The sequence below is a fragment of the Longimicrobium sp. genome (assembly GCF_035474595.1).
Lineage (GTDB): Bacteria > Gemmatimonadota > Gemmatimonadetes > Longimicrobiales > Longimicrobiaceae > Longimicrobium.
This window is the reverse complement of sequence record NZ_DATIND010000037.1, coordinates 57,672-102,683: the sequence shown is the minus strand read 5'-3', so window position 1 is coordinate 102,683 and position 45,012 is coordinate 57,672. Positions and strand designations below refer to the sequence as shown.

39 protein-coding genes (1 of these 39 cut by a window edge) are annotated in these 45,012 nt (G+C 71.3%); 15 read left to right on the top strand and 24 right to left on the bottom strand.

All coding sequences use genetic code 11. From position 1 onward, the window contains the following. Positions 1–73: 73 nt before the first annotated feature. From VLK66_RS06345 to VLK66_RS06335, 3 genes are all read right to left on the bottom strand, one after another. Positions 74–643, bottom strand: a complete 570-nt coding sequence (locus VLK66_RS06345) for a cytochrome c (RefSeq protein ID WP_325308544.1) — start codon at positions 641–643, stop codon at positions 74–76. Next, on the bottom strand, positions 640–1,446 hold the full coding sequence (locus VLK66_RS06340; RefSeq protein WP_325308543.1) for a substrate-binding domain-containing protein: 807 nt from the start codon (positions 1,444–1,446) through the stop codon (positions 640–642). Before VLK66_RS06340 ends, VLK66_RS06345 begins: the two co-directional genes overlap by 4 nt. A 136-nt stretch (positions 1,447–1,582) precedes the next feature. Continuing rightward, a complete protein-coding gene (locus tag VLK66_RS06335; protein ID WP_325308542.1) occupies positions 1,583–3,427 on the bottom strand; it encodes a methanol/ethanol family PQQ-dependent dehydrogenase in 1,845 nt (614 codons plus the stop codon). Between the two features lie 338 nt (positions 3,428–3,765). Between VLK66_RS06335 and VLK66_RS06330 the strand changes: the two genes are divergently transcribed. From VLK66_RS06330 to VLK66_RS06310, 5 genes are all read left to right on the top strand, one after another. After that, positions 3,766–5,343: an ATP-binding protein gene (locus VLK66_RS06330; RefSeq protein ID WP_325308541.1), complete on the top strand. Its 1,578-nt coding sequence runs from the start codon at positions 3,766–3,768 to the stop codon at positions 5,341–5,343. Positions 5,344–5,524: 181 nt separating this feature from the next. Then, positions 5,525–6,400 carry a formate/nitrite transporter family protein gene (locus tag VLK66_RS06325; RefSeq protein WP_325308540.1) on the top strand — a complete coding sequence of 292 codons (876 nt, stop codon included), beginning with the start codon at positions 5,525–5,527 and terminating at the stop codon, positions 6,398–6,400. Next, a complete protein-coding gene (locus VLK66_RS06320) occupies positions 6,397–7,278 on the top strand; it encodes an ABC transporter substrate-binding protein (protein ID WP_325308539.1) in 882 nt (293 codons plus the stop codon). Before VLK66_RS06325 ends, VLK66_RS06320 begins: the two co-directional genes overlap by 4 nt. A 322-nt stretch (positions 7,279–7,600) precedes the next feature. Continuing rightward, positions 7,601–8,584, top strand: a complete 984-nt coding sequence (locus tag VLK66_RS06315; protein WP_325308538.1) for a beta-propeller fold lactonase family protein — start codon at positions 7,601–7,603, stop codon at positions 8,582–8,584. A gap of 234 nt (positions 8,585–8,818) precedes the next feature. Then, positions 8,819–9,160, top strand: coding sequence for a hypothetical protein (locus VLK66_RS06310; protein ID WP_325308537.1), 342 nt, complete (start codon positions 8,819–8,821; stop codon positions 9,158–9,160). Positions 9,161–9,170: 10 nt separating this feature from the next. Here the strand turns inward: VLK66_RS06310 and VLK66_RS06305 are convergent, their stop codons facing one another. Beyond that, positions 9,171–9,506, bottom strand: a complete 336-nt coding sequence (locus tag VLK66_RS06305; protein WP_325308536.1) for a hypothetical protein — start codon at positions 9,504–9,506, stop codon at positions 9,171–9,173. A gap of 169 nt (positions 9,507–9,675) precedes the next feature. On the opposite strand from VLK66_RS06305, the gene VLK66_RS06300 reads away from it, so the two are divergent. Continuing rightward, entirely contained in the window at positions 9,676–10,158 is a 483-nt protein-coding gene (locus tag VLK66_RS06300) for a cupin domain-containing protein (protein WP_325308535.1), read from the top strand. Positions 10,159–10,396: 238 nt separating this feature from the next. Here the strand turns inward: VLK66_RS06300 and erpA are convergent, their stop codons facing one another. Beyond that, entirely contained in the window at positions 10,397–10,774 is a 378-nt protein-coding gene (erpA, locus tag VLK66_RS06295; protein WP_325308534.1) for an iron-sulfur cluster insertion protein ErpA, read from the bottom strand. Positions 10,775–11,143: 369 nt separating this feature from the next. On the opposite strand from erpA, the gene VLK66_RS06290 reads away from it, so the two are divergent. From VLK66_RS06290 to VLK66_RS06275, 4 genes are all read left to right on the top strand, one after another. Next, the gene (locus VLK66_RS06290; RefSeq protein WP_414676456.1) at positions 11,144–11,842 is read left to right on the top strand and encodes a M23 family metallopeptidase; all 699 of its coding nucleotides are present in this window, start codon (positions 11,144–11,146) and stop codon (positions 11,840–11,842) included. A 186-nt stretch (positions 11,843–12,028) separates the two neighbouring features. Next, positions 12,029–12,811, top strand: a complete 783-nt coding sequence (locus tag VLK66_RS06285) for a DUF3108 domain-containing protein (RefSeq protein ID WP_325308532.1) — start codon at positions 12,029–12,031, stop codon at positions 12,809–12,811. 736 nt (positions 12,812–13,547) lie between these two features. Continuing rightward, positions 13,548–14,120 (top strand): YceI family protein, encoded by a 573-nt coding sequence (locus VLK66_RS06280; RefSeq protein WP_325308531.1) that lies wholly within the window; start codon positions 13,548–13,550, stop codon positions 14,118–14,120. 102 nt (positions 14,121–14,222) lie between these two features. Continuing rightward, complete coding sequence (locus VLK66_RS06275; protein ID WP_325308530.1) at positions 14,223–15,626, top strand: hypothetical protein; 1,404 nt, start codon at positions 14,223–14,225, stop codon at positions 15,624–15,626. A gap of 173 nt (positions 15,627–15,799) precedes the next feature. On the opposite strand, the gene VLK66_RS06270 is transcribed toward VLK66_RS06275, so the two are convergent. The 5 genes from VLK66_RS06270 to VLK66_RS06250 all read right to left on the bottom strand — a co-directional run bounded on the left by VLK66_RS06270 (position 15,800) and on the right by VLK66_RS06250 (position 22,961). Next, a complete protein-coding gene (locus VLK66_RS06270; RefSeq protein ID WP_325308529.1) occupies positions 15,800–16,336 on the bottom strand; it encodes an HAD family hydrolase in 537 nt (178 codons plus the stop codon). Positions 16,337–16,755: 419 nt separating this feature from the next. After that, positions 16,756–17,547 (bottom strand): enoyl-ACP reductase, encoded by a 792-nt coding sequence (locus tag VLK66_RS06265; RefSeq protein ID WP_325308528.1) that lies wholly within the window; start codon positions 17,545–17,547, stop codon positions 16,756–16,758. Positions 17,548–17,601: 54 nt separating this feature from the next. Continuing rightward, a complete protein-coding gene (locus VLK66_RS06260) occupies positions 17,602–18,900 on the bottom strand; it encodes an Ig-like domain-containing protein (RefSeq protein WP_325308527.1) in 1,299 nt (432 codons plus the stop codon). Further along, positions 18,897–21,611 carry a valine--tRNA ligase gene (locus VLK66_RS06255; protein WP_325308526.1) on the bottom strand — a complete coding sequence of 905 codons (2,715 nt, stop codon included), beginning with the start codon at positions 21,609–21,611 and terminating at the stop codon, positions 18,897–18,899. The genes VLK66_RS06260 and VLK66_RS06255 overlap by 4 nt, the downstream gene beginning before the upstream one ends. A 591-nt stretch (positions 21,612–22,202) precedes the next feature. Further along, positions 22,203–22,961 carry a creatininase family protein gene (locus VLK66_RS06250; RefSeq protein ID WP_325308525.1) on the bottom strand — a complete coding sequence of 253 codons (759 nt, stop codon included), beginning with the start codon at positions 22,959–22,961 and terminating at the stop codon, positions 22,203–22,205. Here VLK66_RS06250 and VLK66_RS06245 point away from each other — a divergent pair. Beyond that, a complete protein-coding gene (locus VLK66_RS06245) occupies positions 22,960–27,072 on the top strand; it encodes a sensor histidine kinase (protein ID WP_325308524.1) in 4,113 nt (1,370 codons plus the stop codon). The two genes, VLK66_RS06250 and VLK66_RS06245, sit on opposite strands and share 2 nt — an antisense overlap. A 128-nt stretch (positions 27,073–27,200) precedes the next feature. Here the strand turns inward: VLK66_RS06245 and VLK66_RS06240 are convergent, their stop codons facing one another. The 3 genes from VLK66_RS06240 to VLK66_RS06230 all read right to left on the bottom strand — a co-directional run bounded on the left by VLK66_RS06240 (position 27,201) and on the right by VLK66_RS06230 (position 28,793). Beyond that, complete coding sequence (locus VLK66_RS06240) at positions 27,201–27,350, bottom strand: hypothetical protein (protein ID WP_325308523.1); 150 nt, start codon at positions 27,348–27,350, stop codon at positions 27,201–27,203. Between the two features lie 15 nt (positions 27,351–27,365). Further along, positions 27,366–27,545 carry a hypothetical protein gene (locus VLK66_RS06235; protein ID WP_325308522.1) on the bottom strand — a complete coding sequence of 60 codons (180 nt, stop codon included), beginning with the start codon at positions 27,543–27,545 and terminating at the stop codon, positions 27,366–27,368. A 378-nt stretch (positions 27,546–27,923) separates the two neighbouring features. After that, the gene (locus tag VLK66_RS06230; protein ID WP_325308521.1) at positions 27,924–28,793 is read right to left on the bottom strand and encodes a DNA/RNA non-specific endonuclease; all 870 of its coding nucleotides are present in this window, start codon (positions 28,791–28,793) and stop codon (positions 27,924–27,926) included. 326 nt (positions 28,794–29,119) lie between these two features. Between VLK66_RS06230 and VLK66_RS06225 the strand changes: the two genes are divergently transcribed. The 3 genes from VLK66_RS06225 to VLK66_RS06215 all read left to right on the top strand — a co-directional run bounded on the left by VLK66_RS06225 (position 29,120) and on the right by VLK66_RS06215 (position 30,285). After that, positions 29,120–29,389 carry an XRE family transcriptional regulator gene (locus tag VLK66_RS06225; protein WP_325308520.1) on the top strand — a complete coding sequence of 90 codons (270 nt, stop codon included), beginning with the start codon at positions 29,120–29,122 and terminating at the stop codon, positions 29,387–29,389. A 204-nt stretch (positions 29,390–29,593) separates the two neighbouring features. Further along, positions 29,594–29,989: a type II toxin-antitoxin system RelE/ParE family toxin gene (locus VLK66_RS06220; protein ID WP_325308519.1), complete on the top strand. Its 396-nt coding sequence runs from the start codon at positions 29,594–29,596 to the stop codon at positions 29,987–29,989. Positions 29,990–29,991: 2 nt separating this feature from the next. After that, complete coding sequence (locus VLK66_RS06215; RefSeq protein WP_325308518.1) at positions 29,992–30,285, top strand: helix-turn-helix transcriptional regulator; 294 nt, start codon at positions 29,992–29,994, stop codon at positions 30,283–30,285. A gap of 114 nt (positions 30,286–30,399) precedes the next feature. Here the strand turns inward: VLK66_RS06215 and VLK66_RS06210 are convergent, their stop codons facing one another. The 6 genes from VLK66_RS06210 to VLK66_RS06185 form a co-directional block, all read right to left on the bottom strand. Then, positions 30,400–31,350: a lipase family protein gene (locus VLK66_RS06210; RefSeq protein ID WP_325308517.1), complete on the bottom strand. Its 951-nt coding sequence runs from the start codon at positions 31,348–31,350 to the stop codon at positions 30,400–30,402. Between the two features lie 256 nt (positions 31,351–31,606). After that, on the bottom strand, positions 31,607–32,662 hold the full coding sequence (locus tag VLK66_RS06205; RefSeq protein WP_325308516.1) for a 2-oxoacid:ferredoxin oxidoreductase subunit beta: 1,056 nt from the start codon (positions 32,660–32,662) through the stop codon (positions 31,607–31,609). Further along, a complete protein-coding gene (locus VLK66_RS06200) occupies positions 32,659–34,530 on the bottom strand; it encodes a 2-oxoacid:acceptor oxidoreductase subunit alpha (protein WP_325308515.1) in 1,872 nt (623 codons plus the stop codon). The genes VLK66_RS06205 and VLK66_RS06200 overlap by 4 nt, the downstream gene beginning before the upstream one ends. After that, positions 34,512–36,305 carry an FAD-dependent oxidoreductase gene (locus VLK66_RS06195; RefSeq protein WP_325308514.1) on the bottom strand — a complete coding sequence of 598 codons (1,794 nt, stop codon included), beginning with the start codon at positions 36,303–36,305 and terminating at the stop codon, positions 34,512–34,514. The genes VLK66_RS06200 and VLK66_RS06195 overlap by 19 nt, the downstream gene beginning before the upstream one ends. 471 nt (positions 36,306–36,776) lie before the next feature. Further along, complete coding sequence (gene cfa, locus VLK66_RS06190) at positions 36,777–37,985, bottom strand: cyclopropane fatty acyl phospholipid synthase (protein WP_325308513.1); 1,209 nt, start codon at positions 37,983–37,985, stop codon at positions 36,777–36,779. Positions 37,986–38,088: 103 nt separating this feature from the next. Next, entirely contained in the window at positions 38,089–39,252 is a 1,164-nt protein-coding gene (locus VLK66_RS06185; protein ID WP_325308512.1) for a cyclopropane-fatty-acyl-phospholipid synthase family protein, read from the bottom strand. A gap of 467 nt (positions 39,253–39,719) precedes the next feature. Between VLK66_RS06185 and VLK66_RS06180 the strand changes: the two genes are divergently transcribed. Then, entirely contained in the window at positions 39,720–41,471 is a 1,752-nt protein-coding gene (locus tag VLK66_RS06180) for a serine hydrolase (protein WP_325308511.1), read from the top strand. A 269-nt stretch (positions 41,472–41,740) separates the two neighbouring features. On the opposite strand, the gene VLK66_RS06175 is transcribed toward VLK66_RS06180, so the two are convergent. The 5 genes from VLK66_RS06175 to VLK66_RS06155 form a co-directional block, all read right to left on the bottom strand. After that, positions 41,741–42,235: a hypothetical protein gene (locus tag VLK66_RS06175; RefSeq protein ID WP_325308510.1), complete on the bottom strand. Its 495-nt coding sequence runs from the start codon at positions 42,233–42,235 to the stop codon at positions 41,741–41,743. After that, positions 42,232–42,570: a hypothetical protein gene (locus VLK66_RS06170; RefSeq protein ID WP_325308509.1), complete on the bottom strand. Its 339-nt coding sequence runs from the start codon at positions 42,568–42,570 to the stop codon at positions 42,232–42,234. Before VLK66_RS06170 ends, VLK66_RS06175 begins: the two co-directional genes overlap by 4 nt. Further along, positions 42,567–43,151: an RNA polymerase sigma factor gene (locus VLK66_RS06165; protein WP_325308508.1), complete on the bottom strand. Its 585-nt coding sequence runs from the start codon at positions 43,149–43,151 to the stop codon at positions 42,567–42,569. Before VLK66_RS06165 ends, VLK66_RS06170 begins: the two co-directional genes overlap by 4 nt. Positions 43,152–43,442: 291 nt before the next feature. Further along, on the bottom strand, positions 43,443–44,066 hold the full coding sequence (locus VLK66_RS06160) for a L,D-transpeptidase (RefSeq protein ID WP_325308507.1): 624 nt from the start codon (positions 44,064–44,066) through the stop codon (positions 43,443–43,445). Positions 44,067–44,330: 264 nt separating this feature from the next. Further along, on the bottom strand, positions 44,331–45,012 hold the end of the coding sequence (locus VLK66_RS06155; protein WP_325308506.1) for a DUF6519 domain-containing protein. 2,327 nt of this gene lie beyond the right edge of the window; 682 of the gene's 3,009 nt are visible here — the last part of the coding sequence; its start codon lies off the right edge, out of view; the stop codon is at positions 44,331–44,333.

The window sequence follows — 45,012 nt, the reverse complement described above, 5'->3', positions numbered from 1 at the left end:
GTTCTCCCGAGGACGTACCAAGCCAACGCACTTCCGCACTTCCGCACTTCCGCACTCCCGCATAGGGGGCCGGTCATGGGAAGACGGTGGACGGAGGCTGGCCGCCGTAGGGCTTCGGCGTGCGCACCTCGGTGCCCTGCTCCTGCTTCTTCCCCTGCATGTGGTCCTGCCGCCCGGGCGCCACGTCCTTCCTGAGCTGGCCGGAGAGGGAGATCACGTACGCGGTGATCTTCCAGATCTGGTCGTTCGACAGGCGCGTGCCCCAGGCCGGCATCCCGTTGGGGCGCCCCTGCTCGATGGACTGGTAGATGTTCTCGGGCTGGCTCCCGTAGATCCACTTCTCGTCCATCAGCGGCGGCCCGATTCCCCCGCCGCCGTGGAAGTGGCACCCCACGCAGTTCATCTGGTTGTACAGGCTCTCGCCCTCGCTGACCGCGTAGGCGTTGGTCAGGTACGCGTTGCGCGCGGTGACCTCGGGCTGCGGCGGGCCGGGCACGAAGCCGCCCGACGTCTGCACCACCGGCCCCGGCGTGGCGCTGGGCGGCACCTCGCGGAAGTGGCGGTCCTCTCGCTGGCACCCGGCCAGCGCGGCCACGGCCATCACCGCGGCGAGGCGCGCCCCGCGCGAACCCGGAATCCTCACTGCCTCCTCCCTTCCACGCGGGGCACGCCGTAGTCGCGCAAAATGGCGTCGATCTCCGCCCGCCGGCGGACGATGATGGCTTCCAGCTGGCCGTGCAGCGGGTCGCCCCGGCGCGTGCCCATGGAGATGTCGAACACGAAGGGCATGAACGGGGGATCGATCTGCGGCTGCACCGGGGTGATCTCCATCTCCGCCGGCGCGCGCCGGCCGAAGTACCCCGCGAGCGGCCCCCACACGATGGCCACGTCCACCTCGCGGCGGGCGACGGCGTCGACGATCTCCGCGGGAGGATTCGGCTTGGCGTAGTCGCCGAAGACGGTGTAGCCCTTGAGGTTGCCCACCACGCCGCGGCGCGCCAGCGCGTGCACCGGCGGCGTGTTGAAGCCGTCGTCGCCCACGATCTGCACCCCGATCTTCAGCGTCCTGAGACGGGGATCGTCGAACGAGCGGAGATGGAGACCGCGGTCCCTGCGGGAGATGAAGACGTAGGACGAGCGATAGTACGGCCGCGTGGCCGCCACCATCTCCAGCGTGGTGGGAACGCCGATCACCACGTCGCACTTCCCCGCGCGGATGGTCTCGCGGAAGAAGCCGCGGCGCTGCGGCCACCAGGTGTAGCGCACCGTGGCGCCCAGGTCGCGCGCCACCAGCTGGGCGATGCGGTTCTCGAACCCCTCCCCCGCCCGGTTGGAGAAGGGCAGGTTGTTCGGATCGGCGCAGACTCTCAGCTCCCGCGCGGGGCGGGCGTCTGCGCGGGCGCACGCTCCCGCGCCCGTGGCCAGCATCAGCGCGAGGGCGAGCATCGGCGTGCCCGCGCGGGAGAGTGCGGGAGTGCGGAAGTGCGGAAGTGCGTGGGCCCGGCGCGCGAAGAAGCCGCGGAGCGCGCCGGAACGAGCGCACTCCCGCACTCCCGCACTCACGCACTCCCGCACTTTCGGCTCAGAGCGAGAACACATACAGCATCCCGCCCTTGGTGGTGTACTGCGGCAGGTCCTTCATGGCGTTCACGAAGCCCAGCGCGCCGGTGCTGTCGCGCGGATCCAGGCCGGCCGCCACGATGGCGCCGGACCAGCCGCCCACGCCCGAGAGGATGGCGATGTACTGCTTGCCGTCGGGCCCGCGGTAGGTGATGGGCTGGCCGATGATCCCCGAGCCGCAGCGGAACTGCCAGAGCAGCTTGCCCGTCCTCGCGTCGACCGCCTTGAACCAGCCGTCCATCGTCCCGTAGAACACCACGTCGCCCGCGGTCGCCAGCGCGCCGCTCCACACCGGCAGGAACTCGGTGTCCTGCCAGGCGATGCGGCCGTGCACCGGGTCCCACGCGGTCAGCGCGCCGCGGTAGCCGCCGTGGCCGGCGTACATCTTCACGTTGGCGCCCACGTACGGCGTTCCGGCGATGTAGCTGGCCTCGACCCCCTCGAAGTCCTGGCACAGGTTCTGGTGCGGAAGGTAGAGGAGCCCGGTGCGCGGCGAGAAGGCGCTGGGCTGCCAGTCCTTCCCCCCCGGCGCGGCCGGGCAGATGTCGCGGATCACCTTCCCCGTCTCGGGGTGCAGCGCCTCGTTCTCCACGGGTCGCCCGGTCTTCAGGTCCACCCCCAGCGTGGTGGTCACGTGCACGTACGGGTTGGCCGAGAGCACCTGGCCGGTGCCGCGGTCCAGCACGTACACGTAGCCGTCGCGCTCGGGGCGCACCAGCGTGCGCCGCGTCTGCCCGCCGATGGGCAGGTCCAGCAGCAGCTGCTCGTTCACCCCGTCGTAGTCCCACAGGTCGTGCGGGCTCCACTGGTAGAACCACACGGCGCGCCCGTCGTCGGGGCGCCGGGCGAAGATCCCCGCGGTCCACTTGTTGTCGCCCGGGCGCTGGTCGGCGTTCCAGGGGCCGGGGTTGCCGGTGCCGTAGTAGATCAGGTCCAGCGCGGGGTCGTAGCTGATCCACCCCCACACCGTGCCGCCGCCGATCTTCCACGCGTCGGGCGGCCAGGTGGTGACGCCCAGGTCCTTGCCGCGGTCCTGCGGGTAGAACGGCTTGAAGTCGGGGCCGATCAGCACCTCGGCGTCGGGGCCGGTGCTGTACGCGCGCCAGGCCAGCTTCCCGTCCGACAGATTCAGCGCGGTCAGCCACCCGCGCACGCCGAACTCGCCGCCGCTGTTCCCCACCAGCACCTTCCCCTTCACCACCAGCGGGGCCATGGTGATGGACTCGCCCTTGTTGTAGTCGGCCACCCGCGCCTTCCACGCCAGCGCGCCCGTGTTGGCGTCCACCGCCACGGTGTGCCCGTCCAGCGTGTTCCACACGATCTTCCCGTCGGCGAACACGGCCCCGCGGTTCACCACGTCGCAGCAGGCCACGCCCTGTGCCGCGCTGGCGGGCTGGGGGTCGTAGCTCCACTTCATGGGCGCGCCGGGCTTCGTCAGATCCAGCGCGTACAGGATGTTGGGGAAGGGGGTGACGATGTACATGGTATTGTTCACCACCAGCGGCGCGGCCTCGTGGCCGCGGTTCACGCCGGTGCTGAACGTCCACGCCAGCTTCAGGTTCGCGACGTTCGCCGCGGTGATCTGCGCCAGCCGGCTGAAGCGCGTGCTGGCGTAGTCGTGGGCGGGCATGGTCCACTGCCCGTCCTCGGTGGTGTCGGTGATGGCGCTGGCCAGCGGCGCGCCGCGCCCGCCGAACCGCGGCGCGGTTGCCTGCGTGCGGTTGTCTTTTCCGCCGCCGCACGCCGCCAGGGCGAGCAGCAGCGGAACGGCCGTGCGCCGGAGCTGGATCAGGTTCGTGGGACGCACCGATTTCGCCAGCCTCAAGAGGGTTGAGACCTCAGCCTGCGCGTGGCTCCCGCGGGGGGGCGGGAGAAACGGACGGGCGGGATGGGCCCCCATGCAACGGCCTCATCCCCACCAATTCCGCGCCCCGGGGCCATGCATAAGGTGTTCCATATGTCTACGGGTGTCTGGTTTCGCCGCGGGCCCGCGGCGGCCCCGCCCGCGCAAGATCCGCCGTCCCAATCACTTGGTGGGGCGCGCGGCTGCTACGTTCCGGGCGCGGTGCACGCCTTGCGAACGGGGAGCGATCCACGCGGCGCCCGCGCGCGCCCCGGCTTCCCGAACCCTGGCTCCACGCGCCCGTGAACCCGTCCGGCCCCTCACCGCCATCCACCGGCGACGGCGCGCTTCCGCCCGGCACCGGGCTGGGCGCCGCGCTCTTCGCGCAGTCGCCGTTCAGCACGGTGATCTACGACCCGCACGGCAGGCCGCTGGCGGTGAACGCGGCCTTCGAGCGGCTGTGGGGGGTCACGCTGGCCTCGGTGCCGGCCGGCTACACCGTGCTCGACGACCCGCAGCTCCGGGCGGCGGGCGCCATCCCCGCCATCCGCCGCGCCTTCGAGCAGGGCGAGACGGTGACCACGCCGCCGGTGCGCTACGACATCTCGCGCGTCTCCAGCAGCGGGAGCGGGCGGGTGCTGTGGACGCAGGGGTACTTCCACCCCGTGCGCGACGCGGCGGGAACCATCACCCACGTGGTCCTCACCCACATCGACCTCACCGAGCGCAAGGAGGCCGAGGAGGCGCTGGCCGAGAAGGAGGAGCGGCTGCGGCTGGCCCAGCGCGCCGCGGGGATCGGCACCTTCGACTGGCACATCCCCACCGCCCGGATCACCTGGACCGAGGAGGAGGAGGCGCTCTTCGGGCTGGCGCCGGGAGAGTTCGAGGGAACGGTCGAGGCGTGGGCGCGGCGCGTGGTTCCCGAGGACCGCGAGCGGATGGAGCGCGAGATGGCCGCGGTGATGGAGCGCGGCGAGCGGGAGATGGACTTCGGCTTCCGCATCATCCGGCCCGACGGCGAGGTGCGGTGGGTGGAGGGGAGCGCGGAGTTCTTCTACGCGGAAGACGGCACGCCGCTCCGGATGGTGGGGGTGAACGTGGACGTGACCGACCGCGTGCGGCTGGACCAGGCCGAGCGCGCCGCCCGCGCCGAGGCCGAGCGCGCCCGCGCCGCGGCCGAGGAGGCGAACCGCGCCAAGAGCGAGTTCCTGGCGGTGATGAGCCACGAGCTGCGCACCCCGCTGAACGCCATCGGCGGGTACGCGGAGCTGATCGAGATGGGGATCCGCGGGCCGGTGACCGGCCAGCAGCGCGAGGACCTGCGCCGCATCCAGCAGAGCCAGAAGCACCTGCTGGGCCTCATCAACGAGGTGCTGAACTACGCCCGCGTGGAGGCGGGGTCGGTGCAGTACGCGCTGGAGGACGTCTCCCTGGCCGCGGTCGCCGCCAGCGCGGAGGCCATGGTGCGCCCGCAGGTCCGCGCGCGCGGCCTTACCCTGGCCGTGGCGCCGATCGAGGGCGGGCTGGCCGGGCGCGCGGACCGAGAGAAGCTGCAGCAGGTGCTGCTCAACCTCCTGTCCAACGCGGTGAAGTTCACCGAGCCGGGCGGCTCCATCGTGCTGGAGTGGGAGGAGATGGGGGACCGCGTGGCCCTGCACGTGCGCGACACGGGGATCGGCATCGCGCCGGAGAAGCTGGAGAGCGTGTTCGAGCCGTTCGTGCAGGTGGGGCGCGCGCTGAACGCCCCCGCCGAGGGCGCGGGGCTGGGATTGGCCATCAGCCGCGACCTGGCGCGCGGGATGGGCGGCGACCTGGTGGCGGTGAGCGAGCCCGGCGCCGGCTCCACCTTCACCGTCCTCCTCCCGCGCGCGGCCAGCTGACGTCGATCTCACGCGGAGGCGCGGAGGCGCGGAGAACTCCGTTCGGCGATGAGCTCTCCGCGACTCCGGCGTCTCCGCGTGAGATCCTGCGATGCAGGCGACGTGCACCGCGCCCGGTCCGCCATTTGCGGCCGTGCGGGCGGGTCGATGCGTGGTCCCACCTGAAATCGGACGCAGCCGCGTGGCCGAATCTTCCGAAGAGCACCAGGGCAAGGACGAAGACCGCCCCGAGGGCGCGCCCGAGCTGAAGCAGTCCGAGGAAAAGAAGGCCGAGGAGGAAAAGTCGCTGAGCGCCGACATCACCTACGAGGTGATCCGGCGCGAGGGCGACGACGAGCTGGAGCGCTCCACCGGGGCGCTGGCGTGGAGCGGGTTCGCCGCCGGGCTGGCGATGGGGTTCTCGCTCGTGGCCGAGGGGGTGATCAGGAGCCACCTTCCCGCGGGGGCGGCGTGGGCGCCGCTCGTCTCCAAGCTGGGCTACTCGTTCGGCTTCCTGATCGTCATCCTGGGGAGCCAGCAGCTCTTCACCGAGAACACGCTCACGGCGGTGGTGCCGCTGATGGCGCGGCGCACGCGCGAGGTGTTCGGCCACGTGGCGCGGCTGTGGGGCGTGGTGCTGCTGGCCAACCTGCTCGGCGCGCTGGCGTTCGCCTTCGTCATCGGCCGCACCGAGCTGTTCAGGCCCGAGGTGCACCACGCCTTCCGCGAGATCGCGATGAAGGCGGTGGAGGCAGGGTTCTGGCTGACGGTGCTGAAGGCGGTGTTCGCGGGGTGGCTCATCGCCCTGCTGGTGTGGATGCTCCCGGCCGCGGAAACCTCGCACGTGCTGGTGATCGTGCTGATGACCTGGCTGGTGGGCGTCGGCGAGTTCGCGCACATCGTGGCCGGCGCGGTGGAGGTCTTCTACCTGGGCGTCACCGGCGCGCTGGGGTGGGGCGAAGTATTCGGCCGCTTCATCATCCCGACGCTGATCGGCAACGTGCTGGGCGGGGTGACGCTGGTCTCGGCGCTGAACCACGCGCAGGTCACGGCGGGCGGGGGGAAGCCGCACGGATGAGGAGATACTGGAGATTTGCCGCGCTTCTGATGTTCGCGGCGGCCCCGTTCCTGCGGTCCGCCGCCGCGGCCGCGCAGCAGCCGGTGGGAGACACGCTGCGCATCGGCCTGGTGCTCCCCGACTCGGCGTCGCGGACGAAGGAGATGGCGAGCGCCGCGCGCGGGGTGCGGATGGGGGTGGAAGAGGCCGCGCACTCCGCCGCGCTCTTCGGGCGCACGGTGACGCTGGCCGAAGGCGCGGACGCGGACCGGCTGGTGGCCGACGGACGGGTGCAGGCGCTGCTGGGCGGGTTCGGGGATGCGGAGTGCCGTGCGCTGCAGGGTGTCGCCCGGGCGCGCGGGGTGGTGTGGATCGACCTGGGGTGCGACGCCGACGCGCTGCGCGGGCGCGAGTGCGCGGCGGCCGGCTTCCACGTGGCCCCCAGCGCGGCGATGATGGCGGACGCGGCGGCGCAGGCGGCGGTGGCGGACGGGCGGGTGGAGGCGTGGGACGCGCGGCTGGAGCGCTTCGGCGCGGACCAGCTGAACCAGCGGTTCCGCGCGCGTTTCGGTGAGGGAATGGACTCCCAGGGGTGGGTGGGGTGGTTCGCGGTGAAGATGCTCTGGGAGTCCACCCTCCGCGCGCGCTCTTCGGCGCCGGACGCGCTGATGCGCTACCTGTCGTCCGACGCCGCGCAGTTCGACGGGCACAAGGGTCGCCCGCTCTCCTTCCGCGCGTGGGATCACCAGCTCCGCCAGCCGCTCTACGTCGTCTCCCCCGCCGCGCCCGACCCGGTGGAGGTGCCGCGCGCCGCGCCCGGAAGCGACACCCCGTCGCGCGACGTGCTGGACCGCCTGGGCACGCCGCGCGGCCGGACGGAGTGCGGGATCGGGGGGTGAGCTCGGGAGATGGGGATCGCAGCCGGTGCGGGAAAGGATCCTGCCCACGCCCGCCACATCGCGCCCTCTCCGGCCGGCTTAGGCCGTCCACCTCTCCCGTACCGGGAGAGGTAGCTGTCCCGGCATTCCGGCACGTCCGAACTGCTGGTGTGGTCAGAGGTTGCAGGGCACGCGGATGCGTGATGGCTCGCCTCGCCCGGTACGGGAGAGGGCGAGCGCTCCAAGGCGCGGGGAGAGGGCGCCGCGAATGCCGCCGAAGCGCGCCGAATCCATCTTTTTCCATCACCAGCCGCCCCACCGCCGCGCAGCCACCCCGGTGCAGATGCGTTCTCCGCTCCTCGCGCTCGCCCTCTCCATCTCCCTGCTCTCCCCCGCCCTGGCGCAGCAGCGCGCGCCGCTGGCGTTCGTGAGCAACGAGGGGTCGCGCGACATCACCGTCATCAACACGGCCACCAACCGGGTGGTCGTCACCATTCCCGTGGGCGTGCGGCCGCGCGGGATCCAGGCGAGCCCCGACGGGCGGCGCGTGTACGTGGCGCTCAGCGACGAGCACCCCGGCTCCACCAGCCGCGGCGACGCCATCGCGGTCATCGACGTGGCCTCGCGGCGGGTGGTCGCGCGCTACGCCGCCGGGAGCGACCCCGAGCAGTTCGCCGTGACGCCCGACGGTACGCGGCTCTACGCCTCGAACGAGGACGCGGGAACGGCGTCGGCCACCGACCTGCGCACCGGGCGCGTGCTGGCCACGCTGGTGGTCGGCATCGAGCCCGAGGGCGTGGCGGCCAGTCCCGACGGGCGCTGGATCTACGTCACCGCCGAGACGAGCAACACGGTGTCGGTGATCGACGCGCGCACCAACCGCGTGGTGAACAACATCCTGGCCGACCTGCGCCCCCGCGCCACCGCGTTTTCGCCCGACGGCGCCCGCGCGTTCGTGACCAACGAGGTGAGCGGCACCCTGGTCGTGGTGGACACGCGCACGCAGCAGGTGCTCCGCAGCGTGGAGCTGGAGCGCGGCGAGGGAAAGCCGGTGGGCGTGGTCGTCTCGCCCGACGGCGCGCGCGTCTACGTCGCCAACGGCCTCGCATCCGTCGTCACTGTGCTGGACGCGCGCACGCTGCGGCAGGTCGCCCGCGTCCCCGTGGCCCGGCGCCCGTGGGGGATTGCCATCACCCGCGACGGGCGGCGCGTCTACACCGCCTGCGGCCTGGCCAACGAGGTCGACGTCATCGACACCGCCACCAACCGCGTGGTCGCCCGCGTCGCCGTGGGCCAGCGCCCGTGGGGCGTCGCGCTCACCCGGTAGCGGGCAGGGCCGGGCGCGGAGCCGTTGCGCGAGGTGAGGCGGATCGCTATAACCCATTCCAATTCAATGCCTTAAGTCGGCACACCGAACCCGATTCGGCGGCACGGATGCTGCTAAGTCCGCAGGTCCGCGGACCCGCCCACGGGGGCCGCAGCCACACCAGCAGGAGATCCACGATGCCCAGGCGCGAGCTCACCAGCCCCCTTCGCCGGTGCCGCCTCGCGGAGCTGTCCCTTGGCTTTGCGTGATTTCACCGCGCCGGACGGCGCGGTGTGGCGGGTGTGGCAGGTGGCCCCCTCCATCGCCGAGGTCCCGGAGCGGCGGACGCGAGACCGCCGCAGCCCCGACCCGGTGCTGCGGTACAAGGGCGAGGAGCGCCGGCGGGAGGAGCGCCGCAAGGGCGTGGCCGCGCGGCGGTCGCTGCTGACGGGAGACTTCGAGCGGGGGTGGCTGGTGTTCGAGTGCGAGCACGGCAAGAAGCGCCTGGCCCCGCCGCCGGAGGGGTGGGACAGCTGCCCCGAGTGCGACCTGGTGGAGCTCTGGCGCCGCGCGCGCGACGTGCGGGGCGGCGGCTAGCTGCGTCCCGCTACACGCTTGCGGCGTGTTCGCCCACGCCGGCCGCGGCCTCCCGGGGCTGGTCCGGCAGGCGGCGCACCACCGGACTTGCGTCGCGGCAGAAGGCCCGCAGGTCGTCGTCGCTGCCGCTGGCCCACCCCGGCGGGATGGGGTGCAGGCGGCGCTTTTCTCCCGCGCATTCGAAGCAGAGCCAGCCCTCGCTCATCGCCTCGGGCAGGTGCTGCCGGGCGTGCGCGGGCCAGTCCGCATGCTGGCCGGGGACCACGTCCCACGCCTGCCAGGACGTGCCGTCGAGCCCGGTGAAGGAGCGCTCGGCCATGTGCTCAACCGCTTGGGGTGCCCGCATTTGCCTGCGGAACAGGCGGTGCACGAACTGTGCCCGCTCTGCACCGGAATCGCGTATCAGCTCGCATCAGCCGCCGAGCGCCGGGTTGCGCGCGGACGGTTTCCAACGCCATCCTGCGGACGCGCGGACGGCCGCGCATCTCCCATCCCCGTCTCCCCGATCGCACTCCATGAGCACCAGCGCGATGCCGCCGGGCACCATCCACATCCGCAACTTTCTCGGCGAGATCCGCGTCCGTTCCGAGCAGACGGGCGGCGGGCTGACGGTGGTGGAGCACACGCTGCCGCCCGGCTACATCGCCATGCCGCTGCACACGCACCAGCGCGAGGCGGAGACCACGTACGTGCTGGAGGGCACGCTGTGGGTGCAGCTCGGCAAGCGCGTGACGAAGCTCGGGCCGGGACAGAGCATCGCCAAGCCGGCGGGGGTGCCGCACACCTACTGGAACGAGGGAACGCGGCCGGCGCGCTTCCTGGACATGCTCACGCCCGGCGGGCTGGAGCCGTGGTACGAGGAAGTCGCCACCGTGATCCCCGCCCGCGGCGAGGTGGAGGTCGGCAAGGTGCTGGAGATCTCGCGCCGCTACGGCCTGGAGTTCGACATGGAGAGCCTGCTCGACATCATGTCGCGCCACCAGGTGGTGCTGGCGTGATATGATACCGAGCCGGGCGAAAAACATCAGTGCATCCGCCGACCACGTTCGCGGGCTGGGCACCCTCACCGGCGACTGAAGTCGCAGCAACAACTACGGGAAGCCTCGCAAACTGCGCGAGGCTATTCGGCTCGGAAGCCGGCTTCGGCTGCGGGAGATGCTTCCCTTCGGGCGAATGGAAAAAGGCCCGCGGACCGTTGCCGGTCCGCGGGCCTTTCGTCGTCGGTCCCGAAGTGCGTCAGGCGGTGAAGGAGCTGCCGCAGCCGCACCCGCCGGTGGCGTTCGGGTTGTTGAAGGTGAAGCCGCTCCCCTGGAAGGTCGACACGTAGTCGATCTCCGTGCCCTGCAGGTACTGCAGGGAGAACGGGTCCACGAACAGGCGGATGCCCTGCGACTCGAACGTCATGTCGTCGTCGCCCGGCTCGTCCTCGATGTTCAGCCCGTACTGGAAGCCCGAGCACCCGCCCGGCAGCACGCCCACGCGCAGGCCGGCCTTCTCGCCGGCGGCCTGCTCCTCGATGTATCGGCGAACCTCGCCGGCCGCCAGCTGCGTCAGCACAACGGGGCTGGCCGGGGCCTCGGTGGACACCGCCGCCGCCACGCTCTCAGTCTGCATCGCTGCCCCCTCTACTTGGAATGTCGAGGCGGGATAAATCCCGCTACATCAACGACTTGTACCCTCACCAACCCCGCAGGTTTCGCGCCGCGGAGTCCCCCGCGAAGGGTTGGTTCACGCATGAAGTATGGAGCCGTCCCGCGGGGGCGTCAATCCTCCCGCGTTGGGGCGCAAGATGGGCGGTTCCGGTGCGGGAGAGGCACCGCATCTCGTGACTCCTCCGCACACCCGCGAACGATGCGGCTTCTTCTCCGCCGCAACATGCGCTAGGTTGGGCACATCCCCTGATCTCCCTGCCGTTTCCCCGCCCCCCACGGCCCCATGCCGTACCGCCGCTTCCTCGGTCCGTTCCTGCTCGGCGCGCTGGCCATGCTCCTGCTGGTGGTGCTGGTGGTGTGGGCCGTGCCCCGCTGGCTCCCTCGCGGCGGGCTGGTGATCCGCATCGGCCCCGCGGCGCCCAGCCCGGCGGCTCCCGCCGTTCAGCCCGCGCGGCAGTCCATTCCTGACTCCGCATCGCAGCCTGCGGCACAGGCACCCGCACCGGCCGCACCCGGCCCCGCCGCAGAGCCGGCGGACGCCGCGGACCCGCAATCCCCCGACAGCGCGGTTGCGCCGATGTCCGCCGCGGCGGGGCTGCTGCTGGTGCCGGTGCAGGGCGTGCGGCCCTCGCAGCTCACCGACACCTACACGCAGGCGCGGGGACAGGGGCGGGTGCACGACGCGATCGACATCCCCGCCGCGCGGGGGACGCCCGTGCTGGCGACGGCCGAGGGAACCGTGCTGAAGCTGTTCCAGAGCGCGCGCGGCGGCACCACGCTGTACGAGCTGGCCCGCGACGGGCGGACCATCTACTACTACGCGCACCTGGACCGCTACGCCGCCGGCATGGCCGAGGGGAAGGCGCTGCGCCAGGGCGAGGTGATCGGGTCGGTGGGAAACACTGGCAACGCGGGCCCCGGCAACTACCACCTGCACTTCGAGGTCACCACCACGGCGGACCCGAAACGGTACTGGGCCGGCACGCCGCAGAACCCGTATCCGCTGCTGCGCCACGGCATCAGCCGCTGATCCCGCTGCGGCCGCGAGCCGTCGATCGGGGGCGCGGCCGATCCATCGTCATCCCCACGGGTGCAATCCCCTACCCCGCCCTGCTGGGCTGCCCCACAAGAAAGTCCCCACGCACCCGACTGACGCGCCCCCCTCGCGCCGGTAGCCTTCTCGCGACGGCAGGAACCCGCCCCGAGGAGGCGCACGATGAGAGCGATCCACCGAACCATCCGCACCGTGGGGCTGCCGCTGGCCGCGGCCATGCTGGCGCTTCCGGCGCCGGCGCAGTCGCGCGGGGCGCTCCCCTTCGCGCCGGGCGAGGCGTGCACCTACCGCGGCAGCGGACCGCTGGGGCGCATGGGCAGCGGCACCTTCGCGGTCGACGCGGAGCAGGACGGCGGGCGCCCCGTGTACCTGCTGCGCTTCGATTTCCGCGGGCGGCTGGGGATCGTGGGGGTGGAGAACCACACGCGGTCGTGGTTCGACCCGGCCGAGACGGCGTCGTTCCACTTCACCAAGACGGAGCGCTCGCCGGTTTCCACGAAGCGGCAGGACGTGCGCATGGACGTGCGCGCGCGCCGCTGGACGGGCACGCAGGAGGGCGGCGAGATGACGACCGCCGCGCCGCTCGACGAGCTGTCGTTCGTCTTCTTCCTGCGCACGCTGCGGCTGGCGGAGGGAGACAGCTACACCTTCGCGCGCCACTACGACACCGCGCGCAACCCGGTGCGGGTGCGGGTGATCGGCCGCGGGCGCATCCGTGTGCCCGCGGGCGAGTTCAACGCGGTGGAGGTGGAGATGCGGGTCCGCGACGCGCACCACTACAACCGTGAAGGGGTGATCCAGTTCCACTTCACCGACGACCCGCGCCACGTCCCCCTCCGCATCGAGTCGCAGATCCCCGTCGCGGGCCGCATGGTCCTCTCGCTCGAGGCGATGACCGCGACGTGCGGCGGCGCGACGACGGGCGCCCGGGCGACGGACGAGTAAAGTGCGGGAGTGCGTGAGTGCGTCGGGGATCGGGCGACTGATTAACAGCAGGTGTCATACGGGTCAACGGAGTCAACGGAGAACAGCTCCGGTGGCTCCGCTGGTTTTTGATATCGATGGGAGAAGATTCGCGAAAATGCGACTGAAGTCGCGGCGTCGCGGCTACAAGGGCACGCAGTCCGCCTTCGCGGACTTCTCCGTGCGAGCCAGGCCATCGGCGCGTCTCCCTGGCGCCGCGCCCTCTCCGGCTCGCCTAGGCTCGCCACCTCTCCCGTACCGGGAGAGGTAGCCATCACGCATCACCGGCACACGTAAGCATCCGTGTTACCAGAGGTTGCAGGACGCAGGAATGCCCCCCTCGCCCGGAACGGGAGAGGGCGAGCGCTCTAAGGGCGCGGGGAGAGGGCCCATCGGCGAGCACCGCCGCCAGATGAGCGAAGATGACGCGCGGCTCACCAATCCCCCCGCACTCCCGCACTCCCGCACTCCCGCACTCCCGCACTCCGTCCGTCCCTCACCCGCCCGTAGGGAAATCCCCCGCACCCTCGTCTCCATTCCCTTCCCCGCGCGCCCGGCGGGTAGTCCCGCGCACCACACGAGGTCGGGCCGTTCGCCCCGCACGCGGTGCGGTTGCACGCCGACAGGTGGGCGCCCGGCGGGGGACTAGACTTGTCACCAGTTGGAGCGAGGGCCGCGGTGGCCCCGCGGAAGGTGGAACCCGGAAGGAGACCGAGAGATGCGCAAGAGCCTTGTGCTGGGATCGATGCTGGTGGTGCCCGTCCTCGCGGCGGCCTCGCTGGCTCCCCTGTCCATGCAGCCCGGCAGCCGCGTGTGGGTGGACGGGACCTCCACCACCCGCTCCTGGCACTGCGAGTCCACGCACGCGGTCGGCAGCGCCGCCGCCAGCACCACCGACCTGGCGCAGCTGGCGAACGTGGGCAGCGCCTCGGTGACGGTGCCGGTGGCCACGCTCGACTGCCGCAACAACACCATGAACGGCCACATGCGCAACGCCCTGAAGGCCGCCGAGGCCCCCGAGATCCGCTTCCGCGCCACCTCGGTGAAGGTGAACGCCACCGGCGCCGACGCCGGCACCGCCGAGATGGCGGGCACGCTCTCCATCGCCGGGCAGGAGCGGCCGGTGACGATCAACGCCACGGTGGCGCGCGAAAACGGCCAGGTGCGCGTGCGCGGCAGCAAGCGCATCACCATGACCGAGTGGGGCGTTCGCCCGCCCTCGCTGATGCTGGGCACGATGAAGGTGGCCCCCGCCGCCACGGTCGGGTTCGACGTGGTGCTGAAGCCCTGAACGAGTGAATCCGGGCGGCGGTCCCTACCGCCGCGATGAAGTCCCGGGGGCGCACCTCCGCGCCCCCGCCGAGACCCGAGGCTCCTGAGTGGAGACGGAACGATGAGAACCACGACTCGTGTGCTGCTCCCGGCCCTGCTGGCCGCCCTGGCGGCCGCACCGGTTGCGGCGCAGAACGACACCCCGGGCGGCGGCACGCAGCCCGTCCCCAGCGACTCGGCCAAGGTCGAGGCCGCGCAGACCTTCTTCGCCGGCGCGCAGCAGATCCCCATCCAGAACTACCGGCCCACCGACAAGCGCGGCCTGAACATGTTCGAGGCGCCCAAGAACGACGGCGTTCCCTACGACGGCTTCAAGCTCCTGCTGGGCGCGGCGTTCACGCAGCAGTTCCAGACCATCGGCCACAGCAACACCGCCGGGCCGAAGGTGGTCGGCGGCGTGGACCAGAACGCGCTGGTCGAGATCGGCCCCGGGTTCAACAACGCGGTGGCCAACCTGTACCTCACGGCCCAGCTCGCCCGCGGCATCAGCGTGCACATGACGAGCTACCTGTCGAGCCGCCACCACAGCGAGACGTGGGTGAAGGACGGCTTCATCCTGATCGACAGCTCGCCGGTCGACGTGCCGCTGCTGAACGGCATCATGAAGTACACCACGCTGCGGGTGGGCGAGATGGAGCTGAACTACGGCGACAGCCACTTCCGCCGCACCGACAACGGCAACGCGGTCTACAACCCGTTCGTCGGCAACCTGATCATGGACCCCTTCACCACCGAGGCGGGCGCCGAGGTGTACGTGCGCAGCAACGGCTTCCTGGCCATGGGCGGCATCACGGCCGGCCAGCTGCACCCGTCGGTGACGGACCCGCGGCACCGCACCCCCTCGTTCCTGGGCAAGCTGGGCTTCGACCGGCAGCTGACCCCGGAGCTGCGCCTGCGCCTGACGGGCTCGGTGTACACCAACCCGCATTCGACCGAGCAGAACCTGTTCAGCGGTGACCGCGCCGGCTCGCGCTACTACTTCGTGATGGAGAACGCCGCGCCGACGAGCACCGAGAACGCCACGCTGCGCTCGGGGATGCTGAACCCGGGGATGAACTACGCGCTCACCTCGTGGGTCATCAACCCCTTCGTGAAGTTCAACGGGCTGGAGCTGTTCGGGCAGATCGAGCAGGCGCACGGCCGTGCCAGGACCGAGACGGAGAACCGCACCTGGAAGCAGTACGCGGTCGACGCCACCTACCGCTTCCTCCCCGGCGAGCCGCTGTTCGTGGCCGCGCGGTACAACACGGTGCGCGGGCCGCTGGCCGTCGCCACGCCCACCACTCCGCTGGGCGGCGACGTGGGCGCCGACCGCTGGCAGGCGAGCGCCGGCTGGTACATCACCGACAACATCCTGCTGAAGGGCGAGTACGTGACGCAGAAGTACACCGGCTACGCCGACACCAGCATCTTCAACGGCGGCAAGTTCAACGGCTTCATCTTCGAGGGCACGGTCGCCTTCTGATCGCCGCCGAAGCGTGGGCAGTACGGCAGGGAGAGGGAGATGGGTGAGCGGAGCGGGGATCCCGGGTGGGTTCCCGCTCCGCTTTTGCCTCACGCGGAGACGCGGAGTCGCGGAGAACTCATCACGCGGTGAGTTCTCTGCGTCTCCGCGTCTCCGCGTGAGATCCAGCGATGTCAGAGACGCGGGATGATGTCGAGGAGCGACGGGAGGATGGGGATGCCCAGCCGCTCCGCCTCGTCGACCTCCGTCTGCGGGCTGCGGACGAGGAGGGCGGAGGCGCCCAACTCGCGCGCCGCGGCCACGTCGCGCACGCGGTCGCCGACGAGCCAGGAGCGCGCGAGGCCGATGCCGTGCTCGTCGGCGGCGCGGAGGTACATCCCCGCGCCGGGCTTGCGGAGGTGGTGGGGATCGGGATCGCCGGGGGCGAGCGGGCAGTGGTACTCGGCATCCAGCCGCGCGCCCTCCGCCGCGAGCAGCTCGACCAGGCGGCGGTGGACGGCGGCGTAGTCATCCTCCCCGAACATCCCCCGCCCGATGCCGGACTGGTTGGTGACGAGCACGACGAGCCATCCCGCCTCGTTCAGCCGCCGCACCGCCTCCGCCGCGCCGGGAAGGAGCGCGACGCCGGCGGGGTCCGCCAGGTAGTGGCGGTCCTCGATCAGCGTCCCGTCGCGGTCCACGAACACCGCGCGCCGAGCGGCATCGGCCATCGGCAAAACCCGATCAGGCGAAAGAGTCATAGGGGGATCTGGCAATCACCCGTGCATTACAAACGCACAGAGAGACGTCATCGTGAGGCCGGCCACACCGATGTTGCCCCGCACGAGCGGTTGCAGGCCGAAGGATCTATAAGCGAGGTCGCACGTCCGCTTCCTGATTGCACGATCGATCGCCCAACCCCCGGTCAGTGCGTCTCGTCGAGTCACGTGCTGCCGCGGCTAGGGATCCTTCGGCCTGCCGCCTGTTGTGCAGTCGTGAACGACCGTGTGGCCGGCCTCAGGATGACGTCGGGTGGGGGCAGTGTGGAAGCATCGACTCAACGTCGGGATCGGGTACGAGCGTGGCATCGGAAAGAGGGCGAGACAGCTTGATGTCTCGCCCTCTTTCCCTGTTCCCTGTCCCCTGTTCCCTATCCCGCCGTGATGTTGAACCCCGCGTCCACGTACATCGTCTCGCCGGTGATGCCGCTGGAGAGGTCCGAGGCCAGGAAGAGCGTCGCGCGGCCCACCTCCTCGGGCTCGATGGTGCGCTTCAGCGGCGCGCGCTCGCCGGTGATCTTCATCAGGTCGCGGAAGTGCGCCACGCCGCGCGCCGCCAGCGTGTTCACGGCGCCCGCGCTCACCGCGTTCACCCGCACCCCGCGCGGGCCCAGGTCCACGGCGAGATAGCGCACCGACGCCTCCAGCGCCGCCTTGGCCACGCCCATCACGTTGTACCCGGGCACCGCCTTCTGCGAGCCGTAGTAGCTCATGGTGACGATGCTGCCGCCACCCTCCATCATCGGCGCGAAGCGGCGCGACAGGGCGACCAGCGAGTAGGCGCTGATGTCCATGGCGGTGGCCCAGTCGGCGCGCTGCGTCTCGATGAACGCGTTGGCCATGGCCGTGGCGGGAGCGTACGCCACCGAGTGCAGCAGGAAGTCCAGCCGCCCGCCGAAGAGCTGCTCCACGCCTTCGTGGAGCCGGTCGATCTGGTCGTCCTGCGTGACGTCGAGGTCGAAGAGGGGCACCTCGCCCATCTCGGCGGTGGTCTTCACCACGCGGTCGCGCATCACCTCGCCCTGGTAGGTGAAGGCGAGCTGCATTCCCGCCGCGGCCAGCGGGCGGGCGCAGGCCCAGGCGATGGAGTTGCGGTTGGCCACGCCGACGATCAGGCCCTTCTTTCCGGCGAGGAGACCCGCCAGCGGTGCGCTTTCGGACATGGGAGGGGTTTCGGTCAAGGGAAGAGAACCGGTTCTCGGTTGATTTCGTTGTGTTCAGCGCCGCTCGCGCGGCGGCACGGCCACCGGCGCGGGCGACGTCTGCGGGCGCGGCGGCGCGGGCGGAGCCGGTGGCGGTGCGGCCGGGCGCGCCGCGGGAGTTCGCGCCGCGGCCGTGTCGCCCCGGGCACGCACGCTGTCGGCGGGCGTGGCGGGTGCGGCGGGCGGCGCGGGCGGCGCGGCGCGCGCGGTGCGGAGCTGCACCTCGCCGCCGCCGGCCAGGCCCACCAGGTTGCGGACGCCGGTCACCGTCACCGTGTACTGCGCATCGGGCGCCAGGGCGCTGGCCGTGCGCACGAACAGCGACTGCGACGGAACCGGCTCCGTGGGCCGGGGACGGGCGGGCGGCGTGGTGTCGCGGCGCGCGGCGGCGGCACGGCCGGTGTCGCGGCGGGCCGCGGCGCCGGTGTCGGCCGGGGCGCTGTCCGACGGGAAGGCGCCCACCCGCACCTCGCGCACGGCGACGGCGCCGTTCGGGCCGGTCACCGTCACCTGCGCGGGCGCCAGCGGCTGCGCGGGGTCCAGGAAGTCGTCGAAGCGGATCTCGATCACGTCTTCCGCGCCCGCCGCCGTGCCCGCCTTGGGCGCGGTGCTGTCCGGAGCCAGCAGCGCCAGGCGGCGCGACTTCGCCGTGTCGGCGCGGGTGACGCGGATGGTGGTGGTATCGCGCGCCTCGTAGGGCTGCAGCGCCTGGTCGTGGTTGGTGTCGTTGTAGGCGCGGACCTGGTAGTCGCCCTCGGGAAGGTACATCAGCGTCCACCGCCCGGCGCTGTCGGGCCGCGTCTCGTACAGCGTGGAGTCGGGCTGGTGGATCACCTCCACCCGCGCCCCGCGCGCCGCCTCCAGCGTGGTCCGCAGCACCACCTGCCCCGTGGCCACCGTGGGGATGATCTCCGGCCCGGTGGAAAAGACCAGCGTGGACGGCGTCCTGGTGGTGTTGCCGAAGAGGTCGGTGAGGCCGGGATGCACCGTCACCTGGTAGACGCGGTTGGGCTCCCAGCCGCGCCGCAGCTCCACGCTCACGTTGTGGCCGCTCTTGCCGACGGCCACGCTGCTGGTGCGCGGGCTCACCGTCACCAGCGTGTCCACGCCGCGCGCGGAGAGGCCCTCGTCGTACACGAAGACGACGGGGCCCAGGTACGAGCGCATGCGGGCGAAGGTGTCGGGGCGCGTGGTCTCCAGCACCGGCGGCTCGGTGTCGGCGACGCCGCCCGGGGGCGCCTCGATGTGCGCGCAGGCCCCGGCCGCGGCGATCGCCGCCGCGGCCGCCAGCTTCGCGGCCAGGGACCGCGTCACTGCACGCCCTCCAGCGCCGACAGCTTGCCGCGCAGCTTCTCCAGCTGCTCGCGGTAGCCCGCCAGCTTCTCGCGCTCGCGCTCCACCACCTCGGCCGGCGCCTTCGCCACGAACCCCTCGTTGGCCAGCTTCTTCTCCGTCCCCGCCGCGAACCCGTCGATACGCGCGGCCTCGTCGCGCAGGCGCTGGCGCTCGCGGTCCAGGTCGATCACCCCCTCCAGCGGGAGGAAGAGCTCCGTCCCCGAAGGCAGCACCGCGCTGGCGCCCACGCCGCCGTTCGCGGCGCCGAAGGCCAGGTCGTCCACGCGGGCCAGGTCCAGCAGCGCGCGGCGGCCGGCCTCCAGCGTCGCGCGCACCGCGTCGTTCGCGGGCACGGCGCGGAGCGGGACGCGCACGCCGGGCTGGATCCCGTACTCCTGCCGCATCCGCCGCACTTCGACGACGACCTCCTGCAGCTCGGCGAAGGCGGATTCGGCCGCGGCGTCGTCCCACGCCTCCACTGGCTCGGGCCAGCTCGCCACCATCAGCGACGGCGCCTCGACCACGGCGTGCGGCAGGCGCTGCCAGACGACCTCGGTGATGAAGGGCATGATGGGGTGCAGCAGCCGCATCGCCCGGTCCAGCACTTCGGCCAGCACGGCCTGCGCGGCGCGGCGGCTGGCGTCGCCCGCGTCGCCGTACAGGCGCGGCTTGGCCATCTCCAGGTACCAGTCGGCCAGGTCGCCCCAGAAGAAGTCGTAGGCGCGCTGCCCGGCGTCCTGGAAGCGGAAGCGCTCCATCGCCCCCGTCACCTCGCGCGTCGCGGTCGACAGGCGCGAGAGGATCCAGCGGTCGGCCAGCTCCAGCGAGTCCGCCACCTCGTCGACGGGGACGCGCTCGGCGTCGCCCAGCGTCATCAGCGCGAAGCGGCCGGCGTTCCACAGCTTGTTGGCGAAGTTGCGGCCGGGGCCGAAGGCCAGCTCCAGGTCCTGGTAGTTCAGGTACTGGTCCATCCCCGGCCCGGCACCGGTGATCACGGTGTAGCGCAGCGCGTCGGCGCCGAAGCGGTCCACCACCTCGATGGGGTCGATCCCGTTCCCCAGCGACTTCGACATCTTCCGGCCCAGGTGGTCGCGCACCATCCCGGTCAGGTACACGTCGCGGAACGGCACCTCGCCCATGAACTCGATCCCCGCCATGATCATGCGGGCGATCCAGAAGAAGAGGATGTCCTGCCCCGAGACCAGCGTCGAGTTCGGGTAGAAGCGCGCCAGGTCCGGCGTCCGTTCCGGCCAGCCGAGGGTGGAGAACGGCCAGAGCCACGAGCTGAACCAGGTGTCCAGCACGTCGTCGTCCTGCCGCACTGCGCCGCCGCACCGGGGGCACGCGTCGGGGTCCTCGCGGGCCACGATGGTCTCCGCGCAGCCGGGCGACTGGCAGTACCAGACGGGGATGCGGTGCCCCCACCAGAGCTGGCGCGAGATGCACCAGTCGCGGATCCCCGTCAGCCAGTTCTCGTACGTCTTGCCGAAGCGCTCGGGGTGGAAGCGCACCTTGCCGTCGCGCCACGCCTGCAGCGCGGGCCCGGCCAGCGGCGCCATGCGCACGAACCACTGGTCGCTGAGCCGCGGCTCCACCACGGTGTCGCAGCGGTAGCAGTGGGGCACGGCGTGGGTGTGCTCCTCCGTCTTCTCCAGCAACCCCAGCTCCGCGAACGCCGCGACCACGGCGCGGCGCGCCTCGAAGCGGTCCATCCCGCGGAAGGCCTCGGGCGCGGCGTCACTCATCTCCGCGTCGGGCGTCATCACGTCCAGCGCGGGCGCGCCCACGCGCTGGGCCACCTCGAAGTCGTTGGGGTCGTGCGCCGGGGTGATCTTCACCGCGCCCGAGCCGAACTCCGGGTCCACGTACTCGTCGGCCACGATGGGAATGCGGCGGCCGGTGAGCGGAAGGTCGATCTCCGCGCCCACCAGCCGGGCGTACCGCTCGTCCGTGGGATGCACGGCGACGCAGGTGTCGCCCAGCATCGTCTCCGGCCGCGTGGTGGCGACGACGATGTAGGCGCGCCCGTCGGGAAGGCGCGGCAGACCGTCCGCCGGAGCGTCGGCGGCGAGGGGATAGCGGAGATGCCAGAGCTTCCCCTGCGTCTCCTTCGGCTCGGCCTCCTCGTCGCTGAGCGCGGTGAGGCAGCGCGGGCACCAGTTGATGATGCGGTGGCCGCGGTAGACCAGGTCCTTCTCGTACAGGCGGACGAACACCTCGCGCACGGCGCGCGACAGCCCCTCGTCCAGCGTGAAGCGCGCGCGCGGCCAGTCCAGCGAGCTGCCGATGGCGCGCAGCTGGTCGTAGATGCGCCCGCCGGTCTCGTGCACGAAGTCCCACACGCGGCCCACGAACGCCTCGCGGCCCAGGTCGTCGCGGGTCTTCCCCTCCCTGGCGATCACCCGCTCCACCACGTTCTGCGTGGCGATGCCGGCGTGGTCGCTGCCGGGGATCCAGAGCGCCTCCATCCCCTGCATGCGGCGCCAGCGGACCAGCGCGTCCTGGATGGTGTTGTTCAGCCCGTGCCCCATGTGCAGGGGCGCCGTGACGTTGGGCGGGGGGATGGGGATGACGTACGCGGGGCGGCCGGACTGCTCGTCGGCATGGAAATACCCGGCCTCCTCCCACCGGCGGTAGAGGGAAGCTTCGTTCTCTTTCGGGTCGTAGGTGGACGGCAGCGCCTCGGCCACGTTCGCACAGCTCCGGTGAAAAACGGGGCCGCTTTCGGGCCCCGCGAAGTCGCAACAGATGGAAACGTGGAATGTTACCGGGGGGTAGGGGGATGGTCAAGCGACCGCGGGGCGCGGCGAGGTGAGCGGGGGATGAAACATCGGCCCCCGGCGGAGCGGGAAGCGGTGCGCGGAAAGAACCTGCGGCGTGGACCCGGCGCCGCGGCCCTCTCCCCCCGGCCCCTCCCCCAAAACTGCCTGGGGGAGGGGGAGACCTCATCGCGAGGAGAGCCTTTCGGCGCGAGTCGGAGAAATCCTGCTCGCCTGGCTGGCCCCCTCCCCCGGCCCCTCCGCCCGCTCCGCGGGGGAGGGGAGAACTCAGCGCGGAAGACGGCTTTGGAGCCGGCGGGGATGCTTCCTTGGGCCTCGCGCCACGAAGAAGTCCGACGAGTGCTCAACACCCTGCGCGCCCCGTCCGAAGTTACCCTCTCCCGTTATCGGGAGGGGGCGAGCGCTCTCAGGCGCGGGGGGAGGGCCCCGCGGCGGGCACGCCAGCCCGCATCACACCACCGCCGCGCGGCTCACCGATCACGCACTCCCGCACTTCCGCACTCATCTTTCATCCCCTTCCGGCACCGGCACCGGGGCGATGAACACCTTGTTGCGGATCTTCTGCAGGATATGTTCGTACATTCGTTTGCCCTTCTCGGCGGTGGCCCGCGTGGGCTCGCCCACCGTGCCCGGGCTCTCGTCGGGAAGCGCGCGGCCGGCGGGCGACATGCACCGCTTCAGCAGGGCCTCGTCGAGCACGAAGTCGCGCGCGCGGTCCATCCGCACCGCCGCCGGCCGCAGGTGCAGGAGCAGCGAGGTCAGCACCTCGCCGGCGTGCTGGGGCCCCTTCTCCCCGTCCAGGAATTGACCCAGGTCCACCGACAGCGCCGACACCACGCGCACCCGCGCGTTCTCCGCCCGCACCGTGGCCACCGCCTCCACGTGCGGGTCGTGCGTGCTGGCGGTGATGAAGATGAACTCGTGCACCCCCTGGCAGCTCCAGTCGCTCACCAGCTCGTTCAGCGCGCGGTGCAGCGTCTTCCCACTCACCCCCGCCGCGCCCGGATAGTCGCGCTCGGAGAGGACGTTCACGCCGTAGTGCAGCGTGGGCGCGCGCAGCACCCCGAACTCGCGCGACAGGTCGGCCGCCAGCGCCTCGGCGACGACGGTGGCCGCGCCCACGGGAAGGTGCGGCCCCTGCTGGTCGCACGCGCCCACGGGAATCAGCAGGCGGCGGTCAGTCGCGAGATGAGCCGCCACCTCGGTCCACGGCAGGTCGGCCAGGGCCCAGCTCCGCGGGGTGGGCGTGGGTGAGGTCATGAACGCTCCGGCTGCGGTTTCGCGGCGCCGCCCCGCCCCGCGCCCGGTGGCGGCGTGGATCGGCGGATGGATCGCGGTGGTGGCGCTGGCGGCGTGGATGCTCCGGCTCTCGCCCTTCCCCCTCGTGGTCGCCGCCCTGGGAACGGTGGCGTGGGGATTGTGGGCGCCGGGACGGACGCTGCGCGTGGCGGGGCTCGCCGCGCTGGCCGCCGGGGTCAGTATAGGGGGCGCGGTGCAGTTTCGCCTCCACCGCGTCTCCGCGCACTGGGACCTGGTGCGCTACACCGCCGAGGAGCGCGCCGGCGCCGAGCTGAGCCAGGGGCTGAACGAGATCTTCGACCGCGGCGCCGCGGCGGTGGACAGCGCCGCCGCGGTGGACAGCGCGGCATCGGGCGCCGGGCGCCGCGAGCCGCGCGCCACCGTGGGCTACTTCCGCCGCCTGGAGGAGCAGCGGCGCCGCGCCGGCGTCACCGCGCTGGCCGTCTACCGCCCCGACGGCGCGCCGCTGGCGTGGGCCGGCGAGCACCGCGGCAACCTTCCCGACTCGGTGAGCAGCGGGCTGCTGGAGTCGTCGTTCTCGGCCGGGCCGCTCTTCGGCTACCTGTACTTCACCCGGCGCCTGGCGGGCGACCGCGTGGCCGTCGCCGCCATCCTGCTGGAGTCGCACGTGGCGGTGGGCGAGGGGACGCGGCCGTTCGCCGAGGGGTTCGCGGAGCGCTTCGGCGTCACGCCGCGCTTCACCACGCCGGAGCGCGCGCAGGGGCGGCCGGTGTGGGACTGGTCCACCGGGAGCCACAAGATCCTGAGCGCGGTCTTCGCCACCATCACGCAGGAGCGCTGGCGCGCCCGCGTGGTCACCCGCGGCCGCGCGGCCGTGGGCGGGGCGCTGGCGATCGCCATCCTCCTTCTCGCCGTGGCCTGGTACCGCGCGCGGAGCGGCCCGTCGGGCATCCCCGTGGGCGTCATCACCCTCACCCTCCTCCTGGTCTCGGCGGGGGGGATCGCGGGCTCGGAAGGCATCTTCTCCCCCCTCTCCTTCGTCCTCCCGCTGCCGGGGGACGTGAACCTGGGGCAGCTGCTGATCCTACTCTGCGGCGGCGCGGTGTGGCTGCTGTCGCGGCGGCGGACGCCGAAGCTCATCGCCATCCTCCCCTTCGCCGTGCGCATCGCCGTGGCGGCGGGGACGCTGGTGCTGGCCGTGTGGCTGGTGCGCGAGTCCGCGTCGCCGGGCGTGCTGGCAGCGCGCGCGGCGGGGGGGCCGCCGCTCTTCATCGCCCTCTCCGTCCTCTGCGCGCTGCCGCTGCTGGCGCTGCTGGGGCGGCCGGAGCGCACACCGTCGCGGCGGACGCGGGCGGCGCTGGTGGCGCTGTCGATCGGCACGGCGGCGGCGCTGGCGGCGGCGCTCTGGCTCTGGTGGCAGCCGGGGCGGCAGGCGCCGGTGTGGTCGCCCGCGCTCTGGGCCATCCCCTTCGCCTTCGCGGCCGCGGGGATGACGCGCGCGCAGGTGGGGCGCGGCGCGCTCCTCCCGTGGATCGTGGTGGGGTGGATCGGCGCCTCGCTCTCGCTCTCGCAGCTGTGGACGCTGCACCAGAACGCGCGGCTGCAGGAGGCCGACCGCGAGCTGGCGCGGCTGGGGGTGAAGCCGGACCCGTTCCTGGACTTCCTCCTGCGCCAGTTCGCCGAGAAGGTGCTGTTCTACGCCGCCGAGGGGCGCGAGGGGGTGAGCCTCCTGTACCAGGCGTGGGTGGAGGGGGGATTGGCGAAGGAGGGGTACGAGGCGCGCGTCACCCTGTGGGACCGCGACGTGGCCGCCGCCGAGCTCCGGCTGTCGGACGCGGCGGAGATCCCGCCGGAGCGGGTGGACGAGGTGCTGCAGTCCGCGCGGGCCAGCGAGGAGCCCATCGTCCAGCGCTTCACCGACCTGGACCAGCTGCAGTACCTCCTCGTGGTCCCCCTCGCCGGGGGGCGGACGGTGACGGTGGCCGTCCCGCCGCGCCGGCACCTGGGGCGCGAAACGGCGCTGGCGCGCTTCCTGGACCCCGCGGGGCAGGCGGAGGGCGACGAGGGCGCGGCCACCCTCTCCCTCGTCCCCGCCGCGGAGGCGCACGCCGATGCGCCCGCGGGTACGATGCGCTGGGTTCCCGCGGAGGCCGGGTGGCGGAGCGAGGCGGTGGTGCAGTTCCCCGGCGGACCGATGCACGCGCACCTCACCGTCCCCACGCCGTCGCGGGGGATCCTGCTGGCGCGCGCGCTGATCGCCACGGTGCTGATCCTGGGGGTGATGACGGTGCTCTGGGCGCTGGCCCGCACCCTCTGCGGCGAGCCGCTGGGCCTCGCCAGCGGACAGTGGGGATGGTTCTCGACGTTCCGGGGACGGCTTACGCTGGCGCTCTTCATCTTCTTCCTGCTGCCGATGGCGGCGTTCGGCGAGACGGCGTACCGCGCGCTCAGCCGCGAGTTCGTGCGCACCGCGTCGGCGCTGGCCGACCGCGGGCTGGCGCAGGCGGCGGAAGAGGTGAACGGCGCCAGCATCGGCGAGCTGTCGCAGCACTTCGGGGCCGACTACCTGCTCTACCACCGCGGCGTGCTGGCCGAGGCGGCCACGCCCGAGGTGATCGACCTGGGGCTCTACCACGCCTGGCTCCCGCCCGCCATCTACCTGGACTTCACCGTCGGCGAGGCAGCCACCGAGCACGAGGAGCGGCGCCTGGCCGGCCGCGAGTACCTGGTGGCCTACCGGGGCGTGGGCGAGAACGACGTCCTCGCGTCCCCCGTCCCCCTGGCCACGGGGGAGATCGCGCGGCGGCAGCAGGAATTGTCGGACGTGATCCTCCTGGCCGTGCTCTTCGGCGCGGCGTTCTCCATCGTCCTCTCCCTCCTGGTCGGCCGCGCCCTCTCGCGCCCGATCGACGCGATGAGCTCGGCCTCGGCCGCGGTGGGCGAGGGCGATCTGCGCGTCCGTCTTCCCGGGCGGCGGCGGGACGAGTTCGGGGGACTGTACCGCTCGTTCAACCGCATGGTGCGCCGCCTCCGCCACGCGCAGTCGGCGCTGGTGCGCGAGACGCGGCGCACCGAGGCGATCGTGGCCGAGGCGGGGACGGGCGTCGTCGCGCTGGACGCGTCCGGCCGCGTTGCCCTCATCAACCCGCGCGCGGGGCAGATCCTGGGCGTGGAGCTGGCCGCGGGCGACCACATCCCCGAGGACCGGCCGCTCCCCGCCGCGGTGGCGGCCACGGTGCGCGCCTTCCTGGCCTCGGGCCCGCGCGAGCTGGCGGAAGAGCGCGAGGTGGACGGGCGGGTCGTGCGGCTTCGTCTGCGGAGATTGCCGGTGGAGGAGGGCGCGCGCGGCGCGGTGCTGGTGCTGGAGGACGTGACGGCGGAGATCCGCTCGGCGCGGGTGCTGGCGTGGGGCGAGATGGCGCGGCAGGTGGCGCACGAGATCAAGAACCCGCTCACCCCCATCAAGCTGGCGGTGCAGCACGTCCGCCGCGCGTGGGGCGACGGGCGCGACGACTTCGGCACCATCCTGGACCGCAACGTAGACGCGGTGCTGCGCGAGATCGACCGGCTGGGCGAGATCGCGCGCGCCTTCAGCCGCTTCGGCACCCCCAGCGAGAGCGCGGGCGAGCTGGAGACGGTGGACGTGCGGCGCGTGGCCGAGGACACCCTGGCCCTCTACCGCGGCGGCGACGACGGGATCGACTACGCGCTGGAGATGGACGGCGCCGCGCCCCGCGTGCTGGCGCGCGAGGGCGAGCTGCGCGAGGTGCTGGTGAACCTGCTGGAGAACGCCCGCGCCGCGCTGGACGGGCACGGCACGGTGCGCATCGCCGCGGCGCCGGAGGGCGGCGGCGCGTGGGTGCGGCTGGACGTGAGCGACACCGGCGAGGGCATCCCCGCCGACCAGCTGCCCCGCATCTTCGAGCCGCGCTTCTCCACGCGCACCAGCGGCACCGGGCTGGGACTGGCCATCGTGCGCCGCATGGTGGAGTCGTGGGGTGCCGAGATCACCGTCGACTCCACCGCCGGCGCGGGGACAACCGTGCACCTGCGGCTGCGGACGGCGAACGGCACGGCGCCGCCGGTCCCGCCTCCCACGCTCACGCCCTGACGGCCCTCGCCGCGCCGGCGCGTCCGGGCGGGATGGTGCCGATGACGAGCGAGGCCGGTCCCGGCGCACCGGGACCGGCCTCGCGTCCATGCGGACGGGGCGGCGTCAGCAGTCGAATCGCTTCGCCGTCAGCAGATGCAGCTGTCCTGCGGGCAGTTGGTGCAGGTGTCGTACAGCGTGCACCAGCGCGAGATGGACGCCGCCTCCGCGGTCAGCCGCGGCCCGGTCGCGAACGTCTCCACCGCGATGGAATCGAGGTCCAGCGTGTGCTTCTTCATCTTTCCTCCTCCGGGTCAGAGACAGACGCGCGGCGCGCAGGAATAGGTCGGGCAGCCGTCGCAGGTGTCCAGGCAGTCGCTGCGGCGCGGGTCGGTGATCTGCCAGCCGCGCACGGTGCCGCCTTCGCGCTCCGCCAGCGCGGTCTCGAACGTCTCCACCTCCAGGTTCTCCACGTTCAGCTGGATCTTCTTCATCGGTCCCTGCCTGTGGTGAGAGTGCGTGCCGCCCCGGCGAGCGCGAGGGCGTGTAAGTGGCGTACCGGGAGTCTAACCGCAATCCTCCGAATCATCAACGGGATCGATAAACGGCTGGATCTATGTGCAAACATGCGACGAGAGCGGGCGCCGGATCGACCCGGCGCCCGCTCTCTCCATCACCCTTCGATCTACCGATGCGATCATACCAGATCCGGCGGAAGGATCAGTGCGCCTCGCCGAATTCACGTGCTGCGGCGACGATAGATCCTTCGGCCTGCAACCTTTCGTGTAGACACTGGTTACGGTGTGGCCGGCCTCAGGATGACGTCGGGATGAAGCGGCGAGGAGGCCCGGACTGAATTCCCGGCTCCGGTATCAGTAGGTGCGCGCTTCCCAGTAGCTCTCGATGGAGTCGGGGAGCTTGGCCAGGAAGTTGTAGCCGGTGGTGCTCTCCAGCGCGTCGACCGTGGTCTTGTAGTTCGTCCACGGCGCCGCGGAGATGCCGGTGACGTTGGGCATCTTCACCGCCAGCACCTGGATGCTGCTCGTGGAGGTGACGTTGGCCAAGCCCTGACCATAGGGCATGATGACGGCGATCTTGAAGTTGTAGGTGGGGATCTGGACCTTCCCCAGCCCGCTGAGCGTGCCGCTGCTGCCGATGGGGCCGGAGATCACGTAGATCTCCTTGTTCCCGGTCTGCGCCAGGTCCTGCAGGTAGTACTCCAGGCTCAGCCACGGCCCGGCGTTCAGGTCGTGCGTCTGCGGCACGATGTTGGTCATCAGGAACGTGCTCTTGTTGTCGGTGGCGTCCCAGGTGCGCTCCTCGCTGCGCACCTGGTGCCCGCGGTCGAACCCGCTGTTGGTGTAGTCGCCGGTGACCACGTGGTAGCAGGTGGACGGCAGCGAGGCGTCGCTGCTGAAGCTGGTGGAGCGCGGCGCGTCGCCGAAGTGCGTCTTGTTCAGGTCCCAGCTCACCCAGTTCGGCCGCCCCTTCGCGCAGTTGTAGGAGACGTAGTACTGCCGCTTGGAGAGGAGGAGGTCGTCGCTCGCGTTCGCGTCCGCCGGGACGCCGAATTCCACGTGGCTGCGGTAGATGGCGGATGGATACGTGTACATCCGCGGCGCGTCCGGCGCGGCCGCGGGGGCGGTGGGGGAGGGTGCGTCGACCGAGCAGGCGGCCAGGACGAGGGTGGCGATCGCGGCCGCAAAGGTACGGGCACGCGACGGGGCGAGGCGCACGAGCATGGCGTCTCCGTTCGGGAATTGTGGGGAGAGGGGTGATGCGGGACCCGGAGAAACTAGTGCTCTCCGCGACCGCAAGCGAGCGCCGCGTGTAACACCGCCGCCTCGATCGCGGATCGTGTGGGTCGCGGCGCCGCATGCGTGATCGCGCCTTCGTCGACCGGAGCCGGACCCCCTCGCGCTAAATCGATTGTCGATACAGATTTGGTGGAACCGGCGTCCCCGCCGGGCGGCGGGCCTTCGATCCGCCGGAACCGCCTGCCTCGCGGCCCCGCATCCCTCCCGCGGGCCGCGAATCCATCATGCGTCAGTTGCAACGGAGCTCGGGAATGGGCCAGGCTACGACCGCACCGGCCGGCTTGCGAGGCGTTTCGGACCTCCTCTTCTCCACGGTGCTCGCCCCCACGCCCCAGCACCGCCGCGCGCTGATGGCGGCGCTCATCCGCGTGCTGGATTGCCGCCGCCTGGGCATCCCGCGCGCCGCCGCGCTCCTCGCCCTCCCCGAGCCCCGCGTCCGCGCCCTCATGCGCGCCGACGTAGACGCCTTCACCACCGAGGAGCTGGTGCGCCTCCTCGACGCGGTAGGCATCAGCGTGTGAGATCGGCAAGGCCGAATGGCTGATGACGCAGTCACGAGGTAACTCGTTTGCTACGTTGACATCCGACTGCACGCCCATTACGTTTTGCCGCGACAATAGCCCCCACGCCTCTGGTCCGAACGCAGGTTCGAGCAACGCGCACCCTGGGGGCTTTTTCGTATCCATATGTGTACACTCAGTTTATTTAACCTTCCCGTGGATCCAATGTATCGGGATTCTCAGCCTCAGCCTGTTCCGGCCAAGCCCCTTCGCTGGGTTGGTGCTGCCTACCGCGAGCTTGTCGGCTTCACCGATGAGGCGCGTCGCGCTGCGGGTTACAACCTGAAGCTTGTCCAGCAAGGCGTCATGCCCGAAGATTGGAAGCCGATGGAAGCAGTAGGGCTCGGAACGTACGAGTTGCGGATCGCGACGGGAGCGAGCGGATCCGTGCAGCACCGGGTGCTCTACGTGGCCAAATTCGAAGAGGCGGTGTATGTGCTGCATGCATTCGAGAAGAAAGCCCGGACCACGCCACAGCACGACCTGGAGATTGGCCGCGCGCGATATGCGGAGATGCTCCGCATCCGACGTGAGCGGAGCCGGTCGTCGGAAGGGAGATAGCGATGCCTATCGAACATGAAACGCCCGCGGACGGCAACATCTTCGCAGACCTCGGCTTTCCCGAGGCGGAAGCGGAACGCCTGAACGCGCGCTCGAATCTGATGATCGAGATTCACCGCGCGATCCAGCAGCGCGGGCTCTCCAGGAAAGAGGCCGCGAAGCTCTTCGGTGTTTCCCCGCAGCGGATCACCGCGTTGATGCGAGGGCACATCGATTCGTTCACGGACGACGATCTGATCGGGATGCTGGCGCACGCAGGCATGGGCGTCGACGCAAAGGGCCGGGCCGCAGCCTGAGCCTGTTCCGTTCAAAAAGAAGGCGCGGAGACGAGCATCGTCCCCGCGCCTTCTTTCGTGCGGACCTCGCGGCCTTGCACCCCGCCGGTCATGTCACTCGTGGTGCACGCCGGACTACCGCACAAGAAGCCCCGCGAACCCCAGATCGCGCGCAAGCCACGGGAGCGGCAGGTTGAACGGCAGCTTCGGCGCATCCAGCAGGGACAGGTAGGTGTTGGGATCGTGCTGGTACAGCGCCTCCACCTCGAAGATCTTGCGGCGCAGGAACGGCAGGAACCTGCTCAGGATGCCCGCTGCCCGCCTGACGGACGAGGGCGCGGCCGGAAGGGCGGTGCCCGGCCCCGGCTGCGTGTATCCGAGTTGTGCCGCCTTCGGCGCCGCCACCCTCGCCCACAGGGAGAGCGCCGGCGAGCAGCGCGGGCCCGGTGCGTCGTACATCTGCGGCAGCCGGGCGATGTCGTGCCAGGCCATCGGCACCAGGTCGCGCGAATTGTAGTAGCGCCGGGCCGTCGGAAGGGTGTCCTGCACCAGGCGCGCGAACGCCGCGTTCCCGGCGCTGGGTGCGGCGAAGGTCATCAGCTCGACGCGGACGCCGCGCGGGGCGTAGCGCTCCGCCAGCTTGAGCGCCAGGACGGACGCAAGGCAGCCGCCCAGACTGTGGCCCGTCACCCACAGCTCGGCACCTTCCGTGAGACTCGCGTCCAGGTGCTCCAGCAGCGTGACTCCATGCGCGTCGAGCGCCAGCAGCTTTCCCAGGCCGCGTGACGTCCCGCGGGCGATGCGCGCGTCCTTCACGCTCTGGTGCGCCCACGGAGCGGCGATGCCTACATCCACATCATCCAGCACATCGTGCAGGAAGCCCTTCGTGAGGCTGGGATTCGTGCCTCGGATCGCCACGACGAAGCGCTTCGCCCGGGCGTTCGCGGCAACGAACGCGAAGTATCCATCCTCCTCGCGCCCCGGCACCCACGTCGCGGTCCACTCGCCACGCGTGGCGAGCTTGGCGTCGCGAAGGTAATCGGGAAGCTTCTCGGGAAAGCCGTACGCCAGCCCCGCCAGCGTCATCGCCGCCTTCGCGGTATCCGTGATCGGTCCTGATCCGGCGGCAACATCGCTCATTGTGGCCTCGCGGTGGGAAGAGGTCCGGTCCGACTATTTATTCTGCATTCGGGATTTGTCGTGCGATCAGGGGCGCACGTGCGACCTCGCCTACAGATCCTTCGGCCTGCAACCGCTCGTGCAGGGCACCGGTGGTGTGGCCGGCCTCAGGATGACGTCTCTCTGTGCGTTTGTAATGCCCGGTGATTGCCAGATCCGGTATTTATTCCAGCTCCCGCATCAATTCCTCCAGCGCCGCGCTTCCCGGGCAGAGCGTCTCGAACGGGAGGTCGTACAGCGGCGCGGCGATGGTGTGGTTGAGGGCGTGCATGTCGGCGGCGTCCTCCTCGAGGTACAGGAGGCCGGTGGCGACTTCGCCCTGCTCGTGCACGCGCTTGACCGTGGCGTACGCGGCGTCGCGGTCGGTGGGGTCGTAATCCTCCGCCAGCTTGCGGAAGCGCACCAGGCTGCCGTCGTGCATGGGAACGGTGAGCGCCTCGCCGGGGGCGTAGCTGGCGCGGATCTCGTGGGTGATGGGGACGAAGTCGACGGGGGCGACCTCGTGCTGGCGCTCGCGGGTCGACGCGTAGCTCTTCGTCGACCCCTCGTGGTCGTTGAAGGTGACGCAGGGGGAGATGACGTCCACCAGCGCGAACCCCTCGTGGCGCATGGCCGCCTTCAGGATGGGAACGAGCTGCGCCTTGTCGCCGCTGAAGGAGCGGGCCACGAAGGTGGCGCCCAGCGTCAGCGCCAGCAGCACGGGGTCGATCGGCTTCTGCCGGTTCTGCTCGCCGCGCTTGGCCTTCGATCCCACGTCGGCCGAGGCGGAGAACTGGCCTTTCGTCAACCCGTAGACGCCGTTGTTCTCCAGCACGTACAGCATCCGCACGTTGCGGCGGATGGCGTGGCAGAGCTGGCCCAGGCCGATGGAGAGCGAATCTCCGTCTCCCGAAACTCCGATGATGGCCAGCTCGCGGTTGGCGGCCGACACGCCGGTGGCCACCGCCGGCATCCGCCCGTGCACGGAGTTGAAGCCGTGCGCCTGGCGCAGGAAGTACGCGGTGGTCTTGGACGAGCAGCCGATGCCGCTGAGCTTGGCCACGCGGTGCGGCACCACGTCCAGTTCGTGGCAGGCCTGCACGATGGCCGCGGTCACGCTGTCGTGGCCGCACCCCGCGCAGAGGGTGCTCATGGCCCCCTCGTAGTCGCGGCGGGTGAGGCCGAGCGCGTTGGGGTGCAGCGCGGGGTGGCGGACGGGCGGCTTGGCGATGGAGGTCATGCGGGCACCTCCGCGAGCTGGGCCGTGACCCCGTCCATCACCGCGCGGGCGCTCAGCGGCACCCCGCCGTAGTCGCGGATGGAGATCAGCCGGTCGCCGGCGATCCCCGTCTCCAGCTGCAGGAGCGAGCGGAGCTGGCCGTCGCGGTTCTGCTCCACCACGAAGACGCGGTCGTGCGCGCGCAGGAATTCGCCGACGGCCACGTCGAACGGGAAGCCGCGGATGCGCATGTAGTCCAGCGGGATCCCGTCGATCGCCAGCCGCGCGGCGGCCTCGAGCACCGCGCCGTTGCAGCCGCCCAGCGCCACGATCGCCATCTCCGCCCCCTCGCGCTCGCGGATCTCGGGCGGGGGGACGGCGCGCGCCGCCGTCTCCAGCTTCACCTTCAGCCGGTCTACGATCTCGCGGTAGGCGTCCGCGTCTTCCGTGTACGCGGCGTGGCTGTCGTGCCCCGAGCCGCGGGTGAAGTACGCGCCCTTCGGGTCCACGCCGGGGAGCGAGCGCGCGGCGACGCCGTCTCCATCCACGTCCAGGTAGCGGCTGAAGCGCTGCATCGCCTGCAATTGCCCGGCGGTGAGGACCTCGCCGCGGTCGGGGCGCCAGGCGTCGTTCCACTCCAGCCGCGGGATCATCCAGTCGTTCATCCCGATGTCCAGGTCGCTGACCACGAACACGGGCGTCTGGAAGCGCTCGGCCAGGTCGAACGCCTGCACGGCGAAGCGGAAGCACTCCGCCGGATCGGCCGGGAAGAGCGCGACGTGCTTGGTATCTCCATGGCTGGCGTAGGCGATGGAGAGGAGGTCGCCCTGCTGCGTGCGCGTCGGCATGCCCGTGGACGGGCCGGTGCGCTGCACGTCGAAGAAGACGGCGGGGATCTCGGTGTAGTAGGCCAGGCCGATGAACTCGCCCATCAGGCTGATCCCCGGCCCCGCGGTGGGCGTGAACGCGCGCGCGCCCGCCCACCCCGCGCCGATGACCACGCCCGCCGCGGCGAGCTCGTCCTCCGCCTGCACGATGCAGTAGCGCCGCTCCCCCGTCCCGGCGTCGACGCGGTAGCGCGCGCAGAAGCGGCCGAACGCGTCCATCAGCGAGGTGGCGGGGGTGATGGGATACCAGGCGCCCACCGTGGCCCCCGCGTAGACGCAGCCGAGCGCGGCGGCGGTGTTGCCGTCCATCAGCACGTGGCCACGGGTGGCGTCCATCCGCTCCAGGCGGATCGGAAGCGGGCAGGCGAAGTTCGCCTTCGCGTAGTCGTAGCCCAGGTGGAGCGCGAGGAAGTTAGAGTCGATCGACTTGGGCTTCTTCGCGAACTCGGCGCGGATCGCGTCCTTGACGACGTCCAGATCGAGGTCGATGAGCGCGGCGAGCGCGCCGGCGTAGGCGATGTTCTTCATCAGCGTGCGCTCGCGGCCGCCGCTGAACGCCTCCACGCACATGCGGCCCAGCGGGATGCCGATGAAGGTGACGTCGTCGCGCAGGAGCGAGGCGTCCAGCGGCCATGACGAGTCGTGCAGGAGCCAGCCGCCGCTCCTGACCTCGGCGATGTCGCGCTCGTGCGTGGCGGGGTTCATCGCCACGATCAGGTCGAAGTCCGGCGTGCGCGCGGTCCAGCCGTCGCGGCTCACCCGGATCTCGTACCAGGTCGGCAGCCCCTGGATGTTGCTGGGGAAGACGTTCTTGCCGGTGACCGGGATCCCCATGCGGAAGATGGACTGCAGCAGGAGCGAGTTCGCGCTGGCCGAGCCGGTGCCGTTCACCGTGCCCACCTTGAAGGCGAAGTCGTTCACCCGGTCGCCGTCCCCATCCCCGTTCCTGCCGTTGGCGGAAGCGGGGTCGGGGAAGAGGCGGGCTACGCGTGCGCCGCGCATGCGGACCTCCCGGCGTAGGGGATCTGGAGCTCGAAGGTGCGCATGTCCCACGCGGCGGTCGGGCAGCGCTCGGCGCAGAGGCCGCAGTGCAGGCAGATGTCCTCGTCCTTCACCATCACCCGCGCGGTCTGCGGGAGCGCGCCGGAGACGTAGATCTCCTGCGCGGGGTTCACGGCCGGCGCGGAGAGCCGCGTCCGCAGCTCGTCCTCGGTCTCCGCGTCGTAGGTGATGGTGAGGCAGCTCACCGGGCAGACGTCGATGCACGCGTCGCACTCGATGCAGAGCGGCGTGGTGAAGTGCGTCTGCACGTCGCAGTTCAGGCAGCGCTCCACCTCCTTCATCGCCTGCTCGGCGGTGAAGCCCACCTCCACCTCGGTCGCGATGGACGCGAAGCGCGTCTCCAGCCCCACGTGCACCATCTTCGTGCGCTGCGCCTGCGAATAGTCGTTGCTGTAGCTCCAGGCGTGCATCCCCAGCTTGGCGGAGACCAGGTTCATCCCGTACTCCGGGCGCTCGGTGAGGGCCGCGCCTTCGCAGTGGTTGTGGATGGAGATGGCGGCCTGGTGCCCGTGCTCCACCGCCCAGATGATGTTCTCGGGGCCCCAAGCCGCGTCGCCGCCGAAGAACACGCCTTCGCGCGAGCTCTGGAAGGTGACGCGGTCCACCACCGGCATCTCCCACTCGTTGAACGAGATGCCGATGTCGCGCTCGATCCACGGGAAGGCGTTCTCCTGCCCGATGGCCAGAATGACGGCGTCGCAGGGGATGACGACCGTCTCCGTGACCTCGCTCTTCTGCCGCCCGCCCTCCTCGTACCAGCGGACGCGGTCGAACTCCATTCCCACGAGCGTTCCATCCTCGACGACGAAGCGCTTCGGGGCGTGGTTCTCGATGATCTCCACCCCCTCCTCCTCCGCGTCCTCCAGCTCCCAGGGGCTGGCCTTGAAGTGCTGCCGCCCGCGCCGCGCCATCACCTTCACGTCGGTCGCACCGAGCCGCTTGGACGAGCGGCAGCAGTCCATCGCCGTGTTCCCCACGCCGATGATGAGGACGCGCTCCTGGATCTCCGTCACGTGCCCGAAGTGCACCGACTCCAGCCACTCGATGCCGATGTGCACGCGGTCCGGCACGTCCCAGCGGCCGGGAATGTCCAGCTCCTTCCCCTTCGGCGCGCCGCTGCCCACGAACACCGCGTCCCATCCGCCGCCCAGCAGCTCCCGCATGCTCTCCACGGGAGACGAGTAGCGGATCTCGACGTTGCCGATGCCGGTGATCATCTCGATCTCCTCGTCGAGCACCGCGGCGGGGAGGCGGAAGGCGGGGATGTTGGTGCGCATCAGGCCGCCGGGGCGGTCCAGCTTCTCGAACACCACGCATTCGTAGCCCAGTGGCGCCAGATCGTTGCACACGGTGAGCGATGCCGGCCCGGCGCCCACCAGCGCGACGCGGCGGCCGTTGGAGACGGGCGGGGCCTTGGGGAGATATTCGGAGACGTCGCCGCGGTTGTCGGACGCCACGCGCTTCAGGCGGCAGATGGCGACGGGCTTGCCGTCCACGCGGGTGCGGCGGCAGGCGGGCTCGCAGGGCCGGTCGCAGGTGCGCCCCAGGATGCCGGGGAAGACGTTGGACTCGCGGTTCAGCAGGTACGCCTCGGTGTGGCGCCCCTGCGCGATCAGGCGGATGTACTCGGGAACGTTGGTATGCGCGGGGCACGCATACTGGCAGTCCACGACCTTGTGGTAGTACCTGGGATTTCCGACGTCGGTGGGGTCCATGCGGCACCCTGCGCTGGAGGAGCGATGACGTCCGTCTGGGGGACCGCCCGCGGGCGCGCGGCTGGCCTTGGGGAATGGCCGGAGGAGGTGCGAGGAGCGGTCTCCCTAGCTTAGCGGCAAACGTTCACCGGTTCAAGGGAGATGACACGGGGGCGAACGGCGGGGAATCCTACCGGATCCGCATAGGAGACTTGTTTCACGCGGAGAAGCAGAGAAACAGAGAAATCCCCTCTCTGCTCCTCTGCTTCTCTAAGCGACCCCATCTCTATTCCCTGATCCTGAATCCGCCTCGATCGATCGCGTATCATCCGAATTCGGAGATCGATCGTGCAATCCGGAAACGCACGTGCAACCTCGCCTATGGATCCTTCGGCCTGCAACCGCTCGCGCGGGGGCAACGACGGTGTGGCCGGCCTCAGGATGACGTCTCTCTGTGCGCTTGTAATGCACGGATGATCGCCAGATCCGGTATCAGCTCACGCGGCAGGCGGGCTGGGGATGGTCGGCGCGGGCCATCACGATCTGGAAGAGGTGGATGTAGCGCGCGCGGAAGGCGGCGGCGCTCATCAGCAGGTAGTAGCTCCACATGCGGAAGAACCGCTCGCCGTACCGGGCCTTCAGCGCCGGCCAGGCCGCGGCGAAGTTGCGGTGCCAGGCCATCAGCGTGGGGTCGTAGTGCGGGCCGATGTTGTGCAGGTCCTCGAAGGCGAACAGCCCCTCCATGGCGCGGGCCAGCTGGGCGATGGAGGGAAGGTGGCCGTTGGGGAAGATGTACTTGTGCGTCCACGGGTCCGACGCGGGCTCGCTGCGCGGGCTGCCGATGGTGTGGACCAGCGACGCCCCGCCCGGCACCAGGCAGCGGTCCACCACCTCCATGTAGGTGCGGTAGTTCTTGTAGCCCACGTGCTCCATGATGCCGATGGAGACCACGCGGTCGTACACGCCGCGCGCGTTGCGGTAGTCCTCCAGGCGCAGCTCCACCGGAAGCCCGGCACACAGCTCGCGGCCCAGCGAGACCTGCTCCTTCGACACCGAGTAGCCGGTGACCTCCACGCCGTACTTCTCGGCGGCGTACCGGGCGAAGCTCCCCCACCCGCACCCCAGGTCCAGCACGCGCATCCCCGCCCGCAGCCCTAGCTTGCGGCACACCAGGTCCAGCTTGGCCTCCTGCGCCTCGTCCAGCGTGGCCGCGCCGTTCCAGTAGCCGCAGGTGTACACCATGCGCCGGTCCAGCATGGCGCGGTACAGGTCGTTGCCGATGTCGTAGTGGTGCTCGCCCACCCGGAAGGCGCGCACGCGGCTCTGCAGGTTCAGCGCGCGGGCCCGCAGCACGCTGGCCACGTACTTCCAGTTCTTGCGGATCACCTGCGGCAGCCCGGCGCGGTGGATGAGGGTGATCATCGCGTCGACCGAGGGGCAGTCCCACCACCCGTCCATGTAGCTCTCGCCCAGCCCCAGCGGGCCGTCGCGCGCCACGCGGGCGTAGAAGCGCCGGTCGTGCACGGTGATGTCGTGCGGCGCCCCGCCGCCCACCTCGATCCCCGCGCGCTCCAGCAGCTCGCGCACGAAGCGCTCGGGGTTGCCCAGCCCCTGCAGATAGATGCGCACCGCCCCCGCCACGTCCGCCAGCGTGGACTGCGGCCGGAGGGCCCGTGCCGCGCTCGTCTGGATGGCCGTCATTGTTCAGGTCGCTCCGCCCGGGTGGACGAATGCCCGGACCCCGCCGGGGGCGGTCCGGGGCGATAGGACACTTATTCTCGGAGGCCAGGGACCCGCGGCCCCATCACGGATAGTGCTCCAGCTTCGCCTGCATCACGTTGTACTGGCCGGAGCGGAACATGCCGTACCAGCCGGCGATGAAGAACTCCCACTTGCGGATGAACTCGTCGTCGTAGCCCAGCTTCCGCACGCTGTCCAGGTTGCGGTGGAAGCGGGTCCAGGCCTCGTCCATGGTGCGGGCGTAGTCCTGCCCGAAGGCCAGATGCTCGTCGCACTTCAGCCCGGCCTCCTCGGCGGCCACGATGAACGAGCCGATGGACGGAAACTCGCCGCCGGGAAAGATGTACTTCGAGAAGAAGTTCAGCCGCTTCGCGTTGGCGGGGTCGAAGCGGTTGCACAGCATGGTCTGGATCATGGCCACGCCGCCCGGCTTCAGGTACTGCTTCACCCGGCGGAAGTGCTCGACCCAGTACTGCGACCCCACGTGCTCGAAGAAGCCGGTCGACACCACCGCGTCGTACTGCCCCGGCATCTTCCGGTAGTCCTCCAGCAGCAGCGTCACCCGCCCGTCGGCGATCTCCTCGCGGTTCAGCTCCTTCGCGTACTCGTACTGCCGCCGGGAGATGGTGCAGCCGGTGACCGTGTACCCGCGCGACGAGGCCAGCTTCAGGAAGTATCCCCACCCGCACCCCATCTCCAGCACGTTCCGCGGCGGCGGGCCGATGCGGCAGAGGATGCGCTCGTACTTGTTCACCTGCGCGTCTTCCAGCGACATCTCCTTCCCGTCCCACCAGCCGCTGGAGTAGGTCATCATGCGGTCGGTGTACGACTGGTACAGCTCGGGGGGATAGTCGTACGCGTCGGAGATGTTCTTCCGGCTTCCCGCGAGCGAGTTGTGGCGGGTGAGCGTCATGGCGCGCGAGATGACGCGGTTCACCAGGTCGAAGCGGGTGACCCGCGCGAACTCGTCGCGGTTGCGCTGGCAGAAGGTGAGGAACGCCTTCAGGTCCGGCGAGTCCCACTGCCGCGCCATGTACGACTCGCCCAGCCCGATGTCGCCGCGGGTCAGGATGGCGTCCACCGCGGCCCAGTCGTTCAGCACCATCGTGGCCGATTCGCCCTCCTGACTCCCGCCGAAGCGGCGCGTGGTGCCCTCCGGCGTGACGAGGCTCAGCTCGCCGAACCGGGTGTTCTCCAGAGCGCCCAGCAGGAGGTCGCGCTTGCCCATGTGCGGGATCGGGTCCGGGGGTGGAAACGAGCGGGAACGGAGGCGTTGCGCCGCCGGCGGCGGGGGCCGCCGGTGGACGTCCGGCGACCGGAACATTGTACGCGGACGATAATATCCGCCGCGCCGGTGCGCCAAGGGTTTCGGCGGCGATTCCGGGCGCGCCCGGCTCCGGCGCCCCGCACGCGATGGCGCGCCACGCGCTTCGGCCCCGATCCCCAGGTCCGGGACGGCTACCACCCTCGCGCGACCACAAGATCGCTTGATCTCACGCGGAGATAGGAGATCGCGTCGAGCTCTCTCTCCTCTGCTCCTCCGCTGCTCCGCGCGATCCTGTTTGTTCCGGGATGGCGATGATCCCCGCTGCAACCTTTCCCCGCTTCCGCGGCACACAGGATCGCATCTCCCGCCGCGGCCGCCGCTCGTCAGCCTCACGCGCCGCGCATTCCTGACGATCGAGGAGACTCGCCATGAAGCATCTCCCCCGTGTTTGCCTGGCCGCCGTTGCGCTCGCGATGGCGGCACCGGGCGCGTTCGCGCAGCGCCCGGCGGCGCCTGACCTGGTCGGACTCTGGGAAGCGAAGGGGCGGTTCGGGCCGGACGTGGCGGGGCGGCTCGTCGTCGACCATCCCGCGGGGGGATGGCGCGCGTCCATCGCCGGGCGGGCGGCGGCGGTGCGGGTGGCGCGCGACAGCGTGGCGTTCGAGCTGCCGGACGGCTCCGGCGCCTTCATCGGGCGGTTCGACGCGCGGCGGACGCGGATCGTGGGGCACTGGATCCAGCCGCGCACCGTGGAATCGGGGCAGCGCTACGCCTCGCCGCTGGTGCTGGAGGGCTGCGGCACGGGCTGCTTCGCCGCCACCGTCGCGCCGCTGGCCGACGCGATCACGTGGTTCATCCGCATCGACCGGCGCGCGGACGGCACGCTGGGCGCGTTCATCCGCAACCCCGAGCGCAACCTGGGGCGCTTCATCCGCCTGCACCACATCGAGGCCGACAGCGCCGGCGTCCGCCTGCTGGACGCGCGCGGGCAGCTCCTCACCCGCGGCACGCTGCACGACGGGGTGATGACCGTCTCGTTCGAGAGCCGCGGCGGGACGTACGACTTCCACCGGGTGCCGGAGGGCGCCTTCACCTTCTTCCATCCCCGCGGCCGCCCCGCCGTGCCCTACACCTACACGCCGCCGCTCGCGCGGGAAGACGGCTGGCCCGTCGGCACGCTGGAGGAGGTGGGGATCTCGCGCGACCGGATCTCGGAGCTGGTGCGGTCGCTCATCGCCTCGGCGGCGGATTCGATCGGCGCGTACAGGCTGCACGGGCTGTTGATCGCCCGGCACGGCAAGCTGGTGCTGGAGGAGTACTTCCACGGCGAGGACGCGGACCATGCGCACGAGACCCGCTCCGCGTCGAAGACGGTCGAGAGCGTGCTCGTCGGCGCGGCGATGCAGGCGGGGATGGACGTGGGCCCCGACACGCGCGTCTACGCGACGATGCGCCCCGGCGCGCGAGACCTGGATCCGCGCGCGGGGGCGCTGACGCTGGAGCGGCTGCTGACGATGTCGTCGGGGCTGGACTGCGACGACGGCAACGACGCCTCTCCCGGGAACGAGGAAACCATCACCCAGCAGGAGGAGAACCCGGACTGGTACGGGATGATCCTGGACCTGAAGATGATCCGCCAGCCCGGCGACTCGGCGGTCTACTGCTCCATCCAGCCGCACCTGGCCGGCGGCGTGCTGGCGCGCGCCACGGGGCGCTCGATCCCCGACCTGATGTACGACCTGGTCGGCGGGCCGCTGGGGATGCAGGGCTACTACGTCCCCATCACCCCGTCGGGCGACGCGTACATGGGCGGGGGATGGCGCTTCCGGCCGCGCGACTTCATGAAGCTGGGGCAGCTGTACCTGAACGGCGGAACGTGGAACGGCCGCCGCATCGTGAGCGAGGCGTGGGTGCGCCGCTCCGTCACCCCGCGCTACCCGATGGGCTCGCGCGCGAGGTACGGCTACCTCTGGTGGGTGGTCGACTATCCCTACGCCGAGCGGACCGTGCAGGCATACTACGCGTCCGGCAACGGCGGGCAGGAGGTGATGGCCATCCCCGCGCTGGACCTGGTGATCGCCGTGTACGGCGGCAACTACAACGACGGTCCCGCGAACTTCCAGAGCATCTTCGAAACCATCCCCCGCTACATCCTCCCGGCGGTGGCGGAGGGGAGGTAGGTGGGGCGGCGGAGATCGAAGTTCGAGGGCTGGGCCCGCACCGGCGACTGAAGTCGCAGCGTCGCAGCAACAACCACGGGACGCCTCGCAAACTGCGCGAGGCTGATCCGCTCACTCGGCGGCATCGGCGCTCACGACCGATCTCCTTTCGTCCTCCCTGCAGTTGGGCGCGGAACGCCCGCTCTCCGGGGCGGAACGGGTGGATAGCAGCGGAGGCGCGGACGATGTTGTCCGCGCCTCCGAATGAGATCTGCTGAACGTCCCGCGCTTCATGGTTGCGGCGGCGGCGGGCGGTCCGCGCCGGGCGGACCTTCGCCCGGGGACGGGCGCTCTCCCGGCGGCGGGCCGCCGCCGGGGGGCGGGCCCTCGCGCGGAGGTGGGCGGCCACCGGCGGGCGGCGGGGGCGGGCCGAACGGCGGGGGGAGGAAACGGTCCAGCCGCGCGCGCTGGGCGGGGTCGAGCCGCGGGGCCAGGCGCGCGCGCATCGAGTCCAGCTCGGCGCGGAGGCGGGCGTTGGCGCCGCGGATGATCTGCTGGTTGCGGCGCGCGGCGGCCTCGATCACCGGGCGGAGGGCGGCGCGCTGGGCCTCGTCGCGCGGGCGGATGACCTCCTCCACGTGCTCCACGAAGCCGCCGGGGCGCCGCATCTCCTCCATCCGCGCGCGCCGCCCGGCCGCCATCGTCCCCCCGCCCACGGCGCCCAGCAGCACGCCCAGCAGCAGCGTGGTCAGCAGGATGGCGGCGGTCTGCGTCTCGATCTTCATCCCCTCCCCTCCTCCGCCGGCGAGTCGACCGCCAGCGCCGCGTCGGCGGTGACGGCGGGGAGGCCGAGCGCCGCCTCGACCGGCGACTGGCGCCGGTCGGCGGTGCGGAGGTTCCACCCGGCCAGCGCGAGCACCGCCGCGGCCGCGAGCGGCGCCAGGCGCAGGAACTGGCGCTGCAGCACGGCGCCGAACAGCGCCGCCGCTGAAGCCTGCTCGTCGCGCACGCGCCGCATCACCCGCTGCGCGAACCCCGGCGCGAATGCGTCGCGGCGGCTCGCGCGCAGCAGCGCCTCGACGCGCGGGGGCGCCGCATCTTCCCGCATCCGCTCGCTCATCGTCTTCCCTCCTGAATCTCGTCCGCGCCGGTCGCGTAGGACCGGAGCTCGGCCGCCAGCTGCTCCATCGCGCGCGAAAGGCGGGAGAGGACGGTGCCCTCGGGCACCCCCAGCACCTCGGCCGTCTCGCGCGTGGAGCACCCCTCGATCATCCGCAGCACCACCACCGGCCGGTGCTTCGGCCCCAGCCGGTCGATGGCCGCGCGCACGCGGGCCTGCGCCTCGCGCGACTCCACCTCCACGCCGCCCTCCACCGCCGGTTCGGGGAGCGGCTCGCGGTCGCGGCTGGGGAAGCGGAAGGCGAAGCGGCGGCGGCGCTTCAGCGCGTTCAGCGACAGGTTCATGGCGATGCGCCGCAGGTACGTGCGCACCGCCGCCTCACCGCGGAAGTCGCCCAGCGCCCGGTAGAAGCGGATGAACGTCTCCTGCCCCACGTCGTCGGCGTCGTCGCCGGGGCCCAGCATGCCGATGACGGTGGCGGCCACGGCGGACTCGTGGCGCTCGACCAGCTCGCGGAACGCGCGCTCGTCGCCCGCGCGCGCCAGGCCGATCAGCTCCGGGTCGGTGAGGTCGGCGTGCATCCGCGCGTGGTCCGGGTCCGCGGCCGTGCGGCGGCCGCCGCGCCCGGCCCTCTCTCGCTGGATTGGACAACGTACGGACCGCCGCCATTCCATCCAAGCAGGACGAGGTCGTCGCGGTTCCGCGGCTCTGCCGGATCTCACGCGGAGACGCGGAGGCGCGGAGATGCCGGCCATGCTCCTCCGCGTCTCCGCGTGAGATTTCTTTCCCTGCGTAATGTCCCGGCAATCGAAACGGGAGCGATGCGCCGTTCGCGCACCGCTCCCGTTCTCATCTACCGATCTTCCTCGTGGCTACTGCCGCACGCGCAGGGGCACGGGCCGCGCCAGCTGCACCTCGCGCGTGGTGTCGGCCTTCTCGACGGTCTCGTCGTACCAGGCCTGGTCGCGGTTGGTGCCGCCGTTCACCATCACGATCCTGGCCAGCTCCACCGCGTCGATGTTGCGCAGGCGGATGCACCCGTGCGACCGCGCGTTCCCCAGCGAGCTGGGAAGGTAGGTGCCGTGGATGTACAGGTCGGGCTCGCGGAAGAAGAGCTTCACCCGCCCCATGGGGTTGCTGATGGCGCCGGGCGGCTCGACGTGCCGGTCGCGCGCCCAGTCCGACGCCGGCGGCCGCCACGACGGGTTCCAGATGATGTGCTGGATGTGGTAGCTCCCCGGCGGCGTGGCGTACCCCTCCTGCCCCACCGCGACCGGGAAGGTGCGCACCACCTCGCCGTCGCTGATCAGGTACAGCTTGCGGTCGGACAGGTCCACGATGAGGGAGAAGTTCTTCCAGCGCGTGACCGGCGCCCGCGCCGCGGCCTCGACCGAGGAGATGATCAGCCCCGTGTCGCGCGGGGCGCCCTGCGCGCGCGCCGCGCCCGGCGCCAGCGCCGCGGCCAGCGCCGCGATTGCGAACCACTTTGGGTGCATGCGTCTCATGGGTCGGAGTGGGAACAGGTGTGTCCGAGGGGAGCGGGATCTACCCGAATCGTGCCAGCGCGCGGAGAATCCCCCGCCGGCGCGCGGGTAGCAGCTTGCCGCGCACCCAATATACTGCTGCCAGCGCCTCGTGGCGAGGGTCCTAATCGCATGCATCGAAAACAGATACCCTGGCACGCTGAAGTGCGGAGGGCGCGGAGAGATCGTCTCCGCGCCCTGCCGCTCGTGCCGTCGTGAATCGACCTTCACCCACGCCTACCGGCGGCGCTTCTGCAGCCGCACGTCGTGCGTGACCGACAGCTGCGGGATGGGCCGGTCCCCCGCCTCCACCAGCGTGGACGAAATCTGCACGTCCAGCGGGCCGGACTTGGGCGGCTTGACCTTGGCGTCGAAGGTGACCCGGGTCTCGCCCTCGGGGATGAACACCGTCTCGGGGAGCGCGGCCACCGCCGGGTCGCTGCTGGCCAGCCGGAGGGTCAGTCCGCCCTCCGGCGCGGGCTCCGTGACCGACACGGTGCCCACGGTGGTGCCCGACGCCGCGATATCGCCGAAGGTGAAGACGTACGGCGTGCCCAGCCAGAACCACATCTCCAGGTTCCCGCCGCGGATGCCGTCGCCGGTGGGGAACTGTGCGGCCAGGAGGTTGTTCACCCGCGCGGTGAAAAGATCGGCGTCGAGGTACGCGTTGGGGGGGCTGCTGCCCCACACGAAGTTGCCCCGGACGGTGAGATGCGCCTGCGTGGGGAAGAACACGTTCGTGAACTGGTTGAGGAACGTCTGCAGGAACGAGTGCGCGCGCCACTGCAGGGTGCTTCCCGACACGGACACCATGCCCTGCAGCCTCAGCGGCGCGCGCACGGACCAGATGTCGTAGCGGTTGTCCATCATCAGGACCTCCACCTCGCACGCCCAGGTCTGGCCGGCCAGCGCGTCGAGC

What these genes read in the sequence shown, in the direction of transcription:
- VLK66_RS06340 (WP_325308543.1), bottom strand. Translation starts at nt 1,446, where the DNA reads ATGCTCGCCCTCGCGCTGATGCTGGCCACGGGCGCGGGAGCGTGCGCC.
- VLK66_RS06320 (WP_325308539.1), top strand. Translation starts at nt 6,397, where the DNA reads ATGAGGAGATACTGGAGATTTGCCGCGCTTCTGATGTTCGCGGCGGCC.
- VLK66_RS06315 (WP_325308538.1), top strand. Translation starts at nt 7,601, where the DNA reads ATGCGTTCTCCGCTCCTCGCGCTCGCCCTCTCCATCTCCCTGCTCTCC.
- VLK66_RS06305 (WP_325308536.1), bottom strand. Translation starts at nt 9,506, where the DNA reads ATGCGGGCACCCCAAGCGGTTGAGCACATGGCCGAGCGCTCCTTCACC.
- VLK66_RS06300 (WP_325308535.1), top strand. Translation starts at nt 9,676, where the DNA reads ATGAGCACCAGCGCGATGCCGCCGGGCACCATCCACATCCGCAACTTT.
- erpA (WP_325308534.1), bottom strand. Translation starts at nt 10,774, where the DNA reads ATGCAGACTGAGAGCGTGGCGGCGGCGGTGTCCACCGAGGCCCCGGCC.
- VLK66_RS06290 (WP_414676456.1), top strand. Translation starts at nt 11,144, where the DNA reads ATGCTCCTGCTGGTGGTGCTGGTGGTGTGGGCCGTGCCCCGCTGGCTC.
- VLK66_RS06285 (WP_325308532.1), top strand. Translation starts at nt 12,029, where the DNA reads ATGAGAGCGATCCACCGAACCATCCGCACCGTGGGGCTGCCGCTGGCC.
- VLK66_RS06280 (WP_325308531.1), top strand. Translation starts at nt 13,548, where the DNA reads ATGCGCAAGAGCCTTGTGCTGGGATCGATGCTGGTGGTGCCCGTCCTC.
- VLK66_RS06275 (WP_325308530.1), top strand. Translation starts at nt 14,223, where the DNA reads ATGAGAACCACGACTCGTGTGCTGCTCCCGGCCCTGCTGGCCGCCCTG.
- VLK66_RS06270 (WP_325308529.1), bottom strand. Translation starts at nt 16,336, where the DNA reads ATGGCCGATGCCGCTCGGCGCGCGGTGTTCGTGGACCGCGACGGGACG.
- VLK66_RS06265 (WP_325308528.1), bottom strand. Translation starts at nt 17,547, where the DNA reads ATGTCCGAAAGCGCACCGCTGGCGGGTCTCCTCGCCGGAAAGAAGGGC.
- VLK66_RS06245 (WP_325308524.1), top strand. Translation starts at nt 22,960, where the DNA reads ATGAACGCTCCGGCTGCGGTTTCGCGGCGCCGCCCCGCCCCGCGCCCG.
- VLK66_RS06250 (WP_325308525.1), bottom strand. Translation starts at nt 22,961, where the DNA reads ATGACCTCACCCACGCCCACCCCGCGGAGCTGGGCCCTGGCCGACCTG.
- VLK66_RS06240 (WP_325308523.1), bottom strand. Translation starts at nt 27,350, where the DNA reads ATGAAGAAGCACACGCTGGACCTCGATTCCATCGCGGTGGAGACGTTC.
- VLK66_RS06235 (WP_325308522.1), bottom strand. Translation starts at nt 27,545, where the DNA reads ATGAAGAAGATCCAGCTGAACGTGGAGAACCTGGAGGTGGAGACGTTC.
- VLK66_RS06230 (WP_325308521.1), bottom strand. Translation starts at nt 28,793, where the DNA reads ATGCTCGTGCGCCTCGCCCCGTCGCGTGCCCGTACCTTTGCGGCCGCG.
- VLK66_RS06225 (WP_325308520.1), top strand. Translation starts at nt 29,120, where the DNA reads ATGGGCCAGGCTACGACCGCACCGGCCGGCTTGCGAGGCGTTTCGGAC.
- VLK66_RS06220 (WP_325308519.1), top strand. Translation starts at nt 29,594, where the DNA reads ATGTATCGGGATTCTCAGCCTCAGCCTGTTCCGGCCAAGCCCCTTCGC.
- VLK66_RS06215 (WP_325308518.1), top strand. Translation starts at nt 29,992, where the DNA reads ATGCCTATCGAACATGAAACGCCCGCGGACGGCAACATCTTCGCAGAC.
- VLK66_RS06210 (WP_325308517.1), bottom strand. Translation starts at nt 31,350, where the DNA reads ATGACGCTGGCGGGGCTGGCGTACGGCTTTCCCGAGAAGCTTCCCGAT.
- VLK66_RS06205 (WP_325308516.1), bottom strand. Translation starts at nt 32,662, where the DNA reads ATGACCTCCATCGCCAAGCCGCCCGTCCGCCACCCCGCGCTGCACCCC.
- VLK66_RS06200 (WP_325308515.1), bottom strand. Translation starts at nt 34,530, where the DNA reads ATGCGCGGCGCACGCGTAGCCCGCCTCTTCCCCGACCCCGCTTCCGCC.
- VLK66_RS06195 (WP_325308514.1), bottom strand. Translation starts at nt 36,305, where the DNA reads ATGGACCCCACCGACGTCGGAAATCCCAGGTACTACCACAAGGTCGTG.
- cfa (WP_325308513.1), bottom strand. Translation starts at nt 37,985, where the DNA reads ATGACGGCCATCCAGACGAGCGCGGCACGGGCCCTCCGGCCGCAGTCC.
- VLK66_RS06185 (WP_325308512.1), bottom strand. Translation starts at nt 39,252, where the DNA reads ATGGGCAAGCGCGACCTCCTGCTGGGCGCTCTGGAGAACACCCGGTTC.
- VLK66_RS06180 (WP_325308511.1), top strand. Translation starts at nt 39,720, where the DNA reads ATGAAGCATCTCCCCCGTGTTTGCCTGGCCGCCGTTGCGCTCGCGATG.
- VLK66_RS06175 (WP_325308510.1), bottom strand. Translation starts at nt 42,235, where the DNA reads ATGAAGATCGAGACGCAGACCGCCGCCATCCTGCTGACCACGCTGCTG.
- VLK66_RS06170 (WP_325308509.1), bottom strand. Translation starts at nt 42,570, where the DNA reads ATGAGCGAGCGGATGCGGGAAGATGCGGCGCCCCCGCGCGTCGAGGCG.
- VLK66_RS06165 (WP_325308508.1), bottom strand. Translation starts at nt 43,151, where the DNA reads ATGCACGCCGACCTCACCGACCCGGAGCTGATCGGCCTGGCGCGCGCG.
- VLK66_RS06160 (WP_325308507.1), bottom strand. Translation starts at nt 44,066, where the DNA reads ATGCACCCAAAGTGGTTCGCAATCGCGGCGCTGGCCGCGGCGCTGGCG.